Source organism: Algoriphagus aurantiacus, assembly GCF_035156405.1.
In the GTDB taxonomy this organism is placed as follows: Bacteria; Bacteroidota; Bacteroidia; order Cytophagales; family Cyclobacteriaceae; genus Algoriphagus; species Algoriphagus aurantiacus.
The window spans coordinates 1-57359 of record NZ_JAXRUT010000009.1 but is presented as its reverse complement, the minus strand read 5'-3'; the positions used below and the strand labels follow the sequence as shown (position 1 = coordinate 57359).

The window sequence follows — 57359 nt, the reverse complement described above, 5'->3', positions numbered from 1 at the left end:
AATTCAGCAGATTTGACTCCAGCTTCCAACGCTGTGAACGTTTGGATTCTAGCCAAAGAAGCCTTTTTTTCATCTTCTGAAATCAATCCTTTTCCAACTTGTCTGTCTAGATTTTTGGTAATGGTGGCCAGTGCTTTATCCAAGAATTCCTGTTTGATATCGATCAGGCTGACTTTATAGCCATGCTGCGCAAATACATGGGCAATGCCATTTCCCATTGTCCCAGAACCAATAACGGAGATGTTTTTCATAAGGAGGTGATTAAAATTAAAGTTAGAATTTGGGTTTATTTCAACGGATTTAATCTATTGAAGAGTTCAAAGCTAATCCTGACTATGAGCAAATCCAATTTTAACTTTCGATTCCCCACTTTGTTTGTCACAAAAGTTCAGTTTCAAACTCCGATTAATAGCTACCTTTGGTGCATGAAATCGAGCAGGGCGAAGAACGTCATAAAGAAAGATGATTATTCCCCGTGCGAGATTCCATGTGACCTTTAAAAAAACAAACATTATCACATGAATGAACTTGGTCTAATTTCAAAATTACCCATCAATAGATTTACAGATTTCGGTGCTTACCTGGCTTTGAGCTCTGGAGAAGAGCTTTTACTTCCCAAAGGATACTTAATTGGGGAAGAGAAGGAAGGCGATGAGATCGAAGTATTTGTTTATACGGATAGTGAGGATCGCCCTGTTGCCGTGACCCAAAAACCTCTGGCATTGCTTGATGAGTTTGCTGTATTAGAGGCCAAAGAAGTTACTTCTTTCGGTGCATTTGTGGATTGGGGATTGCCAAAGGATCTATTTGTGCCAAAATCTGAAATGGGTAAAAACATGGAGGTAGGTGAGAAGTACCTAGTCAAAGTCTGTGTGGATTATAAAACCAATAGATTAATAGGAGTCAATAAGTACCGGGATTTCTTGCGTTTAGCTCCTGTCGACTGGGAAGAGGGGAAAGAACTAACAGGGATGATCTTTGAAGAAACAGAACTTGGGTTCAAAGTTTTAATAGATAGTGAATATGAAGGCTTACTCTTCAAAAATGAGGTTTTTCAGCCTCTGAAGCTGGGTGAAATCCGAAAAGTATATGTGAAAAAAAATCGTGAAGATGGAAAGTTGGATTTGCAGTTACTACCTCCAGGCCGTGTGAAATATGACGAGGGATCAGAAAAAATCCTTTCTATCTTAGAATCCAAAGGCTTTTTGCCTTTGCATGATAAATCAGCTCCTGAGGAGATTCAGGAGCAATTGAGTATGAGCAAGAAGCATTTCAAGCAATGCATCGGGCAACTGTACAAGGCCAGAATGATCCAAATCGAACCGGATGGGATCAGACTAAATGCATCGAATTAAGTTTTAAGATATCTGTAGGGGTGATGCAAAGAACTGCTCTGTTGCGAAGACTGGCAATTGGAGCCTTAATTAAATTTGGAGAATTGATCAGAATATTCAGCCAGCTTTCATCATCCCAATTTTTACCAGCAATTAATCGCTGGTAGTCTGGATGCGCTCTATTAAGTAAATCCTTAGCTCGGAGATTTAGCTTGAGCAAAAGGCTGTACCATTGTGTAGGGGTAAGCTTTTCTTTGCTAAGATCAATTGTGTTAACGAACTGTGTAATTGATTTGGCATAAGCAAGTGTCTGCTTATCTACCACCTGAGAAGGTGAATGATAGAAATACAGTTCTGAAGGATGAGTTTTCATAGCTAGTAGGGTTTAAGTTAATCATAAGATACTGAAAATCTACATTTTATAAAAGAAGTTATTTTCTCAAAAAGCAAAAAAACATTATTTAACTTTTAGAGATTTTGGAAATCGATCTTGATAATTTTAATAAAGAGAGTAAATCAGAATATTCTTCTAATCAAAAATTGAAGACTAGGCTAAGAAAAATTAAGCCTAAAATTTTGGATGAAAGATTTGGGGAATTACACGAGGAGGCTTTCAGCGAAATAAACTGTCTGGATTGTGCGAATTGCTGTAAAACGACTAGTCCAATTTTTCTGAACACTGATATTGACAGATTGGCAAAAGTATTTCGAATGAAAAGTAGTGTGTTCATTGATGAATATTTGCATCGGGATGATGATGGTGATTTTGTTTTGAATTCTTCTCCCTGTAAATTTCTTGGCGGAGACAATAAATGTCTGGTCTATGAAGACCGGCCGAAGGCATGTCGGGAGTATCCACACACCAATCGTAAAAAAATGCATGGTATTTTGGAGATTTCGCTTAAAAATACCCTCGTTTGTCCTGCAGTTTTCAAAATTTTCCAGCAGATTGGGAAGGATTATAGGAAGTAATACTTTTCTTTTGCTTTTTTGAAATCGTAAACCTATTAATAATACTATGCAAAATCAGGAAGCACATTTCCTTGGAGTGGATGTGGGGGGAACTCACTTGAAAATCGGCCTTGTAAGCAGAGAAGGCAATATTTTAGACTTTGTTAAAGAAGATACCACTTCTTATCGTGACCATCCTGAAGGTTTTGGTCCTGCATTTATAGCAGGTTTGGAGAAATACCTTACCAAATACCCGGAAGTAAAAAATGTAGGAATCGGCCTTCCTGGCATGATTTCCAAAGATAGAACAACAGCTCTGGAAATTCCTGCAATCCCTACTTTGAACGGATTTAATCTAAAAGGAAGCCTGGAAGCAAAATACCCTAAACATGATTTTGCCTTAGAAAATGACGCGGCTGCAGCTGCCATTGGTGAGTTTTATTTTGGGAAGGATGATCCTGCCCAAAACTTCCTTTTTATCACAATGGGTACTGGTATTGGCAGTGCATTGGTATTAGATGGACAGGTATTCAAAGGATCCAGAGGAAACGCCATGGAAATGGGCCATATGCTTTCTAAAGGAGCTGCTAGACTTGAGACGCTGATAGGAAGAAAAGGGATTCTAAATATAATGTCCAGACTTATAGATGCTTATCCTGAGAAGGCTGGAGTTTTAGTAGGAGCGGAGTTAGGAACACACTTGCTTGTAGATACAGCCCAAGCAGGCAATCCAGTTTCTTTGATGGTTTTTGAAGAAGTAGGGAGGATTTTGGGAGAAGCTATTGTATCGGCTATCAGGATTCTAGATGTGACTGACGTGTATTTTGGGGGTGGAATTTCGGCAGGTCTGGAATTTATGATGCCTACACTTGATCGCACGATCAAACAGTATCTAACGCAGTATTATAGTAAGGATTTGGTTTTGAAGAAAGCCACGCTTGAAAATAACGCAGGAACGCTAGGCGCTGCGGCGCTGTGTTTTATGGGTTCTGGGTTGTAATCGTCACTTCAGACACTTTACTTATAGCATTTAGTCGAAAAAGAACTCTAAGGGGTTCTTTTTCTATTTCTACTCCATCACAGCTACTGCTGGGCTCCAGGAAGTAGAAGAAGAAAGTCTGGCTTTTATCCATCAATTCTACTCGGTCAGGACGTCCAAATGTTTTGATCAAAGCTTGGTTGTCTACTCCTAAATAAGAATGCTTTAGCCGCTCAAGCTCTTCCAGATCTTGGATTCTCAATCCTTTGCAGCCGTATCTATCAGATTTCCAGTTTTCCATGTTTATGGTTCCCGTGTCTCTTTTTGAGCTACAGGAAATAGCAAAGCAAAGAAATAGGGCTGAAAAAAGCAGAAAGGTTCTATTCATAATCTAAAGGGAAATGGAAGGAATTTGGGATTTGAGCTGCTGATTTTTCCAGAGCCAAAAGAAGGAGAAAAGGCAATAAACACTTAATACTCCTGCAAGAACCGGCAAAGGTAGAAGAGATTGAATCAGGAAAAAGACAACAGCTGCAAAAGCTACGATTCTTATCAGCTCCTGAGGTAGATACCAATTTCTTTTTTCAAATACTCCTGAAAAACTTATCGTAGTCCATACGATTATTGCACTTACGAGCACTTTGGGCAGCCATGTGAAAGTATCGACTTTAAAGAGGAAGTATCCTGTCAGTAGTAAAACGAAGATATACTGGGTGAATACATACCAATTTAGAGGAGTAGGGACTACCGTATCAAATTTCTGGTAATCAGCTTCCACTTCCTTCGGGGCTCGATAGCCGCCTAAGTAGTCTGGCAACCATCCCGGTTTGTTGAATAAGTACTTCACACGATCTGCCCAGTTGGGGATCATCTTAATTTCTTCTTTCATATTGGCATAATGAGCCAAATTCACCCAGACAGGATTCCAGCTATTGACCGGAGTGGTGATACCATAAGTAGGTTTTTCCTCTTCTTCCTGAAATGTTCCAAACCACTTATCGAAAATGATGAAAGTACCTGCATGGTTTTTATCAATGTATTTGGGATTTCTACCATGGTGCACCCGATGATGGGATGGGGTATTCATGAATTTCTCAAAAAACCCCATTCTATCTATTGCTTCGGTATGAATCCAAAACTGGTATAGTAAGTTGATACCTGAAGCCAGAATCAGCATGACAGGATCGAAGCCTAAAAGCGCAAGCGGGAAATAGAAGAAGAAAGTCCAAATGGTCTGAGTGCTACTTTGTCTAAGTGCCACAGACAGATTATACTCTTCGCTGGAGTGGTGTACTACATGGCCTCCCCAGAATAGATTAATCTCGTGACTCATCCGATGAGCCCAATAGTAACAAAAGTCATAAAGGAAGAATAAGAGGAAAAATGTCCAGACGTTATTAGGGACATGAAAGAATGCGAGCTTCTGATAGATCAAGGTGTAAATCCCAATCGAGAGAATTTTGATGAAGACTCCTGTGACTTGGGAAATCACCCCACAATTGATGTTTGTAATTGCGTCATTGAGTCTATAACCGGGATGTTTTTGAAATCTTAGCGCAATCATTTCAATTGCCATCAAGATGAAATACATCGGGATTGCGATTACTACTGGGCTGAGGTTCATTATTTTGGGCGTTTTTGCGAAGCTACTTGTCAAAGATAATGATAAAAGGAACATCGCGTAGTCGGATTCTGTTTGACCAAATCCTTTATATTAGCACATTCAATTCCCCTCAATTATGTATTACCGATTCGGAAAAGCCTTTTATTTCCTCAGTGTTGCCCTCTTCATTTTCTTCCTGCTTTATTTCTATTCTGCTTTACCAGAGAATGTTAGTTACAATTTTAATGAAAATGGATTATCCACCGAAAAACTAAGTAAGGGTACCCTTTTCTATGGAATGATTGCCATTTTTATAATAATGAATGTGATCGTTTTGCTGCCTCCCAAGTTGCTTGAAACCAAAAACCACAAAGGATTGATCCGTGTTTTTCCCATTGGAGACAAGTTTCGGGATTACTATTTGGGTTGGTTCTATTCCTTTGGTGGCATACTAAATATGAGTTTAGGCATGTTGGTATTTTATACCCACTCCATTAATAATCAGGAGGTAATCGCGGCGAGTCAATTCAATTTCTTTTTCTATCTCATTCCAGGTCTTTTCGTTGTGTGGGTAATCGGATTGTTTGCGATCCTAGTGGGAAAATTCAATCAGGTAAAAAATAAATCTTGAGCATAATTAGCGTCAATTAGAATATGGCTGAAGAAGTAAAATATACAGAAGACAGTATCAAATCCCTTGATTGGAGGGAGCATATCCGACTCAGGCCGGGTATGTATATCGGTAAATTAGGTGATGGAAGCGCGCAGGATGATGGTATCTATGTACTTGTAAAAGAGGTGCTAGATAACTCCATAGATGAGCATATGATGGGCTATGGAAGAACCATAGACGTCAAAATCTCCGAACACAAAGTAGAAGTTCGAGATTACGGCCGAGGCATTCCGTTGGGAAAAGTGATAGACTGTGTCTCCAAAATCAATACTGGTGGTAAATACGATTCAGGTGCTTTTCAGAAGTCTGTAGGTCTAAACGGTGTCGGTACCAAAGCAGTGAATGCGTTGTCTGATTTTTTCAAAGTACAAGCATATCGTGATGGTGAAACCAAAGTAGCGGAGTTCGAAAAAGGTATTTTAGTCAATGATCAGCCAGTTACCAAGTCCTCTGATCGTAATGGTACAAAGGTCGTGTTTTCGCCAGATGGCGGGATTTTCAAAAACTACCATTTTATTCCAGAATACTTGGAAAACCAGATCTGGAACTATGCATACTTGAATGCCGGTCTCACGATCAATTATAATGGCAAGAAATATTTTTCTGATAGAGGGCTTTATGATCTCTTATCCAATAAAATAGATGAAGAAAGCTCTCGATATCCTATCATTCATTTGAAAGGAAATGATATCGAAATGGCTCTTACTCACTCTAATCAATACGGTGAGGAGTATTACTCCTTTGTCAATGGGCAATATACTACCCAAGGAGGTACGCATTTGGCGGCATTCCGGGAGGCAGTTGTCAAGACTATTCGGGACTTTTTCAAGAAGGATTACGATGCTTCTGACATTCGTCAAAGTGTAGTTGCAGCTATTTCTATTCGTGTTCAGGAACCAGTCTTTGAATCTCAAACAAAAACTAAGCTTGGCTCTCAGTCTATTGGTCCAGATGGACCGACTGTCCGTACGTTTATCAATGACTTTTTAAAAACTGATCTGGATAATTATCTGCATAAGAATCCCGCAGTTGCAGATGCTCTTTTAAAACGAATCCTACAATCTGAGCGTGAACGAAAGGAGATTTCCGGTATTAAGAAACTGGCTAACGAGCGGGCTAAAAAAGCCAATCTTCACAATAAGAAGCTAAGGGATTGTAGAGTACATTATGATGATCCTAAAGCAAATGAAGAGGTAAAGAATAACACCATGCTGTTTTTAACAGAAGGTGATTCAGCTTCCGGATCTATTACCAAATCCCGTGATGTGCAGACTCAGGCGGTATTTTCTCTCCGGGGAAAGCCATTGAACTGCTTTGGGATGACAAAGAAAGTGGTCTATGAGAATGAAGAATTCAATCTTCTACAGCATGCCTTGAATATTGAGGATGGAATTGAAAATCTTCGCTATAGAAAAATTGTAATCGCCACAGATGCCGATGTCGATGGCATGCACATTCGCTTGCTGATCATGACCTATTTTCTTCAGTTTTTCCCTGATTTGGTTAAGAATGGTCATTTGTTTATCCTTGATACTCCGCTTTTCCGCGTACGAAATAAGAAAGAAACTATCTATTGCTATACAGACGAAGAAAGGCAGAGAGCTATTCATAAACTTGGAAACAAACCTGAAATCACCCGATTCAAAGGTTTGGGAGAGATTTCTCCAGAGGAGTTTGGAGGCTTTATCGGTGAAGATATTCGTTTGGAGCCTATCATACTGAATAAGGAAACTAAGATTGTTGACTTGCTTACTTTCTACATGGGGAAGAATACGCCTAATCGTCAGAATTTTATTATTAAGAATCTGAAGATAGAGAAGGATCTAGCCTTAGAAGATCCAAAGGTTTCTGCGGAAACGGAAGAAGAAAGTGAAGCAGCTTAATTTTGCATCAAAAATATGAGTGACGAAAACAACTTACCTCAGGACGAAGACGAATCGCTACACACATCTGTCCCAGTGACAGGAATGTACAAGGAATGGTTTCTAGATTATGCTTCTTATGTAATTCTAGAACGGGCTGTTCCGGCTATCGAAGATGGACTGAAACCGGTGCAAAGGAGAATTATGCACGCGATGAAGGAAATGGACGATGGCAGATTCAACAAGGTTGCTAACATCATTGGTCAATCCATGCAGTTTCATCCGCACGGGGATGCTTCTATTGGTGATGCTATTGTGAATCTGGGTCAAAAGGAACTTCTGATAGAAACTCAAGGTAATTGGGGTGATGTACGGACAGGTGACCGAGCTGCTGCTGCCCGATATATTGAGGCGAGACTTTCCAAGTTCGCACTGGAGGTATTGTTTAATGCCCAGACTACCGAGTGGCAACTTTCCTATGATGGAAGAAAACGGGAGCCCGTCACGCTTCCTGTTAAATTCCCACTTTTGCTAGCACAGGGAGTAGAGGGGATCGCTGTAGGTCTTTCTACCAAAATCCTACCTCATAACTTCTGCGAACTGATCCTAGCTTCCATTGAAATCCTTAAAGGAAACAAAACCAATGTGCTACCGGATTTCATCACAGGGGGATTTGCGGATTTTTCTGAGTACAATGAAGGCCTTAGAGGTGGCAAAGTAAAAGTTCGAGCAAGGATTGAAGAAGAAGATAGTAAAACTCTGTTGATTAAGGATATACCTTTCGGAATAACAACCGATACATTGATTGATTCTATCCTGAAAGCAAATGACAAAGGAAAGATTAAGATCAAGAAAGTAGTAGACAACACAGCCAAAGATGTAGAGATTGCTATACAGTTGGCCCCTGGAGTTTCCCCAGATGTCACTATTGATGCGCTCTACGCTTTCACGGATTGTGAAGTGTCCATCTCACCAAATGCTTGTGTGATTATCAAGGATACGCCGGTATTCCTTACAGTTAATGACATACTAGAATACAACACCAAACAAACCAGAGCACTTCTCAAACGTGAGTTAGAAATCCGCAAAGGTGAATTGATGGAGAAGCTACTTTTCTCCTCCTTGGAAAAAATATTCATCGAGAATAGAATCTACCGGGACATCGAAGAGTGTACTACTTGGGATGATGTTTTGAAGGCAATTGATGATGGTTTGGATCCTTACAAGCCAGATTTTTATAGGGAAATCACCACAGACGATCTGGTTCGTCTTACTGAGATTAAGATCAAGCGTATTTCCAAATTTGATACGTTTAAGGCTGATGAATTGATGAAACGCCTTCAGGATGAGTTGAAGGAAGTAAATCATCACTTGAGACACCTGACTGATTATGCGATCAATTACTATGAAAACCTTTTGACGAAGTATGGTAAAGGACGTGAGCGTAAGACTGAAATCAGAGCTTTCGATGCCATTCAGGCCAATGTAGTAGCTGCAAACAATGCTAAACTATATGTGAATCGAACAGATGGTTTTGTGGGTTATGGACTCAAAAAGGATGAGTTTGTGTGCGATTGCTCTGATCTGGATGATATTATAGTGATTCGCAAGGATGGGGTATGCATGGTTTCTAAAATCCAGGAAAAGAATTTCATGGGTAAGGATATTTTGCATGTTGCTGTATTCCGCAAAGGAGATGAGCGAATGGTCTATAATCTAATCTACTTAGATGGGAGCACTGGTCGTGCAATGGTGAAGCGTTTTCAAGTACTTGCTGTCACAAGAGATAAAGAATATATGCTTACTAAAGGTAGTAAGGGGAGTAAGACGCTGTATCTCACTGCAAATGCAAATGGTGAAGCCGAAATTATCACCGTGTATTTGACTCAGGGAGCAAAAGCCCGAGTGAAGGTTTTTGATTTCGATTTTGCTTCACTTGAGATCAAAGGAAGGGGAGCAGGTGGTAATATTCTCACTAGACATCCAATTCGTAAAATACAGTTGAAAATGGAAGGTGTTTCCACGCTGGGAGGATTGAATATCTACTATGACTCAATAGTAGGTAGATTAAATACGGATGAGCGTGGAAAATTGATTGGCAATTTCCTTGGTGATGATAGAATCTTGGTTTGTTACAAAAGTGGTGACTATGAGTTGACCAGCTTTGAAACGACCAATAGATATGATGCACCTAATGTAGTGTTGATAGAGAAATTTGATCCTGATAAAGTACTGTCAGCCATTTACTTTGATGGTGGTAGTAAAACTTATTATATAAAGCGTTTCCAAATAGAAACAACTACACTGAATAAGAATTTCAATTTTATCTCAGACAATAAACAGTCTTATCTGAAGCTAGTTTCAACAGAGAAGCAGCCTCAGGTTCGAGTTACTTTGATCAAAGGAAAAGAAGAAGAAGTGATGGAGTACGATTTGGATATGCTGATTGATATCAAAGGCTGGAAAGCGTTAGGAAATAGATTGAGTACATATCAAGTGAGGGATCTGAGCTTAATAGAATCTAAAAAAGCTGAAGCATCCCAAGAAACTGAATCAGAAGAAGATGATAAGGAATCAGATTCAGATGATGATATTGAAGTTGGATCTACAATAGATCTGTCAGTGAAAAAAGACGATGAAGAACAATTGGGGCTATTTTAAATAGCCTCATTTTTTGAATGGAGAAAAAAAATAACTTAGGATCTATTGACCAAGGCTGGCTGGATTATTTAAGCCAATACATCACTGAGCATAAAAAATCAGTAATGGAGAAAGTGCTGGCACAAAGGACCCGATTCATTACAGTGGTTTTGGAGGATATTTTTAAGCCTCATAATGCCAGTGCAGTCTTACGAACCTGCGATTGTTTTGGTATTCAGGATGTCCACGTTATCGAAAAAGTGAATATGTATAAGATTAATCCCTTTGTGACCCGTGGTGCGTCTCAATGGATTGATTTGCATAAGTATCACAATAAAGAAGGCTCAGCTGTCCGTGATTGCTTTTCTAATCTTAAAGAAAAAGGATACAAGATCTATGGAACTAGTCCTGTGCCCGGTTCAATCTCGATCCATGATTTGGAACCTGATGAAAAGATCGCGCTCGTATTTGGTAATGAGCATGAAGGCATAAGTGAAGAAGTACAGAATAATGTGGATGGCCTTGTTCATATACCTATGTTAGGTTTCACAGAAAGTTTCAATATTTCTGTAGCAGCTTCCATTTCCTTATATGAGTTAGTAAAGAAGGTCGAAAAGTACGATCAATCCGATTTCTATTTAACGGAGCAAGAGAAGCAAATACTTAGAATGAAGTGGTTCAGATCAGTGGTTACTAGAGCTGATTTGCACGAAAAAGCCTATTTGAAGTCTAAGAATTCTTAATTCTTTTTCTGGAAAATAGTATTGATCTTCTCGTTAAGAGGCACTTTTTGAGATTTGTTTTTAGCTCTTTGCTTCTGTCTTTTCTTTTTCTTTTGCTCTTTACTTTTCACCAGAACCATGCGTGCAGATATTCCGACCTGACCTCTATAAAACTCCTCTCTTCCAACTAGATTGATATTTGGCTTATAATCGACAGAAATCACAGTATTCAACATCGTCAGTTCCAAGCCTCCAATCAAATCCAATCCTGCTGTGGTATTTCCATAAGTTCGTATGATTTGCTTATTCTCTTGGTCTTTGACAAGGCTTTCTTCAACACCGAATGAAGGACCGAAACCATAGTAATAATTAAATCGCTTGGAAATAATAGGATGGTGCTTTTCTATCAGTGCTGAAAAAGTAGTATTAAGCTTAAAATCTGATTGAAGAATTGCCTCAATTGAAATCCGCTTGGTAATTCGTTGCTGAGCAGTCAACCCCACAGTTCTATAAAGGTTGTTATTTCCAAACCTTAGCCCAACCGCTGTGCCATAACGCTGTGCTTGAGCTATAGAGATTGATGAGAAGATAATGAGAGTAAGAAGGGCAAGGCGTGCTTTCATCTGTTTATAATTGATTTTCAATGGTCATTACCTGTCCCGAAAATCGGGATGGAATCTCGCACTGTGAATAATCATCCCTCTGTGTGTCGCTTTCGTCATGCTCGATTTCATAGACTATATCCAAAAGGAATGACCCTTGTTCAATAACTATTCCAACCTTTAATTTTCAAATAATTAGCAATAGAAAATGCCCTCAAAAGTCAAATTGCTAATGAGGGCATTTCAATGTTGGAAGGTGTCGTTTAAGACTCAGATACTACAATCTTTTCGATTTTGTCTCCTGCTCTTATCTCATCGATCACATCCAAACCTTCAACTACTTTACCGAAGCAGGTATGATTTCTGTCCAAATGGGCAGTATTGGCTCTGCTATGGCAAATGAAGAATTGAGATCCGCCTGTATTTCTACCAGCATGTGCCATAGAAAGTACTCCACGGTCATGATACTGATTTTCGCCGTCTAGTTCACATTTGATGTGGTAGCCAGGACCACCAGTTCCATTTCCCTTTGGACAACCACCTTGGATCATAAAATTCGGAATAACTCTATGGAAAGTCAATCCATCGTAAAATCCTTTATTAGCAAGGTCAATGAAATTTTGAACTGCAATAGGCGCGTCCTTCTCGTAAAACTCCACTTTCATTGTTCCTTTTTCTGTAATAAATTCTGCTGTCTTCATATTTTCAGGCTTTCGTTATGTTCCAATCAGGAGTTTTTAATTTTTAGCTGCGCAAAAATATAATAATTTATATAATATGTGGAACATAAATTATACAATGAAGGATTATAAGATGCCATAGTCGGTTTACTATCAATTTTTCTAAAGTGTTGGAATAGGCAAATAAAGATTTTTATTAATTCAAAGACCTCATAAATATTGTCTAGAATGTTTTTGTGAAGGACCATTTACCTATAAGCAATAATTTCAGTTAAAAAGTGGAGCGCCATCTAAAATATCATTAGATGAAGATTCCTTGAATTTCTCAAAATTAGACCTGAATGCATCTGCAAGTGCCTTTGCTTGTTTATCATACCCTGCAGGATCTTTCCATGTGCTTCTTGGATTGAGTACCTCAGAAGGTACATTTGGACATTCTTGAGGAATTTCAAATCCAAAAACTTGATGTTTCCTATATACGACTTGATCTAGTTTTCCTTCTAATGCAGCCGTAATCATTGCCCTTGTATATGCTAACTTCATTCTAGAACCTACTCCATAGGGTCCACCGGTCCAGCCAGTGTTGATCAACCATACACTGGTGTCATATTTTTCCATTTTTTCACCAAATAAAGAAGCATATTTCGCTGGGTGAAGGGGAAGAAATGCAGCTCCAAAACATGCGGAAAAGGTCAATTTAGGCTCTGTTACACCCATTTCTGTGCCTGCGACTTTTGCAGTGTAGCCGGAAATGAAATGATACATGGCCTGACTTTTATTCAACTTAGAAATAGGAGGGATCACTCCAAAAGCATCTGCAGTTAGGAAAAATATATTCTTGGGAACTCCTGCTTTTGATGGTTCTAACGCATTGGGTATAAAATTAATTGGGTAGGCTGTTCTGGTATTTTCAGTTACAGACTTATTCGCAAAATCCACTTCTCTTGAATTTGCTTTAAATCTGGTGTTTTCGACGATTGAACCGAATCTAATTGCATCCCAGATTTCGGGTTCTTTCTCTCTGCTTAAGTCAATGACTTTTGCATAACAACCGCCTTCGAAGTTGAAAACTCCATTTTCTGTCCAGCCATGCTCATCGTCTCCAATCAGGTTTCTATTAGGATCAGCAGATAGCGTTGTTTTGCCCGTACCTGAAAGCCCAAAGAAAATTGCTGTATCGCCATCTACACCCACATTTGCTGAGCAATGCATAGAAAGTACATTTTTTTCATGAGGTAAAATGAAATTTAATACAGAGAAAATCCCTTTTTTCATCTCGCCTGCATAGCCAGTACCTCCGATCAAAATGATCCGATCTGTGAGATTGATAATTACAAAGTTTGGACTTTTAGTACTGTCTGTTTCAGGATTAGCTTCGAATTCTGGTGCACATATAATTGTGAAATCTTGCTGAAAATCAGCCATTTCATCTTCTGATGGCCTTAGAAACATGTTGTAGCAGAAGAGGTTGTGCCATGCTTTGGTGTTAATCACCTTTAATTTGAGCCTGTAATTCTCATCTGCTCCAGCATAGGCATCTCTGACAAAAAGTTCTTTGTCTGCCAGAAATGCTTTCATTTTGTCCAAAAGAAAATTGAACTTATCCGAATCAAAAGGAAGGTTGATATCACCCCACCAGACCGAGTCTTTGGTCTTATCGTCTAAGACGATGTACCTGTCTTTGGGAGACCTTCCGGTGAATTTACCAGTGTCGGACATAAGAGCGCCAGTGGACGTGAGTTTTCCTTCCTTTCGCGCTAAAGCAATTTCCACCAGTTCTGCTGGTGGAAGATTGATGTGAACTTTTCTATTGGTTGTTGAACGAAGAAAAGCCAGGGGAGAAGTCTGAGTTGCCAGATCTAGTTCCTGCATAAATATTGGGTTTACAATCTGAAAATTGTCTTCACAAAACTACTGAAATACCGCCTATAAAAACCAATAAAATATGCTTTATTTTCAAATTCAATCGATTGCATTGATAAAACAGATGTTTATTTGGGCTAATATTTTAGGGTGTATTGAAATAGTGTGATCATACTTTCCCAATGGTGTAATAATTAGTCACGAGCCTATAATTCAGCGGCTTTAACTTTGGAAACAAGCCCTAAAAAGGTTTATCATTGCAAAACTGATTTCACCCAAATAAAACTATCCTTGGAAAAACAACTTACTCCTGAATTTGAAGGGCCTACTATTTTTGGCCATCCCAAAGGCCTGATGCCGCTCTTTTTTACAGAAATGTGGGAAAGATTCAGCTATTACGGAATGCGGGCATTGCTCATACTATTTATGACTATGTCTATTGCAGAAGGCGGCTTGGGTTTTGATGACCAGACCTCCGGAGCTATCTATGGTCTTTATACTATGGGAGTTTATTTATTGGCTCTTCCTGGAGGCTGGCTTGCTGATAGACTTTTCGGATTGAAAAAATCCGTCTGGTATGGCGGGATTATCATTGCGTTAGGTCACTTTACGATGGCTCTTCCGGGAGTAATGGCTTTATTTTCGGGTAATCATTCGGCTAAGCCTGAACTGAGTACGCTTGATACTTCTTCCTTTTTCTTGGGTTTAATATTAATTGTATTGGGCACAGGACTCTTAAAGCCAAATATCAGCTCTATTGTAGGACAGCTTTATCCCAAAGGAAGTTCAAAGCGAGATGCAGGTTTTTCTATTTTCTACATGGGGATCAACCTTGGTGGTTTTATAGCACCGATTGCCTGTGGTACTCTGGCAACATATGATATGCACTTAGGGTTTGGGCTTGCAGGATTAGGGATGGTTTTTGGACTTATTCAGTACAAACTATCTGGGGGATTATTGGAAGGATACGGAGAGCCACCATTGGTGGTAAGCGAAGGTGAAGTCTTAGCCCAAAATAAGCTGAGAAGACTGGTTACTTATTTAGGGTTAGGAATAGTGGCTATAGTCGGGGTTCTTTTCATGGGAGTAATACCTATCAACGTTTCCGCTATTGCAGGAGCCTCTGGGACAATTATTGCCTTAGTAGCTTTCGGATATTTAGGATATGTCATAGTTTTCGGGGGGCTCAATAAGGAGGATAGAAACAAAGTAGGAGTAATTGCCATTTTATTCCTTTTCTCAGCAATGTTCTGGTCTGGTTTTGAGCAGGCAGGATCAACTTTGAATTTGTTTGCTGAGCGTTTTACTGATCGTACTATTTTAGGCTGGGAGATTCCTACCAGTTATTTTCAGTCTGTAAATTCTCTTTTTATTATCATTTTCGCTCCTGTATTCGGAGCACTTTGGGTGTGGCTGGGCAGAAGAAATCTTGAACCAAGCTCCCCTTTGAAATTCACATTTGGGCTTTTATTTCTGGGACTTGGTTTTTTTGTGATGTATTTCGCTACTAAAATCGCAGCATCAGGTGAACTTGCTGCACCTACCTGGCTGCTGGTGACATTTATGTTTCACACATTCGGCGAATTGAGCTTATCACCTGTAGGACTTAGCTTGGTGACCAAACTGGCTCCACAAGGCTATGCTGGGCAAATGATGGGGATATGGTTCTTGTCCATTGCTTTAGGAAATCTTTTTGCAGGGTTAATAGCTGGTGAAGCTAGCGGTGGTACAGATGAGGCATTGGCCCAAATGCCAGACCAATATATGTTGATCGTTTATACTGTCTTTGGTTCAGCCGCATTACTTTTCCTCCTCAGGCCTATGATAAAGAAAATGATGGGAGATGTAAATTGATAAACGAATTAAATTTAATCTCTTAAGCATATAACAAAGGCTGCCGATGGGGAAAATCGGCAGCCTTTAATTTTGGTTATACCTAATGCTTTCTTTAGTTCTATTAAAATAAACTACCCTGTACTGTGGTTTTCTTAGTTGCCTGGATGGTTCCTTTTAGCATTTCCTGCATAAGGCGAAGAAACCCAGGTTCCCAATTTTCAGAGTGAATTTTCAGATCTTTGCCTTCATAGTCTATCGGTCCAAGCATTTTTTCATAACCTATGATCATGCTCCAGATGGTATAAAAGGTGATTTCCGGTTGTAGTTCAGTACGAATACTTCCGTCTTTGATTCCTTGACTCACCATCATTATTCCTATTTTGGCAGGTTCATGATGGATTTCCAGTAGCTTCTGAAAATGGGTAGATTCCAGTGTTTTCGGATCTATTAACTTGCGGGTTTCCGGGTTGTTGTACTTCTTGAGAAGATCTAGGAAATTAAGAATGGAATCATAGTAGACTTGATTTGATTTCGCAAAAGCAACGATTCTCACCAATAGGTCCGAGAGCATTTCCAAGCCGGATTTTCCTTTGGATCTATACACATCTCTAAATTCATCTTTAAATTGATCGAAGGCTTTTTTTGTCAAAGCCATAAAAAGGTCTTCTTTATTTTTATAATAGAAATAGGTGAGGCCTTTACTTATTCCTGCTGCTTTGGCCACGTCTTCCATTCGGGTGGCTAAATAGCCTTTGGAAGTAAAAAGTGTAACAGCTGAATCTAAAATGAGTTTTTCCTTGTTTTTCTCTACTGCCATTAGTTTTATTCTTTTTCTAAAAATCCAATTCAAAGGTATTAAACTTGGGTCAAAAACTGAGTTTTACGTCCACTTTATTTGGCTGAATTTCAAATAAAAAAGGCTTTAAGAATTTCCTAAAGCCTTTTTTGGGTGAGTATCATGGACTTACTTTACTTCCACGATGTAGTAATTTTTCTTTCCTTTTTGAACAAGCAGATATTTGTTTTGAAGAAGAGTCAAGTTTAATTCAGCGTTCGGGTTGGAAAGCTTTTCTTTGTTGATGCTCACGCCACCTCCTTGGATCATTTTTCTTGCTTCGCCTTTAGATGGAAATACAACTCCTTGAGTGATTTCGCCGAAGAGATCCAAAGTAGAGTTTAAAGATTCGTATTCATTCTTATCAATTTGAACCTGAGGAACTCCTTCGAAAACCTGTAAGAAAGTACGCTCATCCAATGCGGCCAAATCTTCGTTGGAAGACTTACCAAATAGAATTTCTGAAGCTTTTACTGCCATCTCAAAATCAGATTCTCCATGCACCATGATGGTGATTTGTTTAGCTATCTCCTTTTGCAATACACGTAGGTGAGGCGCTTCTGCATGTTCGGCTTCAAGTTTCTCGATGGTTGACTGATCTAAAACCGTGAAAATCCGGATGTATTTTGACGCGTCTTCATCAGACACATTCAGCCAAAACTGGTAGAATGCATAAGGAGAAGTTTTCTCTGGATCCAGCCATACTGAGCCGCCTTCGGTTTTTCCGAATTTGGTGCCGTCAGCTTTGGTGATCAATGGTACAGTCAATGCATAAGCACTTCCTCCGCCCATTCTTCTAATCAACTCGGTACCTGTGACGATATTTCCCCACTGATCTGATCCTCCCAGTTGAATGGAGCAGTTTTTATTTTTCCACAAATGATAAAAATCGTAGCCTTGGATTAACTGGTAAGTAAATTCTGTGAAAGAAAGGCCATTCCCATCCTCTAGACGTCTTTTAACAGAGTCTTTTGACATCATATAATTCACAGTGATGTGCTTTCCAATATCCCGAATGAAATCCAAAAAGCAGAATTCAGACATCCAGTCGTAATTATTTACAAGCTCGGCTTTATTTGAAGTAGATCCAGAAAAATCCAAAAACTTCGCAAGCTGACCTTGAATGCAATCCACATTATGATCTAAAGTAGCTTTATCCAAGAGATTTCTCTCGGCGGATTTGAAGGAAGGATCTCCGATCATCCCAGTAGCCCCGCCCACCAAAGCAAATGGCTTGTGGCCAGCACGCTGGAAGTGAAGTAAGGTCATTACTCCAACCAAGTGGCCAATATGTAAGGAATCTGCTGTAGGGTCAAAGCCTAGATATGCCGAAGCCATACCTTTAGTAAGGTGTTCTTCGATTTCTGGGGTCATATCCTGAAGCATGCCTCTCCAGCGTAATTCTTCTATAAATGAGTTCATTCGATGTGTTGGATTTTTCGAGGTGCAAATATAGCCTTGTCTCCGTAAGGAATAAAGTAATCCTTGAATCCATTAATTGATTTTAATTCTATTTACTGCGAATAATTCTACATACAGCAGCACTCGAAGTAGGATATGAACGTACGGCCCGATGGACAACAATAGCACTTGCAATGTTCAAAGAAGCAAATTACTCCGACGGACATTGCTTTGCATGTGGCTGTACAGATCTGAATATTGGTAAAACAGTAGGAATGCCTAGGCCAAGAAATTATCTATTTCCTGGCTGGGAGGGTTTGCCAGATGGTTTGCAATGGAGAATTGTACTAATATCAGCTTAAAATAATGCCGGAGAATGGCTAGAAAACAATGAGACTAGACCTGTATTTGAAGTAAAAAATATGCCTTGAAAAGTAGATCAGGATATAGACCAACAGCTAGAGAAAGCTATTGAAGAATTACTTAAAGAGGTAGATTGAGAAATTTAATCAAAAAAACCTGATAGGGTACCAGGTTTTTTTTGATTAATACTCTTGCTCAAAAATGATTACTGATACGATTTGGTATTCAGCGTTTCGTCATTTTTGAAAAAATCAGTGAGTTTTCCGAAGGAATTTTCGAAATAACCATCCAACATTTTTTTAATAATGAAAGAACGATATTCGTCTTTCGATACTATCGGAAAGTACTCATGACTTTTACCGTAGGACTTGTGGCTTACAAATCCTTTGCGTTCCAATATTCTAACAATCGTTGAAACAGTGTTGTATGCAGGCTTTGGCTCGGTCATAGGGGTAAGGATGTCTTTGACGAATCCTCGCTCGATTTCCCAGAGGATCTGCATGATCTCCTCTTCGGCTCTTGTTAATGGTTTCATAAGTAAGGCGTTAAGTTTTAATTGCAAGAAAATTATTCGTTTAGTTTCACAATTGCAAAAAAAACTACCTTTACTTTTAATATTTTTTAACTAAAGAGATGTGGTGTTTGTATATCCATTTATCAATTTCAAAAAAAATGGCCTCGTATGAGGCCAAAAAACTAAGCAGGTCTTAACTTAATTATCCGTGTCATGTGAAGCAATTTGACGATTGGATAAGTAGGGTCAAACTCATACCACTTCACTGCAAAGTTGGGCCTGTTAGGAAGCCTGTGGTGATTGTTTTGGAATAGCTCTCCCAACATCAATACATCCAACAATAGACTGTTTTTAGAATGATCGTTGTTGTCGAAGTTTGCATATCCATACTTATGTCCACTCCAGTTTACTATAGCTCCATGCACAGGGCCCATAAGGAAGTGGATAGGAAGTAGAAAGTACATCCACCAATGAGTACCTGGCATATCAAACACAGAAATACAGAGTACATAGATGGCAACATACAATAATCCCCAACTTACTCTGACGAGCATGGTATCTGCAAATTTGTCAAACTTGTTCCAATCTGGAATGTCTTTGGAGAATCTTTCCTCTGGTTTTAAGCGAAAAGAAAAGTACTCATTGTAGATGTTTTTTGTCTTCCACATCATAGTAAATAAATTCTCTGTATGATGCGGGCTATGTGGATCCTTTGGAGTATCACTATAGGCATGATGCATTCTATGCAGAATAGCATATGCTCTCGGTGATAGGTATGAACTACCCTGCCACATCCATGTGAAGAAGTAGAAGAATTTTTCCCAATACTTGTTCATGTAGAACATCTGATGGGCCGCGTATCTATGCAAGAAGAAGCTTTGGCAAAACAAAGAGAAATACCAATGCATCAGGAAGAAAATAATAATTATCACTCGGTGTAGGATTTAAGTTAAGGCTGGCTGCAAATATAATGTACCGTATTTTAAGTAACGAATTTCAAGTCTGTTCCATTCCATTTTATGAGATGATTTTATGAGATGATATTTGATGATATTTATCAGGTTTTGAGAAATGTTAACCTAAATCTGTATTTTTATTTTTATGGAAAAGACAAACAAACCCTTTAACTTTTTAGTCAAAATTCTTTTATGCGGGATTGCGGTGCTTATAGCTGAATTCTTTTTGTCAGGTATTCATATTGATACCTTTGTGACTGGATTCATATTGGCAGCCGTAATCATATTGATCAATATTACACTAAAACCTTTATTGATAATATTGACTTTTCCGATCACAGTGTTGACTCTCGGACTATTTTTACTTGTAATAAATGCATTGATGATCATGCTGGCTGATAGAATTATTCCGGGATTTCAGGTTGATGGTTTTTGGTGGGCAATTTTGTTTGCGATTGTACTGAGTGTTATCAATTCACTTTTCGGAAATAATTTAAATCCTTCTGGTTGATAGAAAAATATCTAAATACTTGATAATCAATTATAAAAATCAGTATTCATTGAAGGATTCGAATACTGGAACAAATAGATTTTCACTAAAATGACTTTTATTAATCCTTATATCACTTAAAGTGATTCTGGTTTGTTAAATCTGAACAAGTTAAAAAAATGCCTTTCATTGGGCTAATTCATGGGATTATTACAACTTTCCAGTTCAATTTCAGATTCAAAATTTTAAACTCCTTAGAATTACTCAATTTTATAGCAATTTCTTTATCAGACTTTGTTCATTTAATTAAATTCGATTAGATTTTGATGTTATATTACTATTCGATTTAGTATTATTGGATTGCTAATCACTTAAAAGTTATTGTTCTTTAAATATTTGACCCATGTCAATTTCAAATCCAGGTTTTGATCAAACGCGCATTGAAGAGCTGAAGGAAGAGCTAAGAATGCTTAATAAAACGTTTAAAATCATTCCCGACGAAGAAAACTCTGAGGAGTTTGTGAATTTCTATTTTATTGGAATGTATCAAGGTAAAGAAGTCATTTACGATGCAGCATTATACACACTCAGATTACATCATGCTAGTGAAGTGTACGAACTAGCTGAGCACAAGGCAGCTCAGAAATTTCCAAACTTCAAAGGCATCTCATATGAAGAAGATGAAAATGGTAATTTAAAGCCGTTGACTAGCGAAGAGGAAGAGATTGGTTGGTTTATTACCGAGATTATTATGGAGATAGAGGAAGAAGAAAGTGTTAAAGTGCAGGAATTCGTTGATGTAGATACTCATCATGACTTTGGAATCGGTGTTGATGCCGCTTTGAATATAGATCGTATTGAGGAGGCTGTCATATCAAGCTTTGTTAAGGAGTTTAATGACGATACTCTAGAGCTTGATGATACCATGTATGCTTTTCAGTCTGAGGAAGAAGATTTCGAAGATTGAACTTATTGAATTGGAACAAAACTATTACGCTTGCTAACCACAAGCGTTTTTTATGCTAAAAATTGCCTTTTCACCTATTTACAAACACCCTTTGCCCAAAGGTCATAGATTTCCAATGGAAAAATATGAGTTGCTCCCAGGTCAATTGCTGCACGAAGGGATAGTAAAAGAAGAGAATTTATTTGAACCAAAACCCTTAGACGAAAAGTGGATTCTGAACACGCACACAGAGGAGTATTATGGTAGGCTCAAAAACTTAGCTTTATCAAAATCTGAAGTTCGAGCTACTGGTTTTCCATTATCCATGGACCTTGTGGAAAGGGAAATCACAATTTTAAATGGCTCAGTTCAAGCGGCAGAATATGCTTTGGAGCATGGAATAGCAATGAATATAGCAGGTGGTACACATCATGCATATGCGGATAGGGGTGAAGGGTTTTGCTTGCTAAATGATATTGCAGTAGCGGCAAATTATTTGATTGATAATCAAAGTACTAAGAAGGTTCTTGTAATAGATCTAGACGTACATCAAGGAAATGGAACAGCAAGCATATTTTCTAATAACCCTGATGTTTTCACGTTCAGCATGCATGGAGAAAAGAATTATCCTATGCGTAAAGAAGTCTCTGATTTGGATTGCGCTATACCTGATGGCACAAAAGATGACGTATATCTTAGGATTCTTCAATCTCAACTTGAAATTATTTTAAATGATTTTTCACCTGATTTTATAATATATCAAGCTGGAGTAGATGTATTAGAAAGTGATAAATTAGGGAGATTGGCGATGAGTATTGAAGGAGTGAAAAATAGAGATGCAATCGTTTTGAATCTTGCTAAATCACTCAATTTGCCTATTATGTGCTGTATGGGCGGAGGATATTCTTCCAAAGTATCCAAAATTGTAGAAGCTCATACCCAAGTTTACAGGTTGGCTCAAGATCTATATTTCTAAACTGTAATTGTCAAATTTACCCATAGATCGCAAGTCAATTCTTGTAAAATCAATACTTTCTTTATATTTGCGCCCTTGTAATCAATAACATGAACAAAGTGAAAAGAGGACTAAAACTAATCGGTGCATTGAGCCTTGCTGCAGTGCTTTTATACGGCTGCGATACAGCTGGAACTTCTACAGCAACTGAAGAAAACACTTCAAAAGAAGTTAAACAAGGTGATTTGAATATTGCTTTTGTTTATACAGATAGCGTAATCAACAAGTATGATTACTTCAAAACTAAATCAGAAGAGCTAACGGAAAAAGGGAAGAGATTTGAAGGAGATCTTCAAGGTAGAGCTAGTGGTTTTCAGCAGGAAGTTCAAAATTTCCAACAAACTGGCGGAAATATGACTCAGAACCAAGCTAGAGCTAAGCAAGAGGAATTGGCAAAAAAAGAGCAAAACCTAATGACTTATCGTGATAATCTGATGCAAGAATTATCAGCTGACGAAGCTGCACTTTATAGTGAAGTGTACGATAGAGTTCAGAAGTACCTTAAATCATATGCTGAAAGCAATGACCTTACGATGATTTTGAGCTACACTAGAGGTGGAGCCGTATGGTATGGAAATGATGCTCTTGACCTTACTGAGTCTGTAATAGAAGGATTAAACAAGGAGTATACTGCAGCTCCTGCAGACACAGCAAAATAAGCTTAGATACTTCTTCCAATAATGAAACCCGGCTTAGGCTGGGTTTTTTTGTGGGAAAAAATTGGGTATTTTTGGGCCTCTAACGAAAAATTATAGAATGAAAATCACTGAATTTTTAAAGCACAATTATAGACACTTCAATGCAGCTGCCTTGATCGATGCAGCTGAAGGTTATAAAAGCCATTTGGACAATGGTGGCAAGATGATGGTCACTCTTGCGGGCGCTATGTCCACTGCAGAGTTGGGTATTTCTCTCGCGGAAATGATCCGTCAGGACAAGATTCAAATAATCACTTGTACTGGGGCTAATTTGGAAGAGGATGTGTTCAATTTGGTTGCACATGATTATTATGAACGAATTCCAAATTACCGAGAACTTACGCCAGCTCAAGAGCAGGATTTGGTAGAGCGACATATGAATCGGGTGACTGATACCTGTATTCCAGAAATGGAAGCAATGCGAAGAATTGAGCATGTGATTTTAGAAGAATGGGTGAAGGCCGATCAAGCTGGAGAAGCATTTTTCCCACATGAGTTTTTCTATAAAATATTGCTTTCGGGCAAGCTGGAAGACTCTTATCAAATAGATCCAAAGGATAGTTGGTTACTAGAAGCTGCCAAAAAGAACATTCCCATCATTGTACCGGGATGGGAAGATTCTACTTTGGGAAATATGTTTGCAGGTCACGTGATTTCGGGTGATGTGAAGAATGTGCACACTGTTCGTACCGGAATTGAGTACATGATGTATCTCGCAGAATGGTACACAAATACAGCAACAGATGAAAGTACTATAGGATTTTTCCAAATTGGCGGGGGAATTGCAGGAGACTTCCCTATATGTGTGGTGCCGATGTTGCATCAGGATTTACAACGGGAAAATGTGCCTCTTTGGGGCTATTTCTGCCAAATCTCTGATTCGACCACTTCTTATGGTTCGTATTCTGGAGCTGTGCCAAATGAAAAAATCACTTGGGGCAAACTAGGAATCGATACACCGAAATTTATTATCGAGTCTGATGCAACGATCGTAGCACCTTTGGTATTTGCCATTGTGCTAGATCAATAAATTATGAGAAAATTCAAAAACGTATTTAAAAGAGCAAGTAGCGTAATGCTGCTTGCTTTTTGCTTTTCATTCAATCTTCAAGCTCAAAAAGTGGTGTCACTTTCTGGCGCAAATAGTCCCCAGGACGATATGAATCCTGTTTGGATAGGAGATAATACATTACTGTTTACTCGTGCTTTTCACCCAAATAATGTCGGAGGAGTCACAGATCCTGGTGATATATGGATGACAAAAAAGTCTGATTCTGGAGAATGGCAAGACGCAGTCCATCGAACAGATCTCAGCACGGATGGATATGATTTTTCTCTAGGACTTGAGGATTTTCTTACACTCTTAGTATATCACACCGGTGGTCAGAGATTCGGGATTTATCAGTACTCCAAATTTGGTACTGATTGGAATTTTCTTCGTCAGGTATCAATGGATGGATTGGCTGGACTTACTGGCCAAGTTAGCGGACGTGTAGCATCTGGAGGTAAAGTGATTTTTCTTTCAGGAGAAGGAAAAGATTCCAAAGGAAACGAAGATATCTATGTCAGTGAGAAAATTGGTCCGATTGAGTGGTCCAAACCTGTAAATATCGGTTCGGCAGTCAATACAATGGGGCAAGAGATGAGTCCTTTTTATGATACCAAGTCTGGACAATTGTATTTCTCATCCAATATGCATGAAGGTGCAGAAGGAAAAGATATTTTTATAGCTAAGCGAATGGGTGAAGGTTGGAATAACTGGAGTAAGCCGGTGATTTGGGAACAAGTGAGTTCCCCTGGATCCGAAGTTTCAGTCACTTTTATCAATGAGGAGGAAGTAGTATGGACAAGTACTCAGAATAGTGATGGGTTTGCAGATTTATTGACTTTCGAAACTGTAGTTCCATTGGAGATTCCTGAGGAATTTACTGCAGCATTAGCTAGTGTGGAGCCAGAGGAAGCTAAAGCTATGTCAATTGTGCCGATTTATCCTTCATCAGCGGTTGGCTTTCCTGAAGTAAAAGTTACAGAGGAAACTGCTGAAAAGGAAGAAAGTCCTATTTCTTGGTTTGTAGTAGATGCTAAAAATAGGACATTGGTTCCTTTCTCTATAAGTTGGAAAGCTGGTGAAAATACAATTTCAAACATGTCAACTGATTCACTTAAATTATCTGATTTGGTAAACTCACAGGTGAAAGAAGTAAAAGTAAATGCTGAAGGCTATTTTCCAAAGTCAGTTTTACTAAGTGAGGTAAAAACTGGTGAACCGACAGTAGTGCTGATGACAAAGGCAGAGTCTGGAAGCATAGTATTATTGGATAATGTAAGCTTCAAACGAGGAACAGCAGAATTGGAAGGAGAGCAGACCAAAGAGTCTTTGGCAGAATTGGCAGATTTCCTTTTGGAAAATCCTGAAATGAAACTTAGAATTCATGGTCACACCGACAGTGCGGGTGATCCTGGACTGAATAAGGCACTATCTCTAGAAAGAGCGGGAAGCGTAAGAGATTTCTTAATCGAGCAAGGAGTTCCTTTTGAAAGCTTGAGAATCTCAGGTTGGGGTGGCACGCGACCATTTGCTTCCAACGCAACAGAAGTTGGTAGATCAAAAAACAGAAGGGTAGAACTAGAAGTAGAACGATAAATAAATAAAACGGCTTTGAATTTTTTTTCAAAGCCGTTTTATACTTGTTAAAGAGAGAAGTCTCCTCTATAATCCCGCTTCACAAATTGATTGGCCGGCTCGAAATTGGTGACCTTCATATTTGGTCCATCCCATAAGAGTTGGATTCCTCTTCCTGGGTAATCAAACTGATTCGCATTATTAGATTTAGTATTCCTATAATCATAGCTTCTGATAGCTAGATTACCCATCAACACGGATTCTGTTAGAGGGCCGGCGATTGAGAATGGAGAACTCAAATTTCTATACGCTTCAGAACCATGCCCTGCAATACAAGCTTCTACCCAGTTATTATAGTGACCGGAATCTCCGCCTGGCACTCTATATAGTGTCTCCGGCACCTTTATATCTTTTGTCTTTGAAGTAGGAAGAAGCTGTGGGTTTATTCCATAAGTAGAGCACATCATTTTACCCTTGGTTCCCTCGATGATCACGCCGTTTCCACCGTCACCCATTTGCTCATTAGGAGCCAATTCCTCAGGTCTGTTTGGCTGAATCCCGCCATCCATCCAGTGGAATTCAAGATCTTCTTTACCTGGTCTATCAAATCGCAACGTAATGTGAGAAGAGGGAGGGCAACTTTCAGGGAAATAGCCTCTTTGAAATTCTCCTACATAAACAGATCCTACTGAGCATTCGGCAGATTTTGGATAGCCAAGCCCAAGTACTCGGAAGGGAGGTTCCATGATGTGACATGCCATATCACCCAGTGCTCCTGTTCCATAATCCCACCAACCCCTCCAATTGAATGGAACAAGGTTACCAACATAGTCTTTATAGGGAGCTGTACCTAACCACAGATTCCAGTCCAAATCAGCCGGAGGAGTAACAGGCTCAGTTGGCCACTGGATTCCTTGAGGCCAGACTGGTCGATCTGTCCAGGAATAAACCTTGGTAGCTTCACCAATTAGCCCAGCTTCATACCATTCTACCATTTTGCGAACTCCATCACCCGAAGAGCCTTGGTTACCCATTTGGGTGACTACTTTATATTTTTCTGCTGCTTCCGTTAGCATTCTTGCCTCATAGATATCGTGGGCAAGTGGTTTTTGCACATACACATGCTTACCCATCTTCATTGCCGCCATAGCTGCAACTGCATGCGTGTGATCGGGGGTTGATACCGTAACTGCGTCAATGTTGTTTTCCTCCTTTTCCAACATCTCTCTGTAATCCGTGTAGTATTTTGCCTTTGGGTGCAATTCTCTACTTGCCTTAGCTCTGGTATCGTCTACATCGCAAAGTGCGATGAAATCCACCTTTTTTGTTCGGGTTATACCTCGTACGTCACTTCCGCCCATTCCTCCGACGCCAATACTTGCTACACGGAGTTTATCACTTGGGGCTATAAAGCCTGGTCCACCTAAGACATTTCTTGGAACAATGTAAAATCCTGCAGCAGCTAATGCTGAACCTTTAAGGAATTTTCTCCGGGAACTCCCAGAACCTGAGCCATTACTTTTCATTAGATTAATAGTTATGTTAAAGAGGGTTTTTGGTATTTTCTTGAGTCAGACTATTTTTAGACTCTATGAAAATTGAAATTATCAAAAACAAGTCACAATCTTGAGTCCATCCATATAAATACTTTAAGGTGATGCTGTGATTAGTTGAGTTGAGGGTTAGGTTATTTGTTTTTCTATAAAATCAATTAGTATAAGAGGTCTTATTAAAAAAAATAAATTAAGTTTACTCAAACCTTTATTTTATGAAACATTCCTTATGGATTTTTGCTGCACTTGCAGTATTTTCTATTAGTTCCTGCCAAGCACCAGATTCAGTTAAACTTGAAGATACTGGGATCATCCCAATTCCGAGCTCAATTTCACCCCAATCTGGCGTGTATGAACTAACCTCAAGTTCTTCAATCAAGTTGATTGGCAATAGTGAGGATTTATCAAGAGTTGGTGGTTTTCTAGCGGATAAATTACGACCAGCTACAGGATATGATATACCTGTATCCACCGAAAGTGGAGATTTGATTTTGGAATTGACCAGTGGGGAAGCTTCCGAAAAATATAGTATTGAAATTACAAGTGATCAGGTGAAAATCTCATCAACTTCTGAAGCAGGACTTTACTATGGTATGCAGACACTGATCAAGACATTACCTGTGGAAATTGAAAATACTACTAAAGTAGATAGGGATTGGATAATTGGGAATGGTAAGATAGAAGATGAGCCTGAGTTTGCTTATCGAGGAGCTATGCTGGATGTAGCTAGACATTTCATCAGTGTAGAAGATGTGAAACATTACATCGATCAGATGGGAAGTCTGAAATTCAACTATTTACACTTGCATTTATCGGATGATCAAGGTTGGAGAATTGAAATCAAATCGTGGCCAAAACTGACTGAAATTGGTGGGAAAACTGAAGTAGGAGGTACTGAAGGTGGTTTTTTTACCCAAGAAGATTATACTGAAATCGTCAAACATGCAGCAGATCGGTTTATCACAGTCGTACCTGAAATAGATATGCCAGGTCATACAAATGCTGCTTTGGCTTCCTACGGAGAATTGAATCCAGGTGTGAATTTGCCAGATGGTGACTTTGCTACCATGACTGAAGGTAAAATTGATTTTGACATTCTTGACAGCAACCCAAAGCCAGCAGAGCTTTACACAGGTATTGAGGTAGGTTTTAGCACATTCGCTACCAACAAAGAAATCACCTATACTTTCGTGGAAGATGTTATTAGAGAGCTTGTTGAGCTAACACCAGGCCCATATATTCATATTGGAGGGGATGAGTCTCATGTGACAGAAAAGGATGATTACATCTATTTTGTGGAACGGGTTCAGGACATTGTCACCAAGTATGGCAAAAAGAGCATTGGTTGGGATGAAATAGCAACTGCTAAATTATCACCTGGTACAGTAGCTCAATTTTGGGCTTTGGAAGAAAATGCAACTTTGGCAAAGGAGCAAGGTAACCAGATTCTTATGTCACCAGCTAAACGTGCCTATCTCGACATGCAATATGACTCTACTTCTAGACTTGGCCTTCATTGGGCAGCTTATATAGAACTTGATGACTCCTACAATTGGGATCCAGCAACCTATGCAGACGGAATTAATAAATCTGATATTTTAGGCGTTGAAGCACCGCTGTGGACTGAAACAATTGCCAATCGTGCTGATATTGAATACATGGCTTTCCCTAGATTAGCAGCACTCGCTGAAGTTTCTTGGTCATCCAATGAGAGACGAAATTGGGAGGATTTCCAAAAGAGAATAGCTCAGCAAGGTAAACGATGGGATATCAATGGAATAGGATTCTATAGATCTCCAAAAGTCAATTGGTAAACGATACAGAAGAATTGAAAGACCCGGCATCAACCGGGTTTTTTGCTGCTTAGGAAATGATATTCTTTGAATTTCATTAAAATGAACCTAATATGGTTGTTTATTTAAAATCATCCGATCAAGTAATTTGATTTCTATAACAAGAAAACTTTAATGGGCGAATATATTATTTCCTTTGCTAACTGGATTTGGGGAACACCAATGCTTGTCATTTTAATGGGAGGTGGATTGGTCCTGTTGGTGCATTCAGGTTTTGTCCCATTTCGTAAAATTGGCCATGCAATTGGACTACTTAGGGGGGAATATGATGATAGCCTAGCGCCAGGTCAGATCACTTCATTCCAGGCCTTGTCCTCAGCAATTGCTGCGACGGTAGGCTTAGGGAATATAAGCGGTGTGGCCATTGCTATAAATATGGGTGGCCCAGGTGCCATTTTTTGGATGTGGGTTTCGGCCTTTGTAGGAATGGCTACCAAGTTTTATACCTGTAGCCTAGCCATAATGTATCGCGGAAAAGATTCTGAGGGTCAAATACAAGGAGGTCCGATGTATGTCATTGAAGAGGGTATGGGAAAGAAATGGAAATTTCTCTCTGTGATTTTTTGTGGAGCAGGTATTTTAGGTTTATTGGCCATTTTTCAAGCAAATCAATTAACCGCTGTACTTAGGACTGTGATTTTAGAACCAGCTGGTTTGGATGAAGGTGATAAGACTAGATGGATTATAGGAGTCACGATGATGGTCCTTGTGGCTATTGTAATTCTTGGAGGCATCAAAAGAATAGCTGGAGTAGCCTCTAAAATGGTGCCTTTTATGGTCGGTCTCTATTTTATAACAGTGATTATAATAGTTTTCAAATACATAGGAGATGTGCCTGATATGCTTTTGAAGATCATAACTGATGCATTCACAGGGGAAGCAATGGCTGGCGGTGCAGTAGGGGCAGTGATAATTATAGGAGCGAGAAGAGCAGCATTTTCTAACGAAGCAGGCATCGGAACAGCCCCAATGGTCCACGGAGCTTCCAAAAATAATGAGCCAATTAGAGAGGGTTTGATAGCCATGCTTGGTCCTTTTATCGACACAATAGTGGTTTGCACACTTACTGCCTTAGTGATCATGCTGACGGGAGTATGGGAATCAACAGAGAAGGATGGGGTACGGTTGACTCTAGCTGCTTTTGATATGGCACTTCCTTATGTTGGTAGATATCTATTAATGATTGCAGTACTTGTTTTTGCTTTGTCTACGATGTTCACCTATTCTTACTATGGCCATAAGTGTTTCGGCTATCTGTTTGGAGCAAAAAGAGCTGATTATTACAATTACTTTTATTTGATCACCATTGTGGCAGGTGCTGTGGCGTCTCTAGACGTGGTAATTAGCTTAGTAGACGGTATGTACGCGATTATGGCTGTACCTACTATGATCTCCACCTTTTACTTAGCTCCTAAAGTACGGGTAGCAATGAAGGATTATTTTCATAGAATGAAAAATGCCTAAATAATGAACATCCTGATTTCTCCCAATGCTTTTAAAGGCACTATGAGTGCTCGTGAATCAGGAGAAATTATTCAAGTGTTTATCGAAAGCAAATTCCCTCAGTTCAATACTGAGTTACTTCCAATTGCTGATGGAGGGGATGGAACATGTGAGCTTTTGACTAATATATTAGGCTTGGAGAAAAAAATGACGTGGTCGCTTGATCCATTTGGCAGGCCTATTCTTTGTTCCTATGGCTGGGATAATGATGGTAAAAAAGCTTACATAGACGTTTCTGCGGCTTCTGGAATTGCTTTGTTGGGAAATGAGACATTGAACCCTTTTGTTGCTTCAAGCTTTGGTACAGGACTGCTAGTGAGGAAAGCAATTGATCTTGGGGCTACTGAAATAGTATTAGGACTTGGAGGTAGTGCTACAGTAGATTTAGGTGTTGGAATACTGGCTGCTTTAGGTATTGATTTTTTGGATGAATATGGAAGAGAGTTAACACAATTTAGTCCCGATTTCATATCTAAAATCAGACATATTCAGAAATCCCCCAAGATTTCCAAAGTTAGGTTTTCATGCATCTGTGATGTTAAAAATACTTTTTTAGGGGGTAGGGGAGCTATTCCAGTATTCGGGCCACAGAAAGGGATTTTACCAAGTCAGTTTGAAATGTACCAAGCAGTATGTGAAAAAGTCGTTAAGCAGCTTTACAGAAAACAGATGAAAACTTTCGTAGATGAACCAGGCTTTGGAGCAGCGGGGGGAATAGCATTAGGATTATCAGCTTTTTTTGAAAATGAAATCAAATTGGGTTCAAACTACTTTTTTGAAAAAGTAAAGCTAGAATCCAAAGTGAAATGGGCCGACTGGGTAATCACAGGAGAGGGGAGGTACGACAGCCAATCTATTGAAGGAAAAGCTTGCTTTGAATTGATGCAACTGGCACATAATAATTCTAAAAAAATAGCCTTAATAACATCAGGAAACGAAAATGGAGTACAGCTATTTGACAAGGTGATGACTTTGCCTGATTTAGATTTCTCAAAAACCGATTTCAAAGAGAAGTCCAGACAAAACCTGCAAGCTTTACTAGCGAGTAAGTTCTCTCTGGACACCTGAATTGTTTGATGATTTATACTCTGTGATAATCTGCTTTCCAGTTGTTGATACTTTTTTTAATCTCTTTTGATATAGTATTTTCTTTGATAGACTTGTCTATTAAGGCTAAGATCTCATCGTCCCCTGCGAACCTTAAAGCTATAATTTGGGCTGAAGTAAGTTGATTCTCTTTTTCGTGGAAAGGAGTTCCAGTAAGATTGAAATAGTGTTGTCGCATCTCCAAACGAATGATTCTATTTTGATTTTTAAGTGCATAGATCCGTGGGAGATAAGAGATTAACAGTATAATAAATCCAAGCAATAGAAAATAGATGCTGTCAGAAATAGCCTCGGAAGAACTAAAATCAATTTTCACGACTGTCCACCCGAAGAAAAATAATGTTAAGGGTAAAATAAAAAAATGATGAAAGGGGTAATACTTTGCGTGATTTTGGAAATCCTGTTTTTTTGACATTTTTGAGACATAAAAAAAGGAGGCGCTAGCCTCCTTTTAAGTAAAATATAAGTTATTAATGATCAGCTTTTTTCTTCTTGGTGAAAGTACTTCGAGTATCTATTGCAGTTATTCCGGCTCCAAGACCGATTAATACACATACAATCACAAGGAAGGTTTGGGCTCCTCCAGCAAGTGGAGAGGTGAAAACGTCAAGTAGTATCATGATCAATTTATTGAATTTCTAAAGATTGCTCGAAGATAAATTCTTAACTCCAATTAACCAAAGGAATCTATTTAATCAAACTGATCATCATCGAAATCTTCCTCTTCATCGTCATCATCAAAATCCAAGATGTTATCATCGACAAATTCACTTTCTTCGTCGAGATCGTATTCATCTTCGAAATCATTGCCGAAATCTTCTTCATCAGTGAAGCTGTCGTCATCTTCGAAATCGTCGTCAAAATCCTCCATAGTAGTTTAGATAGGGGTTTTTTAATAGTTGAACGATGCTAATTAAGATAAAAAATCATTTCGCACCATACAGTTGTTATATTTTTTTTCAACTTTTTTTACGCGAATTCTATTTAAATAGTTTGCTGTTCGATTTAAATCAGGTTGCCTGATTTGGATGATAACTTTTATATTTAATTATTGGGTGATTTATGATAACTATGAGTAGTTTTTAGAATCGATTTATAGGTATTCTCCGAATTTCTTTTGGTTTCATCTGCAAAAAAAATGACCCATATGGTGGGTCAACTAAATATTGATTTAATGTATTTTTTTATGAGAGGTTTTGATAGGTAGTCTTTAACTACGCTGTACCTACTTGCTTTATTGATGTCCCTTTCGTCAACGGAACTACTCAAGATGTAAATTTGTGCTTCATTCTTGTCAGTGTTAAAGCTATCTAAGAAATCCCAGCCATTCATTTCTGGCATGTTTAGATCCAAAAATAAATAATTGGGTTTAATGGAATAAATTTCTTTCAGTGCTGCCCTGGCACTCTGGAATTTAAAAAATTGACACGGTTCCTTCACATTTCTAGAAATGAGTTTCTCAGTAACAAATGTACTGATTGGATCGTCATCTATTAAGACAATTGTAAGCATTAAAATACAAAAATACAGGTTTGAAATGCAATATAGCTACTACAAAAGTAATAGGTAATTGATATATTACAAATGTTTAGCCAAATAAGAATTAAAGAATTGTGGTTTTTTTTTGAAAAGAACAGTTTATATAAGACAATTGATCAAAATTGTGTTTTTGCGCTAGTTCATTGGTTAAAATCCCCAAGCCCAAATAAAAAATATTTTGCTGATGGTCATTGGGTATCCTTCATTTCATAAAGGAAGTATTCTATAATTTTGTCTGTCGTTTTCAGTACTTTTTTACTTTTAGTCTTCTGACTGCTGACTTCAGTTACGCCTGTCAAAGTCATCAGCAGTTTATCTTCTGTCTGATCGATAAAATCCACAATTACCTGAACCAACTCATAATTTGTGGTGGTTGGATTGTTGTTCCGGTATGGATTATACATCCAGGGATCCCAGACTCTGTACCCCCAAAAAGGGTATGGAGTAGTGTTTTGATACGTTTCTCTTTTTCTGGGATCTTCATTAGAAGTATAGCGGATGATTAATTCAGGTTCTGTTTTATCATAAACCAATCCTTGTTCTTCCAGAGCTTCTTGCAGGTGAATTTGTACTTGTTGATCTATAAATTGGGAAGAAAATGTTCTCATTCCGACTTCCTGGTTGATGATCACAAAAGACTTGTAAGGCCTTCGAATGGGGACTTCAGTATTTTCTTTGAAAATTTCAATGGCACTACAGGAGCTAAGTCCTAAAAGCAGAAAGGTTATAAAGAAGAAGTGATTTGGGCGTATTCGATTCATAGTTTATGGCTTTTATTTGCAAAATGGTGAATGAAAAAGAAAGTTAGAATTTACTATTTAACGAAAAACATGCACCTATTATTCAAGTATTCTTGGTTGCCTTCAGTATGTAATGCTAATTTTGGCGAAATTAAATAATATGAGTAGACCTGATTTTGATGATATTTTTATGGAATTGGCGGTCAATTTGGCCATGCGCTCCCATTGTATCAAGAAGCATGTGGGAGCCGTGCTCACCAAAGATACCCGTATAATCTCCATAGGTTACAATGGTCCTCCTGCGGGCACACATAATTGTGATGTGGAATTTCCAGACCATGGTTGCGCAAGAGATAGTAAGGGAAGTTGCTCCCTAGCACTTCATGCTGAGCAAAATGCAATTCTCTATGCTGTGAAAAACAATACTACCGTAGAGGGATCTACGCTATTTGTGACACTTTCTCCTTGTCTTGCATGCTCTAGAATTATTTTCTCCATGGGAATATCAAGAGTGATTTACCTCTTTTCTTATGCAGAATACAAGGGCATCGGGTCAGATGAAGGGGTAGATTTCTTAAGGAAATTCGGTGTCCAAGTAGATAAATACGAAAAGACGCTGGAAGTCAAGGATCATTTGGTCTAAAGAAAATTCACCTCTGGATGAATGCTTATTTCAAACTTGTTTAAAACTGATTTCTGAATTTTTTCAGCTAGGTTTTTAATATCATTTCCATCACCATCCCCATAATTCACCAGAACCAGAGGCTGTTTGGCATGAACACCAATTTCTCCAAATCGCTGGCCTTTCCAGCCACATTGCTCGATCAGCCAGGCAGCAGGGACTTTCACTCCGTCTGAATTCGGATAGCCAGGAATCGAAGCATACTCATTTTGTAGTGCTTTGAAGTGGTCATGAGAAATAGTTGGGTTTTTGAAAAATGAGCCCGAGTTCCCAATTTCTTTTGGATCTGGGAGCTTGGATTGACGGATTTGAATCACTGCATCTGAAATTGCCTTTAGGCTTAGCTCCTTGATTCCAGAAGCCGCCAACGTTTCTTGAATTGCACCGTATTCTGTGTGAAATTGCGGTACTTTTCTCAATCTAAAAACCACTGAACAAATCACATATTCGTCTTTTTGCGCATGCTTGAATACACTTTCTCTATAGCCAAATTGACATTGATCAGTATTGAATTCTTCCAGCTCCAACGTATTTCTATTCAATGCTTTCAAACTTGAAAATACATCTTTGATTTCCACCCCATATGCACCTATGTTTTGCATAGGAGAAGCACCTACAGTACCTGGAATTAAGGACAAGTTCTCTACTCCAGCCCAATTATTTTCGATAGTGGTCAGTACAAATTGGTGCCAATTTACCCCTGCTCCTGCTTCTATCCAGTAGAATTGTTGATCCTCAAGAACTGCTTTGATACCCTCAATTTCGATTTTGATGACTAAGGCTTCTTGATTTTGAGTCAGTAGGATATTACTTCCGCCTCCTAGAATCAAGGGTTTGACTTTCTGTGATTTAGCCCATTCCAAAGCCTCCTTTAGCTCGTCAATAGATTTTATGACAACAAAAAATCGGGCAGTTTTATCAATTCCGAACGTATTAAATGACTTAAGGGAGATGTTTTCTAGTATATTCATAGATAGGAGAGTGCCTTGCGAAATAAGTAAGTTTTTGTCCCAATAAGAAATGATATCACCCAAATTGAAATTTATTGCATGAAATCGAGCATGGTGGAAGCGACACACAGTGTATTGATTATATCTCCAGCGAGATTCCATATGTCCATTAAAAAAAAATTATAACCAGATGAAATCGAGCATGTCGAAGGCGACACACAAAAGGATGATTATCTTCCAATCGAGATTCCATAGCCTGCCCCGACTAATCGGGGTGGCCAATAAAAATCAATTATAATCACATGAAAGAATTGGTTATAAATGGTGTACGGATCAGACCCGGCCAATCGATGAATATAGAAATTGCCATCGCCAAACTTCCCACTCACACATTAATTGATCTGCCTATTTTTATCCGCTCCTCTAAAGAAGATGGCCCTGTAGTATTGATAAGTGGTGGTATTCATGGAGATGAGATCAATGGTGTTGTAACTGCTAAGAGGCTTTTGGAGGAAATTGATGAAGGACTTGAGTTGCTCAAGGGCACACTGATTTTTATTCCGTTAGTTAATATTTACGGATTTCTTTCGAACAGCAGAACTTTTCCTGATGGAAGAGATCTGAATCGTAGCTTCCCGGGCAGTAAAAGAGGCTCTTTAGCTGCGAGCATTGCTTTTATTCTTAGCAACGAAATCATCCCACAGATAGATTATGGGATAGACTTCCATACTGGAGGGCGTATGCTCGGTAATTTTCCTCAGGTTCGTGTGGATTACAAAGATAAAGTAGCAGTAGATCTGGCAAAAGCATTCGGAACCCACTACGTACTCAACTCAAAATACATAGAGAAATCTTTCAGAAAAGAGGCTTATAAAGCAAGGAAACATATTTTGGTTTTTGAAGGCGGGGAATCTATGCGCCTGGACGACTATGGGATTGAAGAAGGAGTAAATGGGACAAAGCGAATGCTGGCAAGCTTAGGCATGCTTGCAGATGCACCTGCTCCCCAATCGACTATTTTTCTAAAAGAAAGTAACTGGGTTAGAGCCAAAACTTCCGGGATTTTTAACGCCAGTTTGAAGGTGGGAGAGTCCGTGAGGAAAGGCCAGATCTTGGCACGGATTTCGGATCCTTATGGACAGATTAAAATCCCTGTCAAGTCTCCAACTAACGGCTATATAATTGGGATGAACAATATGCCTGTCATTAATACTGGAGATGCATTGGTGCATATTGGCAAGGAATAATATTCATAACCTTTTATCTTGTAGCCTATCTGTCAAACACATATGAATTTATCAGAAGCTTTTCAGAAAGTGAGAAATCACTCTCTGCATATTTGCGATAATTTGATTACTGAGGATTTTAGCCTACAAGCCTCAGAAGAAGTTAGCCCTCCAAAGTGGCACTTGGCACATACTACATGGTTTTTCGAACAGTTTATTTTGGTGCCAAATGATCCCCGCTATGTGGTAAAGCATCCTCAGTTTAACTTCCTTTTCAATTCATATTATAATTCTTTAGGAGCTAGGACGGCAAGAAATCAGCGAGGCTTAATGTCCAGACCTTCAGTCGCCGAAGTAAAAGCCTATCGGGCTTATGTGGATGAATCGATGAAAAATTTGATCCAAAAGAATAATCCGGAGATAAATGAACTTGTAATCTTGGGGATGAATCATGAACAACAACATCAGGAATTACTTATTACAGATTTAAAGTACAGTCTATGGTTTAATCCATTGAATCCAAGTGTAATGGATATCAAAGAATACTTGCCTGAACCAAAGTCAAAATGGATTTCTGTTAATTCTGGAATTTATGAAATCGGTCATAATGGTGATGGATTTTGCTATGATAATGAGCTTAATCCGCATAAGGTGTATATCAATGATTTTGCGATTGCCTCAACTTTGGTCTCTAATCAGGAATACTTAGAGTTTATCCAAGATGGTGGCTACGAGGACCCAACCTACTGGCATGATGAAGGTTGGGCTTGGGCTAATGAATTGGAAGTAAAGGCACCACTTTATTGGGAAAAGAAAGGCGGAGCTTGGTTTTATTACACCTTGGATGGTTTGAAGCCAATTGATAAAGAAGCCGCGGTGGCTCATGTGAATTTCTATGAAGCTTCGGCTTTTGCTAGTTGGAAAGGAGTGAGACTACCTACAGAGTTTGAGTGGGAAGTATCTCAAAATCAATTTGACTGGGGCAAAAGATGGGAGTGGACCAACTCAGCTTATTTGGCATATCCTGGCTTTGAAGTAGCCCCTGGGGCAATAGGGGAATACAACGGAAAATTTATGATCAATCAAATGGTGCTGCGTGGGGCTTCAGTTGCTACTTCTGGTGGACATTCAAGACCTACTTATAGAAACTTTTTTCATCCAAAATTCAGATGGCAATTCATGGGTATCCGTCTTGCCAAATCGCTTTAATTTATGAATGCCAAAAACACCGATTTCGGGACTTTTGCCCAAGATGTAATGCTTGGCCTTAGTTCCACGCCCAAAACTTTACCTTCCAAGTATTTCTATGACGCCAAAGGTGATAAATTGTTTCAGCAGATTATGGCCTTGCAAGAGTACTATCTTACCCGTAAAGAATATGAAGTATTGAAAGGTCAGCACGAGCTGATTTTAGCCAATATTCTTGCGTTAGAGAAACCATTTAATTTGGTTGAACTGGGAGCTGGTGATGGGATGAAGACCAAAATCCTGTTGAGGTATCTGACTGAAAAGAAGGTTGAGTTTACGTACTATCCAGTTGATTTCTCAGGTTCAGTTTTGGAAGAGCTGGAAGAAAGCCTAGTTATTGAACTTCCAGAATTATCAGTTAAACCTATTCAGGATTCGTATAGAGATTCGCTCAAAAAGCAAGTTTGGGAGGATGGAAAGCCTAATTTGATCTTATTTTTGGGTGCTAATCTTGGGAATTTTGGGGCAGAAGAGGCAAAGAACATCGTGGATCACTTGCGGGTAGGGACCAAAAGAGGAGATCTGGTTCTGTTGGGTTTTGACCTAAAAAAGAACCCTCAGATCATTCTAGATGCTTATCATGATAAGCAAGGAGTGACGCGCGAGTTTAATTTGAATTTGCTTGATAGAATCAATAGGGAGTTGGATGCTGATTTTGATCGTAATTCTTTTATTCACTGGCCTACCTATGATCCTGTAAGTGGGGAATGCAGAAGCTATTTAGTTTCCCGAAAATTCCAAGAGGTCACCATAGGAGCATTAAACCAAAGCTTCGAATTTGAAGCATTTGAATCCATTTTTACTGAAATCTCAAAGAAATATAGTTTGAGTGAAATTGGCGCTTTAGCTTCCTCAGGTGGATTTGGTGTGGAAGAAAATTTCATGGATTCTGAGGAATATTTTGCTGATGTCCTCTGGAAAAGGCATAAAAGAGGTTGTCTCATAACTTAAATCAACAGCCTGACATTTGAGTATTTGGAATTTTTCTCAGATACCTACCCGTACAAATTAGAGGCTGTCCCTACTTATGAGACAGCCTCTTGATATGATTGCTTTGAGGATTAACTGAAATAGCGCTTAAGTCCTTCTAATCGTTCTACCAGCTCATTCTCTACTTTTCTATAGTCAGCTGTACTTGCCAGCGGTGCATTAACTGAAAAGTAATACTTTATTTTAGGCTCTGTTCCAGACGGTCTGGCGGAGATTTTACTTCCGTCTGCTAAATAGAACTGCATCACATTAGACTTATCCATATCAAGCTTTTCAGATTTGCCGGATTTCACATCTTTGACAGTACTTTCCTTTACATCTACGATCTTTACTACTTGGATACCATTCATTTCAGCAGGTGGGTGATGACGGAAATCAGTCATCAAGGCTTGAATTTGTTCAGCTCCGTCTTTACCTTTTTTAGTGACCGAAATTAGTGATTCCTTATAGAAACCAAACTGGTTGTAGATCTCAGCAAGTACGTCAAAAACTGTCTTACCCTGTGTTTTATAATAAGCGATCACTTCTGCTACCATGGCACATGCACTTACGCCGTCTTTATCACGGACAAAGTCACCGATTAAGTATCCGTAGGATTCTTCGCCGCCTCCGATAAAGGTTTTTTTACCTTCTAGATCTTTGATGATAGCCGCGATGTTTTTGAATCCAGTTAAGACTGAGAAGCATTTCACACCAAATCCCTCACAGATTTTATCAATTAACTCAGTGGTCACAATAGTATTGACCATAAACTGATTACCATCGAGTTTACCAGCTTTTTTCCATTGGCTCAATAAATAGTATGTAAGCAAGGCTCCAGTTTGATTACCGTTCAAAAGTTCAAATTCTCCTGAAGCATTTGGTACAGCCGCTGCATAGCGATCCCCATCTGGATCACAGGCCAGCACTAATTCTGCCCCAACTTCCTTTCCAAGCTTCAGAGACAGCGTCAACGCCTCAGCTTCCTCTGGATTGGGATAAATAACTGTTGGGAAATTACCATCTGGCTCAGCTTGCTCTTTTACGATATTCACATTATCGAAGCCAAAAGCCTTTAGCGCAGCAGGAACCATTTTGCCAGAAGCTCCATGAATCGGGGAGAAGACAATCGGCATATCCTTTTGAGCCTCGATAGCGTCTGGGGCCAGACTCAGACCCTTGACCAATTTCATATAAATCTCGTCGAAGTCGTCATCTATATACTTGAAAAGTGAATCATTTTTATCCCAATTGACATAATCGAATGACGTAATCTTTTTCACTTCATCTATGATGTTTTTATCATGGGGAGCAACAACTTGCGCACCGTCATCCCAATACGCTTTATAGCCATTGTATTCTTTTGGATTGTGTGAAGCTGTGATCATCACGCCACTTTTGCAATCAAAATGCCTTACTGCAAATGAAAGCATGGGAGTAGGTCGCATTTCCTTGAAGTACAACACATGAATTCCGTTTGCTGTCAAGACGTTTGCTGTGGTGGTCGCAAACAGTGTGTTATTGATTCTACAATCGTGCGTTATAGCTACCCGGATTGTTTCACCTGGAAAACATTTAAGGAGGTAATTTGCAAGCCCCTGAGTTGCCATTCCCACTGTATACACATTCACTCTATTGGTTCCTACACCCATTAGACCTCTAAGTCCACCTGTACCAAATTCTAGGTCTTGGTAGAAAGAATCGGTTAACTCAGAAGGATTTTGATCAATTAGGGTGCGGATTTGGGCTTTCGATTCTTCATCGATATTGCCACTAAGCCAAAAATTTGCTTTGGCTAGGATGCTAGGGTCTAAAGTAGTCATGTTTTAAAAATTGTTGAAGTTCTAAGATATATAAAAACATAAAATAAGCCACCTGTTAATTTCTTAGGTATTGAATATGACTTATATAATTTTTATGCTTGCTAAGCATCATGAAGGATGGTAAGTCATCTTATTTCACATTTTTACTTTTGTTCATGTGTAAGCTCGTTTCAATTCGAAGTGTTAGCGCGTCTTCTTCTGAAGAATAGTTACAGCTTCTCAAGTTTACTGATCCTTCAAAGTTTCTGATGGTATTACAGACATTGCCAAGTGTATTTTGGTTTGAACAATTGTCTAAATCTCACTATGATTTATATATAACTACTTTTCTTCCTTTAAGTCATCCACTTCCCCTTCTGGTACTGGATCTTTCGGAGGAGGCACAAAATCGCCCTTAAATATTATCTCCTTTTTTTTTACTCTGGAATAATGATTTTTTGGAATGATGCCATAGCCATACCTTATAGAAAAAACTTTGGTGAATTCTGCTCCATAAAAGAAAATCAGACATGAGTAAGAAACCCAAAGCAAGACAAGAATTACAGATCCTGCAGCTCCATAAGTAGATCCAGGTTCGGCCGCTCCAAAATAAATTCCTAACAGGAATGTGGAGACAGAAAAAAGGAATGAAGTTAGGAGTGCACCTACCCAAACAGATTTCCATTTGATTATTGCATCAGGCAAGTATTTGAAAATGAGTGCGAAAAGAACAGCAACTACTCCATATGAAATGATAAAATCCACCACAAATGCAAAAACCACAACGAATTCTGGTAATATGCTTTTAATGAAATCACTGAATAATGAGAGTAAAGCTGTCAGCAAAAAGCTGATAAGTAGTAAAAATCCAAGAACCAGTACAAATCCAAAACTAATAGCTCGTTCCCATAGGGTGTAATACCATTTGACATCATCAGTCTGCTTTAGACCCCAGATTGCATTTATAGAGATTTTCAGGTGAAAGAAAACACCAGTAGCTCCAAAAATCAAAACTCCGATTCCTATAATAGATGCTACTAAGGACTTATCGCTGTTCTGAGTCTGCTCTACCATATTCGTGAGAAAAATTGCAGTCTCAGGGCCCAATGCTGAGGTCAGTTCATTATTTAGCTTTCCAGTCACTATATCTACACCCCAGATTGCTCCCACAATATTGATCACAATCACCATTAGTGCAGGGAGCGATAGTACTGCATAATAAGCAACTACTGCACTAAGTCTCCATGGATCAGCATCGTTCCATTGCTTGAAACTTTCCACTATCAGGCTGGGTATGTGGGTGATTTTAAACCGGGAAGGGGTTAGATTTGACATATTTTCTTCAGTTTCCATTAACTCTCAGTTGAATTAGTTGAGCCATTTTTTGGAGAAATGGATAGTGTAGAAAGTTCTTTATTCAGCTGAGTACCACCTTTGATTCCAAAGTCCAAAGTACGGATTGGGAATGGTATCATAATATCATTTTTATCGAATGCCTTTTTCAGAGAAATGATCGCTTCATTTCTCACAGGAATAAAATCCAAGTTGTTTTCATCGAACTTGCACCAGATATTTAAGGTGAAATTAATTGAGCTATCTCCAAAACCTGTCCAAAAGAGAGTTGGCTCTTCGGACTCAAGTCTGCTAGATACATTTCTGGCGGACTCAAGAGCGATTTTTTCCACATGCTCCAGATCTTCACCATAGCTCACACCACATTCTATCTGCACTCTTCGCTGTGTAAATTCGGTGAAATTCGTAAAGCATTCCTGAAACAAATAGCGATTTGGCACATAGACTATGGGGCCATTATATGTTTTGATTTTTGTGACACGGAGGTTTATTTCCAGTACCGAACCTTCATGTCCATCGTGAGTCTTGATGATGTCACCAAGTTTGTAAGGCTGATTAAAAGTAATGTATATCCCAGATATGAAGTTGGCAGCAGTATCTTGAAATGCAAAACCCAAAGCCAATCCTATGATCCCAAGACCTGCTAGTATGGATGATACGGTCTTGGTAAGATCCATGACAGATAGTGCCAACATAAGCCCAAATATCAAAATCCCCAGAAAAATCAATTGGCTTAAAAAACGACTAATCGTTTCATTTGTGCCGAGTTTGTGAATGTAGCTGGCTGATAATCGCTTTATGCTCTTTGCGATGAATATGGTAAAGACTATAAGTATAATAGCTAAGACAAGGTTTGGTAGATTCTCCACCATTGTGTCAAACCATGCACTTAATTTTTCTGTGATTTTTTCAAATATTTTTTTTGTGTCATACCCTAAAATCTCCGCTATACTCATATAAAATATATTCTTTTTTATCGCCGAAGGTAAGTCAAAAAAACATGCCAAGATGAATTCTTAGTGATTCAATGGAGTTTATTGCAGAGGATTTTCATCAGCTGAATTTCTTCAGGTTTGTATCCATCATGTGAAAAATCTTTCGGTAAACAGTCCTTTATCTTCTTTGGATTCAGGCATTGGGAGATAATTTCAGGATGCAAATAGGAACTTTTGCACACCGCTACTGTATGTCCCATTTTTTCAGCTACCAGTCTGATTAAAGTAGTCTCAGGCTTTTTTCTTGTGTTCTCACATAGTAGGCATACTTCGGCGGTATGTTTGATACAAATGCAATTTGCTCCCCAGGTTCTAAAATATTTGGCAGTATAGTAATCACCCTCTGGTGCATCCAAACTGATATAATCGTTTAGCGCAGAAGAATCCACTGTATACCATTCGTTACCTTCTTGGTACCTAAATAATTCGTACCCAGGAAGCTGAGAACAATCTTTTAACAATCTGATAAGCCTTTTATTAGTAAGAGAAACGGAGCGTTCTTTTCCACTCTTTGCGATGTAATTGATCAAGAGCTTGCTTCCATCTTCCTTGAGATGTTTTCGCCTGAGTGTAGTCAGTCCGTGGGTTTTGTTACTTTCAGTGTAAAGCTTATTGCCTACGCGTAGATGTAATTCATCCAGTAGTGCCGTTGCCAATGCCAGAACTTTATTCTTGCTCCAGGTTTTTACCCGCAAATCCTTTTGATATCGCTCTCGCAGATTGGGCAAATAATACCCAAATTTGAGCAGGTCATCATATTTTATTTTCTGTGAATATTCAGACCACTTCGAGTGATAGAGGTATTGCTTTCTGCCTTTTTCGTCTATTCCTGTAGCCTGTAGATAGCTGTTCTTTTTTGGGCTAATCCACACATCCTTCCATGCAGGCGGAATTACTAGGTCTTTAATCCGCACTATTTGTGATTCATTGGAAAGCTTTTGATTGTCTTTGTCTAAAAAAATAAAACCGCGACCCCTTTTCTTTCTAAGTATTCCAGGCTGTGAGTCTCGCATGTATACAAGACCTTTTGGAAGTTCGGCTGCAGTGACCATATGTTCGTGATGTAAGGATTATTTATCTCAACATAACAAGACTCATGCACAAGCAGATTCGGTGGCTAATAGCTTTCCTCTTTGAATACTCTTTATAGGGTTTGTTTAAGCTAGTTTGCATTCAAAAAAAGTTAAAAACCAATAGCCGACTATAATGGTTGTCGGCTATTGGTTGATAAATCACAAGTTTCCTCTGAGACCTTGCTCTCGCTCTATGGCTTCGAAGAGTGCCTTGAAATTCCCCTTTCCAAAGGATTTGGCGCCTTTTCTCTGTATGATCTCAAAGAATAGAGTAGGTCTATCTTGTACAGGTTTAGTAAATATTTGCAATAAATATCCTTCATCATCCCGATCTACTAGGATATTCAGATCCTTCAGTGGTTGCAAATCCTCATCAATTTTCCCAACTCGATCAAGTAGATCATTATAGTAGGATGAAGGTACTTCCAGAAACTCCACACCTCTTTTTCTCAATTCAGTTACTGTGTGAATGATATCATCCGTCGCAAGTGCCATATGCTGTACGCCTGGGCCATGATAGAAGTCTAGGTACTCTTCGATCTGTGATTTCTTCTTTCCCTCGGCTGGCTCATTAATCGGGAACTTTACGTAACCATTTCCATTAGATACTACCTTAGACATCAGGGCTGAATACTCTGTGGAAATATCCTCGTCGTCGAAAGTGATGAGCAATTTGAATCCCATGACATTTTCGTAAAACTCTACCCAACGATTCATCTCACCTAAAGCCACATTACCTACGCAGTGATCTATGTATTTCAAGCCAATTGGCTGAGGTGTGTAGGCACTTGTTCTTGGCTGATATCCTGGTAGAAAAATGCCTGTGTAGTCTTTGCGCTCGATAAAAGTATGAATGGTCTCACCATAAGTCTTGATAGAAGACACTATGACCCGACCGTGTTTATCACTAATCGTTTTAGGTTCCAAGACTGAAATGGCTCCTCTATTGGTTGTTTCCTTCCAAGATTGCTCTGCATCATCCACCCATAATGCGAGCACTTTCACTCCATCTCCATGCTTTTGAATATGGGCAGCGATTTCTCCATCTGGATGTAATGGTGAAGTAAGTACCAGTCTGATTTTATCTTGCTTTAGGACATAAGACGCTCGATCCTTTATGCCAGTTTCTGGGCCAGCATAGGCGATCAATTCGTATCCAAAAGCATATTGATAATATAATGCAGATTGCTTGGCGTTGCCGACGTACAATTCTACGTAATCAGTTCCCTTTAAGGGTAAGAAGTCTTGACTCATGGTTAGGTATTTTCGGGTTTATTTCTTCTTCCAAAGTTATAAAATATCCCAAAGAATATTTGGTCAAGCCTGCCTTTATTCCTGAGGGTTCTTATTGCCGATTAATGAAATCCAAGCCATCACTAGAAAGGCCAAAGCCCAACTGCCAAGGGGAGTGTCCATCGCTAGCCAAAGGAGGAATAGATAGTAAAAAGGAGTTAATACAAAGCCTATCATAAACTTCCAGGTGGACGAAAACACAGGATCCTTTACACCTGGCTTTTTCAAAAGCCACAGCCAATAGAGCGGGAAATGGAAGATTTTCATCAGTTTATTCTTCAAACCAGATGCTTCTTCGACAGGGTTTGGCACTTCTCCTGTCTCAAAAAATAGATTGACGTCAGCTCTTGAACTCACATCCACATGATGCTCAATCAGGCTTTCCAGATGCTGCTCATACCCTTCATTAGGTATCTCCACTACCAGGTCTTGCAACGCTTTTTGTACTGATTTGGTCAGCAAACCAGATTTTGAAACTGGCATGTCAACAGGAATAACTTTCCCAAAGGTGACTCTTGAAATGCTACCAGATCGCTTGTGCGCGCTGTAATCCACGGCTGCAGGCAAGATAACGGGAGTAATTTCTGGATATTTCTCCTTGAGGCCAAAAGCTATTCTGGTAAAACCTTTGCTCAATGGGCGTAGATTTCGGACTAGACTATGACTGCCTTCGGCAAAAATAATGACTGATCCATTTTTGCGAAGCACCTCATAGGTTTGGTCAAAAGTTCCTTGATTTTGCTGAATAGTAGAAAATCCATCCCTCACCCTGTAGACAGGTAACATTTGGATGAAATTCAGCATTTTGGCAACTAATGATTTTTTGAAAACAGATGCTCGAGTTAAAAAATAGGGCTTTAGCGAAGTGTGTGTGGCCAAAAGTAACGGATCGATCAATGCATTTTGGTGATTTGCGACCAAAAGAATGGGCGTGTTTTTCGGAATATTTTCTGCACCCTCAATGATTATTTTCTTGAAATAGCCCTTCAACGAGATCTTAACTAGGAAGCGAAGGAATTCATTGATTAAGTATTTCATTTATTTGTTAGCGTTTCACAGACTGTTTTCGTATTCAGACCTTTGATTTCCAAATACTTGCGATGGTCATACCTGAGATCAGGTGCCAGATGCCCCACCAGGCCGTAATAATAGCCATTCCACCAAGGCCATCAAAATAAGTGAAAATCAAAACCAGCCCCAAACCTGAGTTTTGAATTCCGGTCTCGATCGTCATTGTCTTCACATCAGCCAGGGGTAATTTGAAGATTTTCCCAGTGATAAATCCTGAGCCTAGAGCCACGAAATTATGACCCAATACCCAGAGGAAAATCAAAGAAATATATTTGGTAAACAGATCGAAATTCCCAGCAAAAGCAATCACCACAAAGGCTGTGAAAATTAGAATGCTTAGAGGCTTGAGGATTTTGGATGCTTTTTCAGCAAATACAGGGGCGTATTTACGTGTGATTATTCCAAGTATTAATGGAATGCCTAGAATCAATGCAACGGTAGTAAATACATCTGTATAATCTAGGCTGATCTCTCTTAGTAAATTGGAAGTTGGGGCATAGAGTCCTGCCCATAGCGCAAAGTTTAATGGAGTGCTTATAATGGATATAGTGCTGGAAAATGCTGTTAAACTTACTGAAAGAGCAGTATTTCCTTTGGCGAGGCTTGTTAGGAAATTGGAGACATTTCCTCCTGGACAAGCCGCTATCAGAAACATCCCCAGTGCCACTGATGGAGGTGGCTTCATAAGCAATACCAAGCACCAAGTAAGAAATGGCAATAAGATGAACTGAGAAAAGACACCTAGAAAAAAACCTTTAGGATTTTTTACCAAGTATTTAAAATCCTCAAATCTCAATTCTAGTGCTACACCATACATGATCAGTGCTAGCGCAAGGTTGAGAAGCAATAAATCGCTTGAAGAAAAATTGAGTTGGATAGAATCCAGGTCAGTGTTTGGGTTCATTTAATTGGATATTGATATAAATATAAGCCCTGAAAGCATTGCAGTACCAAAGCTAAGTAAGGTTCCAATCAGAATATATTCAGTGAGCTTTCGCTCTTTGGACTTGCGAAGATCGCCAAAGCGGAAAACTGATTTCGCAGCGATCAGAAATCCCACAGCTTCCCAGTGCCCCGTTAAGATAAAACCAAAAACAAATAGGCGTTCTAGAATTCCTATGTATTTGCCTGCATTTTGGAGGGATTGATCAGGTTGGGTGGGAATGGAATCAGACCACTTTCTCAGCATATTGGATAAGATAATCGAAGTAGGTTGTGTGAGAAAAAATATAATGGTAATCAGTCCCAGGATTTTTGGATTCTGAAAGATTCCTTGAATATCGATCTCTACACGCGCGAAAATTGCCCATATTGCGATTAAGCTTGCTAAATGCAATAGCTGGTCAATGACAAACCATGTGGTTTTTGTTTTTTTCTTTTGTCCATAGAGCTTTGTCATATCAATGATCAGGTGAGCCGCCATAACACTGACGATGATGGGCCATTGACTTATATTCCAAAGTAGGAGCAAGACAAGTAAGCCGTGTATAAGGACATGAATGTATAGCTTTCGGGAATACACCTTTAGGCTTTCCTTTTCCTTCACCCAGGAAGTCGGTTGGAGCAGAAAATCTCCTACTAGATGGGCAAGAATGAGTTTGATTAGAATAAGCATTAGAGGAGTTGACTGAGTTTCTTTCTAAATAATTTCTCCAGTGTCAAAATATCTTCACCATTTGCAGCCTTGTATCGCTTGCTCACTGAGTTTTGATTGATATGAAGCACTTCTCCGATTTCTGCCTGTGTGCGGTCCGGGTTGGAGAGCATTTCAGACATCAATTCACCGGATGAAATTGACCAGCTGTCCATTTGAATTCCAGCCAATTTCAGGTAAAGATTCATCTCATCATTCCATTCGGCCCATGGCGAGTTGATTGCCAGAGTGATCATCTCGCTTTTCAGTTGTTCGAATTTTTCTCCTGATCGCACAAATGCCTCTCCATTGCTTTCAGATATTCTATCCGCATCGTAGGATTTTGTACCGATTCCTATTGCCATTCTTACATCCACTGGAGAACTTCTCTTGTTCTCATCAGGATAAGGTAGGCTTTTTATAAGTGCTTTGATCTGCAAGGCTGCCAGTAGACTTTCTTTAGGGTCTGAGATTTCTAGTTGAAAGCTGTCTCCACGAAATATTTCCCACTGCTTTGGAGTTTGACCCCAGTTGTGCAACAATTTTTTAAATGGATTGATCCAGAGATTTTGATCCTTCAGTTCTCTGGAATTGATAATGTCTCCTGTAAGTAATGCAATCATAACTCTAATATCACCGTAAATGGTGATAAATCAAAATATCACCGTAAATGGTGATAAAATAGAATATCACCGTAAATAGCGATAAAGTGAGATTGGATTCACGCCTTGGAGAAATAAATAGAATGTAAAAGCAATCGTTTGCACAAGTAATTAAGGAGTCCAAATAAATACTATTGATTGGTAGGAAGAGATTGTTTAGATTAAAAAATCATAGGTGAAGGACTGGCTATGAACGAACAAGAGCTTACCTTAAAAGCCTAAAAAGCAAAACAATAAACCCTATAACCTTTTATCAAAATGGAAAAAAGAAGAGAATTCATAAAGAAAAGTCTCTTAGGCACTGCCGGAATAGCAATGGCCGGCATGAGTATGAGTGCCAAATCATACGCTTCCATTATTGGAGCAAATGAGCGAATCAACATTGCTGTGGTAGGAATCAGAGGACAAGGCAGCAATCATATCAATCAATGGTGTGCTTTGAAAGACAATCGAAATGTGAGATTAAAGACACTTTGCGATGCTGATGAACAGTATTTCGAACCAAAGTCAAAAGTTGTTATTGAGAAAACGGGCGTTACTCCAGTGACAGAATGGGATATGCGCAAGGTGCTGGAGGATAAAGAACTGGATGCAGTTTCTCTTGCCATACCAAATCATTGGCATGCGCTGGCAACAGTCTGGGCTTGTCAGGCAGGAAAACACGTGTACGTAGAAAAACCTGCCAGTCACAATGTCTGGGAAGGAAGAAAAATGGTAGAAGCAGCCCGCAAATACGACCGTAGAGTACAGGTAGGATTCCAAAACCGATCCATAGCCAATGTGATGGAAGCGATGGAATTCCTTCATGGAGGAGGAATCGGGGATGTATACATGGCTCGTGGCACCTGTTTCAAACCAAGAGACTCTTTTGGCAAAGTGGCAGATAGCACGCCACCGGCTTCATTGCATTACGATTATTGGAGAGGTCCGGCGGAGATGATTCCATACAATGAAAAGAAAGTACACTATAACTGGCATTGGCACTGGGCAACAGGAAACGGTGATACAGGAAACCAGGGACCTCATCAGTTTGACGTTGCCCGCTGGGGAATGAATAAGAATGAGCATCCTGTTTCAGTTTATTCCGCAGGAGGAATTTACGGGATAGATCCGGACGAATGCTCTCAGGAAACTCCAAATACACAAAGTTCAGTGTTCAAGTATGCAGATGGCACCATGCTCGAATTTGAAACTAGAGGGAGATATACCAATGGAGAATCAGGATTGGATATAACCATCGGAAATATTTTCTACGGAACTAAAGGATATCTGGAACTTGACGGCAGCACGTGGAAAGCCTTCCGTGAGAAGGAGAATGAGCCTTTTGCCCAGTCTAAAAAAGAAGCCGCTCCGGAACCGAGTAATCAAGTTTTGGCAGCACCGGGGGGTGCGGAACATTATGCGAATTTCCTGGATGCAATCCGAGCTGGAAATAACGAGACACTTCACTGCGACATTGAGGAAGGATTCAAGTCATCAGTTCTTCCATTGATCGCCAATGTATCTTATCTGACTGGTCGTGAATTACGATTTGACGGAAGCACAGAAAAATTTGTAAAAGATAAAGAAGCAGATAAAATGCTCACCAGAGATTATCGTGATCCATACACAATCCCAACTAAAGTCTGATTTTATGAGTAATTCTAGAAGAGAGTTTATGCAGAAAAGCGCAGCAGCAGGTTTAAGTCTGGCAGCTATGCAATTTCCTTTGGATGCTTTTTCCATGGCAAAATCAGGGATGAAATTTGGTTTGGTGACTTACCAATGGGGAAGGGATTGGGATCTTCCCACACTTATTGAGAATTGTGAGAAAGCAGGAGTGCTAGGAGTGGAGCTTCGCACCGAACATGCGCACGGAGTGGAAACAAGCTTGACTGCAGCAGAACGTGCCGAAGTAAAAAAGCGCTTTAAGGATAGCAAAGTAACTTGTCTGGGCTACGGAAGTAATTTTGAGTATCACAGTCCAGATCCTGCAGTTGTCAGGAAAAATGTAGAGGGGACAAAGGAGTATATTAAATTATGCAAGGATATAGGTGCGACAGGAATTAAAGTAAAACCCAATAATCTCCCCGCCGATGTACCTAAAGAAAAAACCATCGCTCAAATAGCTGATTCTTTCAATGAAGTAGGAAAGTTCGCTGCAGAGCATGGTCAATTGGTGAGAGTGGAAGTACATGGGAACTTAACTCAGGAGCTTCCAAATATGAAAGCGATTTTTGATCAGGTAACTGAACCTGCTGTCAAGATATGTTGGAACTGTAATGCTGAAGATCTTTTGCCTCCTGGCTTGGAAGCTAATTTCAATTCAGTCAAAAAGTGGTTTGGAGATACGGTGCATGTGCGTGAATTCAATGAAGGTGACTATCCTTATCCTGAGCTGTTTAAATTATTCAATGACATCAAATACGAGGGATGGTTTCTGATGGAAGCCCGTACTGAGCCAACAGATCGGGTGGCTGCTCTTAAGGAGCAATTGGCTTTATTCAATCAATTGAAGAAAAAGAATTGACTGGGAAGATTGAATTCACCAGCTCATTTTTATTAAACTATTAACTTTAAATCCAGCATTATACAATGATTTTTCATAAACAAAAACTCTTTAATTACTCCACTGCAATTGCCTTGTCAGCAATGGCTTTTGCCTGTGGAACTCCTCAAGCAAGTACAGAAACTCATACTGAATCTAAACAGATGAAAGACAGAATAGAATTGGTCCAAGATGACGTTGCTAAGAAGGTAGACGTCATCATTGATGGAAAATTATTCACTTCCTACATCTATCCGGATTCACTTGAAAAGCCGGTTTTATATCCAATCAATACAGCTAATGGAAATGCAATTACCAGAGGCTGGCCTATTACACCTCGTCCGGGAGAGCGTGTGGATCATCCACACCATTTGGGACTTTGGTTCAACTACGGAGATGTGAATGGTCTTGATTTTTGGAACAATTCTTCTGATATCAAAGACAAAACGAAGTATGGGCATATAGTGCATAAATCGATCAAGTCTACGAAAAGTGGGAACGAAGAAGGCGTGTTAGAAGTAAGTATGGACTGGATGAATAATGAAGGTGAAGTGCTTTTGACAGAAAATACCACCTTTATTTTCCGCGGGAAAGACGATCAGAGAACCATAGATCGAATAGCTACGCTGACAGCTCCAAATGGAGAAGTGAAACTGACGGATAATAAAGAAGGGATGCTAGGTCTTCGTACGGCGAGGCAATTGGAACACCCTTCCGATAAACCTGAGATTTTCACAGATGCTTCCGGTAAAGCAACTGATGTCCCGACGATGAATAATGAGGGAATCACAGGTATGTATCTGAGTAGTGAAGGAGTGGAAGGCCATGATGTTTGGGGGACCAGAGGAGATTGGGTAAGTCTTAGCGGCAAGATCAATAATGAAGATATTTCTGTTGCTATTCTTGATTTCCCATCTAATCCAGGCTATCCAACTTATTGGCATGCCAGAGGATATGGTTTGTTTGCAGCAAATCCTTTAGGTCAAAAAGCACTTAGTGACGGCAAGGATGAGCTAAACTTTAAATTAGAACAAGGCGAATCAGCGACATTCAAGTATAGAGTCATCATTTATTCCAATGAAAGTATACTCGATGGTCAAGTCAATCGGGATTATTTAGAATGGGCACAGTAGAATTGTCGTTTTAGCCTACTATGAAATGATTAAACCGCCAAAATTCTTTTCATTCCTTGGAATATGTTTTTGCTTACTCGGCAGTAGTATAATTGCCTCTGGGCAGCAAAACAGCAAACATGAAGATTTAATCCAGCGAATTGAAGCTACAGATGGGATGGTGGCTTTCTGGAAATTTGATGAAAATGCGGGTGAACCAAGATTGGCACAGGGCAAAGGGAAATTCCCATTAGTTGAGTTTCCTACTGAGGTCAAGCGTATGGCAGAGGGACCGATTTCAGGTTACTCAGCATATTTTGATGGGACAAATTTTCTGAGGTTGGCCCATGACCAAACAGCAGCACTCAATATCCACGGGAAAAATCAGGGAGTTACAGTGGTTGCTTGGGTGAAATGGTCAGGCGAGCAAACAGGTTTTGTAGGAGGTATGTGGAATGAATACGAAGATGGAGGTAAAAGACAGTACGGACTCTTCGTCTCTTTGGGCTATTACAACGGGGCAGACCAGGTTTGTGGACACGTGTCGGTGTCTGGCAAAGCCACTCCACCTTTTCCATATTCCATAGATTATTCAGCAAGTAAACAGCTTGTTGCAAAAAATGAGTGGAGTTGTATTGCATTCACATACGATGGAGAATACATAAAATCATATGTGAATGGTGACTTTGAGGCCCGAGAGGAGGAACTGATTAATCATACCCAAGGATTTGAAGGCTATCCTGAAGGTTTGGTTCAATCCAAAAATCCATATTATTTTCCCGACGGATTAGGTGATAATGGGTCTGATTTTACCGTTGGAGCTGTTTTATTGGCAAAGGGAATGGGAAATTTCTTTAAAGGACAGATTGGAGGCTTGGTAGTTTTTGACCGAGCGCTAACTGATGAAGAAGTTAAAGACCTTGCATATTTCTAGGCTAGAATAAAAATGGAAATAACAATTCTAATCCTGAGGTGATACCATCTCAGGATTTTCTTTTTTCAGTACCAATTTTAGCTTATGTTTAACCTATTAAAATCTCTTTATAAAATAGCTGAATGACCCATCTGTTGCTAAAAGCAACGGAATAACACTTCCTTTCAGGGAAGATGTCAGGGTTTATTTTTATCACATTTTATAAAGAATCCCATGAATGCAAATAAGAAAATAGCCGTAATCGGCGGAACTGGAAAATCAGGTAAATTTCTTGTCGAAGAACTCGTAAAAGCAGGTTTTCTAATAATGATGCTTGTCAGAAATCCAGATCGAATACCCATATATAATCCTCAAATCGAAGTAATTATAGGAGATGTCCTTGATCAACCAACTGTCAATAAGCTGGTGGAAGATTGTGACGCAGTGATCAGTACTTTGGGCTGGGGTATGCCTCCAAGTAAACATACGATTTCCTCACAAGGAACTTCGAATGTACTAAAAGCGATGAAGCTGCATGGAATCACTCGATATGTGGTGGCATCAGGAATCAATGTAGATGCAAAAGGAGACAAAAAAGAACCTTCTGTAAAAGCAGCTACGGAGTGGATGTATGCTAATTATCCTGATTCAACGGCTGATAAACAGCTCGAATATGAATTGCTTATAAGGAGTGAGGTGGATTGGACTTTGGTAAGGTTACCTCTAATAATCATGGATGAGGAGAACAAGCCGATTATTACGTCACTTACTGATTGTCTGGGAGATCAAATCTCAGCGACGAGTTTGGCCAACTTCCTGATTGATCAACTGTCAGATAGGCAATTTATTAAACAAGCACCGTTTATAGCTAATCAATAGATCAAGTAAAAAGACGTAGTCCGCGCTACGTCTTTTTTACCAATTTTCAATTGTGTACCGTCTATTGTTCGATTGTGATGGAGTAAATTTTTACATCACTTTGATCAGGTTCCAATTTCAAAAGTCCTTCTTTTTCTTCAAACTTTTGGTTAGAATCAACGCTATCAGCAATTCCCAGCCAAGGTTCAATACAAACAAAGGGAGCTCCGGGTTTTGCCCAAATCCCCAGATAATCGAAATCGTCAAAATTAACCGAAAGTATCGAGCCTCTATCTTTGTGTTTAAGCATTACTTCTTTCGATTTAAGATGCTTGAAAATTAAAGCATCATCATCGAACAAATGCTTATGAAGAGGTAAAATGGCAGTATTGTCAAGCACTTTTTTTTGCTTAAGTCCTATCAATCCAGTTTCCTCAACCATCCAGGTAGAATCCGTTTCCGGCTGAGCAAATTCTAAAAAGTAGTCTTCATATTCTTCGCTATCCCGCAAGGGACAATTAAAAGCAGGGTGTCCACCTATGGAATAAAGCATAGTTTCTTCTCCATGGTTGGTGATGGTATGCTTGATTGTGAGAGTTTTACCTTTCAAGATAAACTCGATTTCAAGTTCGAATTTAAAAGGATAAAGCAGCAGGCTTTCTTCATCCCATTTCAGGCTAAATAAAAGTGAGCTGGCTGTCTTGCTTTTCAGGGTTGGTTTGCTTGAATTTCTTATAATGCCGTGTTTGGGAATGGAATGTTTTTGTCCATTAATAAATGTAAAGCCTCCCTTTAGTGCTCCAATGATAGGAAAGAGCACAGGTGCCTGACCACTCCAAATAGCCGGATTTCCTTGCCATAAATACTCTATTCCTGTGGAGAGGGATTGGATTGAGCTGAGTTCAATTCCTATATCATTTACCTCAACAGACAATTTTGAGGATTCTAGTTTATAGATCATGGTTCGAAATAACTAAGGTTCATATAGGTTTCCAAAATATTTTCAGAGGTGAACCTATTTTCTATAACTATAAAACTTGCTAAACGCATCAGTAAACCTGTCATTTTTTTGACTCCAACAATTTTCAGTTAAGCAAATAGATATATGTGGCATAGCATGTGAACTTATAGCAAGCAATGCCTTTATCAAATCGCTAAAATAGCTATATGGTAAGATTTAATATGGTTCAGGTATTATTTAGTGTGTAGTTAATCCTCAAAATGTGAGCATTACATGCAATTCAAATATGTGACCGTCATTATTTTCAAATCTTAAAACTCAGTATTTATGCTTTTTAAGTATCCTAAAAATTATGCTTACCTATTTCTGCTTTTACTTGGTCTGATAAGTTGCGACGCGATAGATGACATTATGCCCGATAAAAAAGATACAGGTGTGATCAGTGCAATGTTAAATGGTGCGCCATTTGAAGCTGAAGGTGGAAAAGGGCTATTGGCTTCTGAGTTTATAAAGGCTGAATTGGATTTCAATGAAAATAACTATTTACTGACAGTTTATGGAATTCGAATCGAAGATAACAAGACCGTATTAGCTGTAGGATTCCAACTGGCAGGCAAGGACATAAAAGAAGTCAAGGCTGGTGATACTTTCACAGAATGGATTTTAATAAATGAATCAACTAGCACTTTTGAAGGAGCTAAAGGTGCTGTGGAAAAAAGAAATTCTATCCGCTCTGATGATAACGTCTTCAAAGCTAGTACCTATTATACAGGCGAAATGAGCTTAACCATTTCGCAAATAGACTTAGAAGAACAGAAAATTTCCGGAACCTTTATGTTTTCTGCAGTTGATAGTGATAATGACACTTTAGTCAATGTGACTGGTGGAGCTTTTGAGCAGGTACAATGGAAAGTACTATAATTGAAATAAACAACCCTTAAATCAACTAATAAACTTAATTTCAAGAACTATGAACAAAACAAAAAGTATTAGAAATCTTCTTTTGGCAGTTTCTGCGGGAATAATTGCAGCTTCATGTACCGAAAAAGAGGAAGGTCCAGTTGTAGCACAAAGCGAAGTAAGTATTGCCGCTACCATCAGTACTAGTGAGCAAGCTCCCGGGGCTCGGACTAATAATTTAATCTATGAAAATTTTGAAATTTCCGATATAAAAGTTTCCATTGACAATGTGAAACTAATTCTTAGGGGAACGACAGAAGGTAGCAATAAACCGAGCATAGTACAGATCCGCAATAATTCTCCGCAGATACTAACTTTAGTAGAAGATGGAGTGATCTATGAGCCTATCATCGGAACTGCCATGGCATATGATGGTATATATGGCAAACTTGATTTTGACTTAGTTCAGGCAAAGGATATTCCTGAAGAAGATAGTATGTATGGACTCTCAGTGTATGCAAAAGCTACTTGGTTTGGTATTCCTGCAATCGTTTATATCGATCTTGAAGAGGAGGTGAATGTCATGTTCAATCAAGGAATAGAAGTAGATGGTGCAAAAGATCTTTATTTGACTTTATATCTGGATAAATTCCTTGAGGGAGTGGATCCAAGTCTTGTGTCCGATGGAAATGGTGATGGACTAGTAGAGGTTGGTCCAAATGACGAAGATGGTAATAGCGAAGCATATGCTGCAATCACTGCTAATATGAAAGATGCTATGACTTTAAAAAACGGGAAGTTTAAAGAAGATAAATCTAAGAAATAGAAAATGAGGGTATGATTTGATGGCCAATTCATACGTATAAAGTCAGCAAAAAAAGTAAAAGCATCAGATGTTCTAGCTATTAACTGGCTGGATATCTGGTGCTTTTTTAGTTATAAAAGTAAAGATGCTTATGTTATTAAGGAGATTAGTGAAATCTATTAATATGAGCCATTCCATTCGATTTACGCTGATGCAAACTGTTTAACCCGGACTATGCATTAGGCTTCGTAGTAGATTTGCTAATGCATAATTCCATCTAACTCACGACAATGCTGCCTGTATTTCATCTGCTGATAGATTTAGGGATTGGAGCTTTTTTTGATTGAGGCAATCGTGCGCTCCTTTATCTCTTTTTGGTAAAGGTCTAAATCCTTTGGTTGGTATGCTTCTCCTTTTACTGTCATATTCCAGATAATTACTGCCA

57 protein-coding genes (1 of these 57 running past the window's edge) are annotated in these 57359 nt (G+C 39.1%); 29 read left to right on the top strand and 28 right to left on the bottom strand.

The genetic code is table 11. From position 1 onward, the window contains the following. On the bottom strand, positions 1 to 251 hold the beginning of the coding sequence (locus tag SYJ56_RS10920) for a 3-hydroxybutyryl-CoA dehydrogenase (protein ID WP_323834129.1). It extends 640 nt beyond the left edge of the window; only the first 251 of its 891 coding nucleotides appear in the window; the start codon lies at positions 249 to 251; the stop codon falls past the left edge of the window. A 267-nt stretch (positions 252 to 518) separates the two neighbouring features. On the opposite strand from SYJ56_RS10920, the gene SYJ56_RS10915 reads away from it, so the two are divergent. Next, positions 519 to 1355 carry a CvfB family protein gene (locus SYJ56_RS10915; protein ID WP_323834128.1) on the top strand — a complete coding sequence of 279 codons (837 nt, stop codon included), beginning with the start codon at positions 519 to 521 and terminating at the stop codon, positions 1353 to 1355. On the opposite strand, the gene SYJ56_RS10910 is transcribed toward SYJ56_RS10915, so the two are convergent. Next, positions 1333 to 1707, bottom strand: a complete 375-nt coding sequence (locus SYJ56_RS10910; protein ID WP_323834127.1) for an arsenate reductase family protein — start codon at positions 1705 to 1707, stop codon at positions 1333 to 1335. The two genes, SYJ56_RS10915 and SYJ56_RS10910, sit on opposite strands and share 23 nt — an antisense overlap. 104 nt (positions 1708 to 1811) lie before the next feature. Between SYJ56_RS10910 and SYJ56_RS10905 the strand changes: the two genes are divergently transcribed. After that, on the top strand, positions 1812 to 2306 hold the full coding sequence (locus SYJ56_RS10905; protein ID WP_323834126.1) for a YkgJ family cysteine cluster protein: 495 nt from the start codon (positions 1812 to 1814) through the stop codon (positions 2304 to 2306). A gap of 46 nt (positions 2307 to 2352) precedes the next feature. Next, a complete protein-coding gene (locus SYJ56_RS10900; protein ID WP_323834125.1) occupies positions 2353 to 3285 on the top strand; it encodes an ROK family protein in 933 nt (310 codons plus the stop codon). Here the strand turns inward: SYJ56_RS10900 and SYJ56_RS10895 are convergent. Together SYJ56_RS10895 and SYJ56_RS10890 are read right to left on the bottom strand one after the other, a co-directional pair. Then, a complete protein-coding gene (locus tag SYJ56_RS10895; protein ID WP_323834124.1) occupies positions 3266 to 3565 on the bottom strand; it encodes a hypothetical protein in 300 nt (99 codons plus the stop codon). The two genes, SYJ56_RS10900 and SYJ56_RS10895, sit on opposite strands and share 20 nt — an antisense overlap. Before the next feature lie 90 nt (positions 3566 to 3655). Continuing rightward, complete coding sequence (locus SYJ56_RS10890) at positions 3656 to 4888, bottom strand: sterol desaturase family protein (protein ID WP_323834123.1); 1233 nt, start codon at positions 4886 to 4888, stop codon at positions 3656 to 3658. Positions 4889 to 5003: 115 nt separating this feature from the next. Here SYJ56_RS10890 and SYJ56_RS10885 point away from each other — a divergent pair, with 115 nt between their 5' ends. From SYJ56_RS10885 to SYJ56_RS10870, 4 genes are read left to right on the top strand one after another with little or no spacing between them, the layout of a single operon-like run. Continuing rightward, positions 5004 to 5498: a DNA topoisomerase IV gene (locus SYJ56_RS10885; protein WP_323834122.1), complete on the top strand. Its 495-nt coding sequence runs from the start codon at positions 5004 to 5006 to the stop codon at positions 5496 to 5498. Positions 5499 to 5521: 23 nt separating this feature from the next. Continuing rightward, a complete protein-coding gene (locus SYJ56_RS10880) occupies positions 5522 to 7423 on the top strand; it encodes a DNA topoisomerase IV subunit B (RefSeq protein ID WP_323834121.1) in 1902 nt (633 codons plus the stop codon). Positions 7424 to 7438: 15 nt separating this feature from the next. Beyond that, positions 7439 to 10063: a DNA gyrase/topoisomerase IV subunit A gene (locus SYJ56_RS10875; RefSeq protein ID WP_323834120.1), complete on the top strand. Its 2625-nt coding sequence runs from the start codon at positions 7439 to 7441 to the stop codon at positions 10061 to 10063. A 17-nt stretch (positions 10064 to 10080) separates the two neighbouring features. Beyond that, a complete protein-coding gene (locus tag SYJ56_RS10870) occupies positions 10081 to 10785 on the top strand; it encodes a TrmH family RNA methyltransferase (RefSeq protein ID WP_323834119.1) in 705 nt (234 codons plus the stop codon). On the opposite strand, the gene SYJ56_RS10865 is transcribed toward SYJ56_RS10870, so the two are convergent. The 3 genes from SYJ56_RS10865 to pckA form a co-directional block, all read right to left on the bottom strand. Then, on the bottom strand, positions 10782 to 11387 hold the full coding sequence (locus tag SYJ56_RS10865; protein ID WP_323834118.1) for a hypothetical protein: 606 nt from the start codon (positions 11385 to 11387) through the stop codon (positions 10782 to 10784). The genes SYJ56_RS10870 and SYJ56_RS10865 overlap by 4 nt on opposite strands. Positions 11388 to 11629: 242 nt before the next feature. Then, positions 11630 to 12067 carry a peptidylprolyl isomerase gene (locus SYJ56_RS10860; RefSeq protein ID WP_323834117.1) on the bottom strand — a complete coding sequence of 146 codons (438 nt, stop codon included), beginning with the start codon at positions 12065 to 12067 and terminating at the stop codon, positions 11630 to 11632. Between the two features lie 246 nt (positions 12068 to 12313). Continuing rightward, positions 12314 to 13918, bottom strand: coding sequence for a phosphoenolpyruvate carboxykinase (ATP) (gene pckA / locus SYJ56_RS10855; protein ID WP_323834116.1), 1605 nt, complete (start codon positions 13916 to 13918; stop codon positions 12314 to 12316). A 345-nt stretch (positions 13919 to 14263) separates the two neighbouring features. On the opposite strand from pckA, the gene SYJ56_RS10850 reads away from it, so the two are divergent. Then, positions 14264 to 15763, top strand: a complete 1500-nt coding sequence (locus tag SYJ56_RS10850) for a peptide MFS transporter (protein WP_416377797.1) — start codon at positions 14264 to 14266, stop codon at positions 15761 to 15763. Positions 15764 to 15866: 103 nt separating this feature from the next. On the opposite strand, the gene SYJ56_RS10845 is transcribed toward SYJ56_RS10850, so the two are convergent. Then, a complete protein-coding gene (locus tag SYJ56_RS10845) occupies positions 15867 to 16562 on the bottom strand; it encodes a TetR/AcrR family transcriptional regulator (RefSeq protein WP_323834114.1) in 696 nt (231 codons plus the stop codon). A gap of 147 nt (positions 16563 to 16709) precedes the next feature. Further along, positions 16710 to 18002, bottom strand: coding sequence for a tyrosine--tRNA ligase (gene tyrS / locus SYJ56_RS10840; RefSeq protein ID WP_323834113.1), 1293 nt, complete (start codon positions 18000 to 18002; stop codon positions 16710 to 16712). Between the two features lie 173 nt (positions 18003 to 18175). Between tyrS and SYJ56_RS10835 the strand changes: the two genes are divergently transcribed. After that, entirely contained in the window at positions 18176 to 18343 is a 168-nt protein-coding gene (locus SYJ56_RS10835) for a hypothetical protein (protein ID WP_323834112.1), read from the top strand. Positions 18344 to 18549: 206 nt separating this feature from the next. Here the strand turns inward: SYJ56_RS10835 and SYJ56_RS10830 are convergent, their stop codons facing one another. Both SYJ56_RS10830 and SYJ56_RS10825 read right to left on the bottom strand, forming a co-directional pair. Then, entirely contained in the window at positions 18550 to 18879 is a 330-nt protein-coding gene (locus SYJ56_RS10830) for a BlaI/MecI/CopY family transcriptional regulator (RefSeq protein WP_323834111.1), read from the bottom strand. Between the two features lie 161 nt (positions 18880 to 19040). Then, positions 19041 to 19790 carry an acyl-CoA desaturase gene (locus tag SYJ56_RS10825; RefSeq protein ID WP_323834110.1) on the bottom strand — a complete coding sequence of 250 codons (750 nt, stop codon included), beginning with the start codon at positions 19788 to 19790 and terminating at the stop codon, positions 19041 to 19043. 169 nt (positions 19791 to 19959) lie between these two features. Here SYJ56_RS10825 and SYJ56_RS10820 point away from each other — a divergent pair, with 169 nt between their 5' ends. The 6 genes from SYJ56_RS10820 to SYJ56_RS10795 all read left to right on the top strand — a co-directional run bounded on the left by SYJ56_RS10820 (position 19960) and on the right by SYJ56_RS10795 (position 25607). After that, entirely contained in the window at positions 19960 to 20325 is a 366-nt protein-coding gene (locus tag SYJ56_RS10820) for a phage holin family protein (protein ID WP_323834109.1), read from the top strand. A 382-nt stretch (positions 20326 to 20707) separates the two neighbouring features. Further along, positions 20708 to 21271, top strand: coding sequence for a hypothetical protein (locus tag SYJ56_RS10815; RefSeq protein WP_323834108.1), 564 nt, complete (start codon positions 20708 to 20710; stop codon positions 21269 to 21271). 52 nt (positions 21272 to 21323) lie between these two features. After that, positions 21324 to 22226 carry a histone deacetylase family protein gene (locus tag SYJ56_RS10810; RefSeq protein WP_323834107.1) on the top strand — a complete coding sequence of 301 codons (903 nt, stop codon included), beginning with the start codon at positions 21324 to 21326 and terminating at the stop codon, positions 22224 to 22226. 89 nt (positions 22227 to 22315) lie between these two features. Continuing rightward, positions 22316 to 22924, top strand: a complete 609-nt coding sequence (locus tag SYJ56_RS10805) for an OmpH/Skp family outer membrane protein (protein WP_323834106.1) — start codon at positions 22316 to 22318, stop codon at positions 22922 to 22924. Between the two features lie 97 nt (positions 22925 to 23021). Then, the gene (locus tag SYJ56_RS10800; RefSeq protein WP_323834105.1) at positions 23022 to 23993 is read left to right on the top strand and encodes a deoxyhypusine synthase family protein; all 972 of its coding nucleotides are present in this window, start codon (positions 23022 to 23024) and stop codon (positions 23991 to 23993) included. A gap of 3 nt (positions 23994 to 23996) precedes the next feature. Beyond that, positions 23997 to 25607 (top strand): OmpA family protein, encoded by a 1611-nt coding sequence (locus SYJ56_RS10795; RefSeq protein ID WP_323834104.1) that lies wholly within the window; start codon positions 23997 to 23999, stop codon positions 25605 to 25607. A gap of 47 nt (positions 25608 to 25654) precedes the next feature. Here SYJ56_RS10795 and SYJ56_RS10790 read toward each other — a convergent pair whose 3' ends face one another. After that, entirely contained in the window at positions 25655 to 27112 is a 1458-nt protein-coding gene (locus SYJ56_RS10790; protein WP_323834103.1) for a Gfo/Idh/MocA family protein, read from the bottom strand. A gap of 242 nt (positions 27113 to 27354) precedes the next feature. Here SYJ56_RS10790 and SYJ56_RS10785 point away from each other — a divergent pair, with 242 nt between their 5' ends. From SYJ56_RS10785 to SYJ56_RS10775, 3 genes are all read left to right on the top strand, one after another. Next, positions 27355 to 28953: a family 20 glycosylhydrolase gene (locus SYJ56_RS10785; RefSeq protein ID WP_323834102.1), complete on the top strand. Its 1599-nt coding sequence runs from the start codon at positions 27355 to 27357 to the stop codon at positions 28951 to 28953. A gap of 153 nt (positions 28954 to 29106) precedes the next feature. Further along, entirely contained in the window at positions 29107 to 30456 is a 1350-nt protein-coding gene (locus tag SYJ56_RS10780) for an alanine/glycine:cation symporter family protein (protein WP_323834101.1), read from the top strand. Between the two features lie 3 nt (positions 30457 to 30459). Further along, positions 30460 to 31563, top strand: a complete 1104-nt coding sequence (locus tag SYJ56_RS10775) for a glycerate kinase (protein ID WP_323834100.1) — start codon at positions 30460 to 30462, stop codon at positions 31561 to 31563. A gap of 13 nt (positions 31564 to 31576) precedes the next feature. Here the strand turns inward: SYJ56_RS10775 and SYJ56_RS10770 are convergent, their stop codons facing one another. The 5 genes from SYJ56_RS10770 to SYJ56_RS10750 all read right to left on the bottom strand — a co-directional run bounded on the left by SYJ56_RS10770 (position 31577) and on the right by SYJ56_RS10750 (position 33902). Beyond that, a complete protein-coding gene (locus SYJ56_RS10770) occupies positions 31577 to 32017 on the bottom strand; it encodes a DUF6526 family protein (protein ID WP_323834099.1) in 441 nt (146 codons plus the stop codon). Positions 32018 to 32072: 55 nt separating this feature from the next. Beyond that, positions 32073 to 32222 carry a hypothetical protein gene (locus SYJ56_RS10765; RefSeq protein ID WP_283411818.1) on the bottom strand — a complete coding sequence of 50 codons (150 nt, stop codon included), beginning with the start codon at positions 32220 to 32222 and terminating at the stop codon, positions 32073 to 32075. Between the two features lie 71 nt (positions 32223 to 32293). Beyond that, entirely contained in the window at positions 32294 to 32473 is a 180-nt protein-coding gene (locus SYJ56_RS10760; RefSeq protein ID WP_323834098.1) for a hypothetical protein, read from the bottom strand. Between the two features lie 284 nt (positions 32474 to 32757). Further along, entirely contained in the window at positions 32758 to 33114 is a 357-nt protein-coding gene (locus SYJ56_RS10755) for a response regulator (protein ID WP_323834097.1), read from the bottom strand. Positions 33115 to 33329: 215 nt separating this feature from the next. Beyond that, positions 33330 to 33902, bottom strand: a complete 573-nt coding sequence (locus tag SYJ56_RS10750; protein ID WP_323834096.1) for a DUF4136 domain-containing protein — start codon at positions 33900 to 33902, stop codon at positions 33330 to 33332. 139 nt (positions 33903 to 34041) lie between these two features. Here SYJ56_RS10750 and SYJ56_RS10745 point away from each other — a divergent pair, with 139 nt between their 5' ends. Then, positions 34042 to 34524, top strand: coding sequence for a deoxycytidylate deaminase (locus SYJ56_RS10745; protein ID WP_323834095.1), 483 nt, complete (start codon positions 34042 to 34044; stop codon positions 34522 to 34524). On the opposite strand, the gene murB is transcribed toward SYJ56_RS10745, so the two are convergent. Further along, complete coding sequence (gene murB / locus SYJ56_RS10740; RefSeq protein WP_323834094.1) at positions 34521 to 35534, bottom strand: UDP-N-acetylmuramate dehydrogenase; 1014 nt, start codon at positions 35532 to 35534, stop codon at positions 34521 to 34523. The two genes, SYJ56_RS10745 and murB, sit on opposite strands and share 4 nt — an antisense overlap. Before the next feature lie 281 nt (positions 35535 to 35815). Between murB and SYJ56_RS10735 the strand changes: the two genes are divergently transcribed. The 3 genes from SYJ56_RS10735 to SYJ56_RS10725 are packed head-to-tail and all read left to right on the top strand — an operon-like array spanning position 35816 to position 38938. Beyond that, entirely contained in the window at positions 35816 to 36760 is a 945-nt protein-coding gene (locus tag SYJ56_RS10735) for a succinylglutamate desuccinylase/aspartoacylase family protein (protein WP_323834093.1), read from the top strand. Between the two features lie 42 nt (positions 36761 to 36802). Then, complete coding sequence (gene egtB, locus SYJ56_RS10730; RefSeq protein ID WP_323834092.1) at positions 36803 to 37948, top strand: ergothioneine biosynthesis protein EgtB; 1146 nt, start codon at positions 36803 to 36805, stop codon at positions 37946 to 37948. 3 nt (positions 37949 to 37951) lie between these two features. Next, a complete protein-coding gene (locus tag SYJ56_RS10725; protein WP_323834091.1) occupies positions 37952 to 38938 on the top strand; it encodes an L-histidine N(alpha)-methyltransferase in 987 nt (328 codons plus the stop codon). Positions 38939 to 39048: 110 nt separating this feature from the next. Here the strand turns inward: SYJ56_RS10725 and SYJ56_RS10720 are convergent, their stop codons facing one another. The 9 genes from SYJ56_RS10720 to SYJ56_RS10680 form a co-directional block, all read right to left on the bottom strand. Then, positions 39049 to 40779, bottom strand: coding sequence for a phospho-sugar mutase (locus SYJ56_RS10720; protein WP_323834090.1), 1731 nt, complete (start codon positions 40777 to 40779; stop codon positions 39049 to 39051). Positions 40780 to 41100: 321 nt separating this feature from the next. Then, positions 41101 to 42111, bottom strand: coding sequence for a YihY/virulence factor BrkB family protein (locus tag SYJ56_RS10715; RefSeq protein ID WP_323834089.1), 1011 nt, complete (start codon positions 42109 to 42111; stop codon positions 41101 to 41103). Continuing rightward, a complete protein-coding gene (locus tag SYJ56_RS10710) occupies positions 42111 to 43067 on the bottom strand; it encodes a mechanosensitive ion channel family protein (RefSeq protein ID WP_323834088.1) in 957 nt (318 codons plus the stop codon). The genes SYJ56_RS10715 and SYJ56_RS10710 overlap by 1 nt, the downstream gene beginning before the upstream one ends. A 68-nt stretch (positions 43068 to 43135) precedes the next feature. Then, positions 43136 to 44158, bottom strand: a complete 1023-nt coding sequence (locus SYJ56_RS10705; RefSeq protein WP_323834087.1) for a DNA topoisomerase IB — start codon at positions 44156 to 44158, stop codon at positions 43136 to 43138. Positions 44159 to 44338: 180 nt separating this feature from the next. Continuing rightward, a complete protein-coding gene (gene hppD / locus SYJ56_RS10700) occupies positions 44339 to 45433 on the bottom strand; it encodes a 4-hydroxyphenylpyruvate dioxygenase (protein WP_323834086.1) in 1095 nt (364 codons plus the stop codon). A gap of 75 nt (positions 45434 to 45508) precedes the next feature. After that, complete coding sequence (locus SYJ56_RS10695; RefSeq protein WP_323834085.1) at positions 45509 to 46510, bottom strand: 1-acyl-sn-glycerol-3-phosphate acyltransferase; 1002 nt, start codon at positions 46508 to 46510, stop codon at positions 45509 to 45511. 34 nt (positions 46511 to 46544) lie between these two features. Further along, complete coding sequence (locus SYJ56_RS10690; protein ID WP_323834084.1) at positions 46545 to 47447, bottom strand: bile acid:sodium symporter family protein; 903 nt, start codon at positions 47445 to 47447, stop codon at positions 46545 to 46547. Then, positions 47448 to 48158, bottom strand: coding sequence for a DUF3307 domain-containing protein (locus SYJ56_RS10685; protein ID WP_323834083.1), 711 nt, complete (start codon positions 48156 to 48158; stop codon positions 47448 to 47450). Then, on the bottom strand, positions 48158 to 48799 hold the full coding sequence (locus tag SYJ56_RS10680; RefSeq protein ID WP_323834082.1) for a hypothetical protein: 642 nt from the start codon (positions 48797 to 48799) through the stop codon (positions 48158 to 48160). Before SYJ56_RS10680 ends, SYJ56_RS10685 begins: the two co-directional genes overlap by 1 nt. Positions 48800 to 49096: 297 nt before the next feature. On the opposite strand from SYJ56_RS10680, the gene SYJ56_RS10675 reads away from it, so the two are divergent. From SYJ56_RS10675 to SYJ56_RS10655, 5 genes are all read left to right on the top strand, one after another. Then, positions 49097 to 50467: a Gfo/Idh/MocA family protein gene (locus SYJ56_RS10675; RefSeq protein ID WP_323834081.1), complete on the top strand. Its 1371-nt coding sequence runs from the start codon at positions 49097 to 49099 to the stop codon at positions 50465 to 50467. A 4-nt stretch (positions 50468 to 50471) separates the two neighbouring features. Next, positions 50472 to 51347: a sugar phosphate isomerase/epimerase family protein gene (locus SYJ56_RS10670; RefSeq protein ID WP_323834080.1), complete on the top strand. Its 876-nt coding sequence runs from the start codon at positions 50472 to 50474 to the stop codon at positions 51345 to 51347. A gap of 65 nt (positions 51348 to 51412) precedes the next feature. After that, positions 51413 to 52498, top strand: coding sequence for a DUF6807 domain-containing protein (locus tag SYJ56_RS10665; RefSeq protein ID WP_323834079.1), 1086 nt, complete (start codon positions 51413 to 51415; stop codon positions 52496 to 52498). A gap of 25 nt (positions 52499 to 52523) precedes the next feature. Continuing rightward, positions 52524 to 53411 (top strand): LamG-like jellyroll fold domain-containing protein, encoded by an 888-nt coding sequence (locus SYJ56_RS10660; RefSeq protein ID WP_323834078.1) that lies wholly within the window; start codon positions 52524 to 52526, stop codon positions 53409 to 53411. A 213-nt stretch (positions 53412 to 53624) separates the two neighbouring features. Continuing rightward, positions 53625 to 54269 carry an NAD(P)-dependent oxidoreductase gene (locus tag SYJ56_RS10655; protein WP_323834077.1) on the top strand — a complete coding sequence of 215 codons (645 nt, stop codon included), beginning with the start codon at positions 53625 to 53627 and terminating at the stop codon, positions 54267 to 54269. A gap of 61 nt (positions 54270 to 54330) precedes the next feature. Here the strand turns inward: SYJ56_RS10655 and SYJ56_RS10650 are convergent, their stop codons facing one another. Continuing rightward, positions 54331 to 55209 (bottom strand): aldose 1-epimerase family protein, encoded by an 879-nt coding sequence (locus SYJ56_RS10650; protein WP_323834076.1) that lies wholly within the window; start codon positions 55207 to 55209, stop codon positions 54331 to 54333. Between the two features lie 327 nt (positions 55210 to 55536). Between SYJ56_RS10650 and SYJ56_RS10645 the strand changes: the two genes are divergently transcribed. Together SYJ56_RS10645 and SYJ56_RS10640 are read left to right on the top strand one after the other, a co-directional pair. Then, positions 55537 to 56130: a DUF6252 domain-containing protein gene (locus tag SYJ56_RS10645; protein WP_323834075.1), complete on the top strand. Its 594-nt coding sequence runs from the start codon at positions 55537 to 55539 to the stop codon at positions 56128 to 56130. A gap of 49 nt (positions 56131 to 56179) precedes the next feature. Next, positions 56180 to 56935: a hypothetical protein gene (locus tag SYJ56_RS10640; protein ID WP_323834074.1), complete on the top strand. Its 756-nt coding sequence runs from the start codon at positions 56180 to 56182 to the stop codon at positions 56933 to 56935. Positions 56936 to 57359 lie beyond the last annotated feature (424 nt).

Bases quoted from the DNA above. Each gene is read 5' to 3' on its own strand.
- SYJ56_RS10915 (WP_323834128.1), top strand. From the start codon at position 519: ATGAATGAACTTGGTCTAATTTCAAAATTACCCATCAATAGATTTACA.
- SYJ56_RS10910 (WP_323834127.1), bottom strand. From the start codon at position 1,707: ATGAAAACTCATCCTTCAGAACTGTATTTCTATCATTCACCTTCTCAG.
- SYJ56_RS10900 (WP_323834125.1), top strand. From the start codon at position 2,353: ATGCAAAATCAGGAAGCACATTTCCTTGGAGTGGATGTGGGGGGAACT.
- SYJ56_RS10895 (WP_323834124.1), bottom strand. From the start codon at position 3,565: ATGGAAAACTGGAAATCTGATAGATACGGCTGCAAAGGATTGAGAATC.
- SYJ56_RS10890 (WP_323834123.1), bottom strand. From the start codon at position 4,888: ATGAACCTCAGCCCAGTAGTAATCGCAATCCCGATGTATTTCATCTTG.
- SYJ56_RS10885 (WP_323834122.1), top strand. From the start codon at position 5,004: ATGTATTACCGATTCGGAAAAGCCTTTTATTTCCTCAGTGTTGCCCTC.
- SYJ56_RS10880 (WP_323834121.1), top strand. From the start codon at position 5,522: ATGGCTGAAGAAGTAAAATATACAGAAGACAGTATCAAATCCCTTGAT.
- SYJ56_RS10875 (WP_323834120.1), top strand. From the start codon at position 7,439: ATGAGTGACGAAAACAACTTACCTCAGGACGAAGACGAATCGCTACAC.
- SYJ56_RS10870 (WP_323834119.1), top strand. From the start codon at position 10,081: ATGGAGAAAAAAAATAACTTAGGATCTATTGACCAAGGCTGGCTGGAT.
- SYJ56_RS10865 (WP_323834118.1), bottom strand. From the start codon at position 11,387: ATGAAAGCACGCCTTGCCCTTCTTACTCTCATTATCTTCTCATCAATC.
- SYJ56_RS10860 (WP_323834117.1), bottom strand. From the start codon at position 12,067: ATGAAGACAGCAGAATTTATTACAGAAAAAGGAACAATGAAAGTGGAG.
- pckA (WP_323834116.1), bottom strand. From the start codon at position 13,918: ATGCAGGAACTAGATCTGGCAACTCAGACTTCTCCCCTGGCTTTTCTT.
- SYJ56_RS10850 (WP_416377797.1), top strand. From the start codon at position 14,264: ATGCCGCTCTTTTTTACAGAAATGTGGGAAAGATTCAGCTATTACGGA.
- SYJ56_RS10845 (WP_323834114.1), bottom strand. From the start codon at position 16,562: ATGGCAGTAGAGAAAAACAAGGAAAAACTCATTTTAGATTCAGCTGTT.
- tyrS (WP_323834113.1), bottom strand. From the start codon at position 18,002: ATGAACTCATTTATAGAAGAATTACGCTGGAGAGGCATGCTTCAGGAT.
- SYJ56_RS10835 (WP_323834112.1), top strand. From the start codon at position 18,176: ATGTTCAAAGAAGCAAATTACTCCGACGGACATTGCTTTGCATGTGGC.
- SYJ56_RS10830 (WP_323834111.1), bottom strand. From the start codon at position 18,879: ATGAAACCATTAACAAGAGCCGAAGAGGAGATCATGCAGATCCTCTGG.
- SYJ56_RS10820 (WP_323834109.1), top strand. From the start codon at position 19,960: ATGGAAAAGACAAACAAACCCTTTAACTTTTTAGTCAAAATTCTTTTA.
- SYJ56_RS10815 (WP_323834108.1), top strand. From the start codon at position 20,708: ATGTCAATTTCAAATCCAGGTTTTGATCAAACGCGCATTGAAGAGCTG.
- SYJ56_RS10810 (WP_323834107.1), top strand. From the start codon at position 21,324: ATGCTAAAAATTGCCTTTTCACCTATTTACAAACACCCTTTGCCCAAA.
- SYJ56_RS10805 (WP_323834106.1), top strand. From the start codon at position 22,316: ATGAACAAAGTGAAAAGAGGACTAAAACTAATCGGTGCATTGAGCCTT.
- SYJ56_RS10800 (WP_323834105.1), top strand. From the start codon at position 23,022: ATGAAAATCACTGAATTTTTAAAGCACAATTATAGACACTTCAATGCA.
- SYJ56_RS10795 (WP_323834104.1), top strand. From the start codon at position 23,997: ATGAGAAAATTCAAAAACGTATTTAAAAGAGCAAGTAGCGTAATGCTG.
- SYJ56_RS10790 (WP_323834103.1), bottom strand. From the start codon at position 27,112: ATGAAAAGTAATGGCTCAGGTTCTGGGAGTTCCCGGAGAAAATTCCTT.
- SYJ56_RS10785 (WP_323834102.1), top strand. From the start codon at position 27,355: ATGAAACATTCCTTATGGATTTTTGCTGCACTTGCAGTATTTTCTATT.
- SYJ56_RS10780 (WP_323834101.1), top strand. From the start codon at position 29,107: ATGGGCGAATATATTATTTCCTTTGCTAACTGGATTTGGGGAACACCA.
- SYJ56_RS10775 (WP_323834100.1), top strand. From the start codon at position 30,460: ATGAACATCCTGATTTCTCCCAATGCTTTTAAAGGCACTATGAGTGCT.
- SYJ56_RS10770 (WP_323834099.1), bottom strand. From the start codon at position 32,017: ATGTCAAAAAAACAGGATTTCCAAAATCACGCAAAGTATTACCCCTTT.
- SYJ56_RS10765 (WP_283411818.1), bottom strand. From the start codon at position 32,222: ATGATACTACTTGACGTTTTCACCTCTCCACTTGCTGGAGGAGCCCAA.
- SYJ56_RS10760 (WP_323834098.1), bottom strand. From the start codon at position 32,473: ATGGAGGATTTTGACGACGATTTCGAAGATGACGACAGCTTCACTGAT.
- SYJ56_RS10755 (WP_323834097.1), bottom strand. From the start codon at position 33,114: ATGCTTACAATTGTCTTAATAGATGACGATCCAATCAGTACATTTGTT.
- SYJ56_RS10750 (WP_323834096.1), bottom strand. From the start codon at position 33,902: ATGAATCGAATACGCCCAAATCACTTCTTCTTTATAACCTTTCTGCTT.
- SYJ56_RS10745 (WP_323834095.1), top strand. From the start codon at position 34,042: ATGAGTAGACCTGATTTTGATGATATTTTTATGGAATTGGCGGTCAAT.
- murB (WP_323834094.1), bottom strand. From the start codon at position 35,534: ATGAATATACTAGAAAACATCTCCCTTAAGTCATTTAATACGTTCGGA.
- SYJ56_RS10735 (WP_323834093.1), top strand. From the start codon at position 35,816: ATGAAAGAATTGGTTATAAATGGTGTACGGATCAGACCCGGCCAATCG.
- egtB (WP_323834092.1), top strand. From the start codon at position 36,803: ATGAATTTATCAGAAGCTTTTCAGAAAGTGAGAAATCACTCTCTGCAT.
- SYJ56_RS10725 (WP_323834091.1), top strand. From the start codon at position 37,952: ATGAATGCCAAAAACACCGATTTCGGGACTTTTGCCCAAGATGTAATG.
- SYJ56_RS10720 (WP_323834090.1), bottom strand. From the start codon at position 40,779: ATGACTACTTTAGACCCTAGCATCCTAGCCAAAGCAAATTTTTGGCTT.
- SYJ56_RS10715 (WP_323834089.1), bottom strand. From the start codon at position 42,111: ATGGAAACTGAAGAAAATATGTCAAATCTAACCCCTTCCCGGTTTAAA.
- SYJ56_RS10710 (WP_323834088.1), bottom strand. From the start codon at position 43,067: ATGAGTATAGCGGAGATTTTAGGGTATGACACAAAAAAAATATTTGAA.
- SYJ56_RS10705 (WP_323834087.1), bottom strand. From the start codon at position 44,158: ATGGTCACTGCAGCCGAACTTCCAAAAGGTCTTGTATACATGCGAGAC.
- hppD (WP_323834086.1), bottom strand. From the start codon at position 45,433: ATGAGTCAAGACTTCTTACCCTTAAAGGGAACTGATTACGTAGAATTG.
- SYJ56_RS10695 (WP_323834085.1), bottom strand. From the start codon at position 46,510: ATGAAATACTTAATCAATGAATTCCTTCGCTTCCTAGTTAAGATCTCG.
- SYJ56_RS10690 (WP_323834084.1), bottom strand. From the start codon at position 47,447: ATGAACCCAAACACTGACCTGGATTCTATCCAACTCAATTTTTCTTCA.
- SYJ56_RS10685 (WP_323834083.1), bottom strand. From the start codon at position 48,158: ATGCTTATTCTAATCAAACTCATTCTTGCCCATCTAGTAGGAGATTTT.
- SYJ56_RS10680 (WP_323834082.1), bottom strand. From the start codon at position 48,799: ATGATTGCATTACTTACAGGAGACATTATCAATTCCAGAGAACTGAAG.
- SYJ56_RS10675 (WP_323834081.1), top strand. From the start codon at position 49,097: ATGGAAAAAAGAAGAGAATTCATAAAGAAAAGTCTCTTAGGCACTGCC.
- SYJ56_RS10670 (WP_323834080.1), top strand. From the start codon at position 50,472: ATGAGTAATTCTAGAAGAGAGTTTATGCAGAAAAGCGCAGCAGCAGGT.
- SYJ56_RS10665 (WP_323834079.1), top strand. From the start codon at position 51,413: ATGATTTTTCATAAACAAAAACTCTTTAATTACTCCACTGCAATTGCC.
- SYJ56_RS10660 (WP_323834078.1), top strand. From the start codon at position 52,524: ATGATTAAACCGCCAAAATTCTTTTCATTCCTTGGAATATGTTTTTGC.
- SYJ56_RS10655 (WP_323834077.1), top strand. From the start codon at position 53,625: ATGAATGCAAATAAGAAAATAGCCGTAATCGGCGGAACTGGAAAATCA.
- SYJ56_RS10650 (WP_323834076.1), bottom strand. From the start codon at position 55,209: ATGATCTATAAACTAGAATCCTCAAAATTGTCTGTTGAGGTAAATGAT.
- SYJ56_RS10645 (WP_323834075.1), top strand. From the start codon at position 55,537: ATGCTTTTTAAGTATCCTAAAAATTATGCTTACCTATTTCTGCTTTTA.
- SYJ56_RS10640 (WP_323834074.1), top strand. From the start codon at position 56,180: ATGAACAAAACAAAAAGTATTAGAAATCTTCTTTTGGCAGTTTCTGCG.